Annotated in this window: 57 protein-coding genes (2 of these 57 only partly in view); 32 read left to right on the top strand and 25 right to left on the bottom strand. The window is 64.1% G+C overall.

Annotated elements, in window-relative coordinates; all coding sequences use genetic code 11:
* From VRZ08_RS14390 to VRZ08_RS14380, 3 genes are all read right to left on the bottom strand, one after another.
* A protein-coding gene (locus tag VRZ08_RS14390; protein WP_414532966.1) for a TRAP transporter permease crosses the window boundary here: on the bottom strand, positions 1–297 show its start. Its footprint begins 1,773 nt before the window's first position; only the first 297 of its 2,070 coding nucleotides appear in the window; its start codon is at positions 295–297; its stop codon lies beyond the left edge, outside the window.
* Between the two features lie 26 nt (positions 298–323).
* The gene (locus VRZ08_RS14385) at positions 324–1,481 is read right to left on the bottom strand and encodes a TAXI family TRAP transporter solute-binding subunit (protein ID WP_264052848.1); all 1,158 of its coding nucleotides are present in this window, start codon (positions 1,479–1,481) and stop codon (positions 324–326) included.
* A 184-nt stretch (positions 1,482–1,665) separates the two neighbouring features.
* Positions 1,666–1,887: an acetyl-CoA carboxylase biotin carboxyl carrier protein subunit gene (locus VRZ08_RS14380; protein ID WP_414532965.1), complete on the bottom strand. Its 222-nt coding sequence runs from the start codon at positions 1,885–1,887 to the stop codon at positions 1,666–1,668.
* A gap of 280 nt (positions 1,888–2,167) precedes the next feature.
* On the opposite strand from VRZ08_RS14380, the gene VRZ08_RS14375 reads away from it, so the two are divergent.
* Both VRZ08_RS14375 and VRZ08_RS14370 read left to right on the top strand, forming a co-directional pair.
* Positions 2,168–3,133 (top strand): IclR family transcriptional regulator, encoded by a 966-nt coding sequence (locus VRZ08_RS14375; RefSeq protein ID WP_414532964.1) that lies wholly within the window; start codon positions 2,168–2,170, stop codon positions 3,131–3,133.
* Positions 3,042–4,601 (top strand): acyl-CoA carboxylase subunit beta, encoded by a 1,560-nt coding sequence (locus tag VRZ08_RS14370; protein WP_414532963.1) that lies wholly within the window; start codon positions 3,042–3,044, stop codon positions 4,599–4,601. The genes VRZ08_RS14375 and VRZ08_RS14370 overlap by 92 nt, the downstream gene beginning before the upstream one ends.
* 199 nt (positions 4,602–4,800) lie before the next feature.
* Here VRZ08_RS14370 and VRZ08_RS14365 read toward each other — a convergent pair whose 3' ends face one another.
* Both VRZ08_RS14365 and VRZ08_RS14360 read right to left on the bottom strand, forming a co-directional pair.
* Complete coding sequence (locus tag VRZ08_RS14365; RefSeq protein WP_414532962.1) at positions 4,801–6,087, bottom strand: MFS transporter; 1,287 nt, start codon at positions 6,085–6,087, stop codon at positions 4,801–4,803.
* A 121-nt stretch (positions 6,088–6,208) separates the two neighbouring features.
* Positions 6,209–6,979, bottom strand: a complete 771-nt coding sequence (locus tag VRZ08_RS14360) for an enoyl-CoA hydratase (protein ID WP_414532961.1) — start codon at positions 6,977–6,979, stop codon at positions 6,209–6,211.
* Positions 6,980–7,122: 143 nt separating this feature from the next.
* On the opposite strand from VRZ08_RS14360, the gene VRZ08_RS14355 reads away from it, so the two are divergent.
* The 9 genes from VRZ08_RS14355 (at position 7,123) to VRZ08_RS14315 (ending at position 15,821) form a co-directional block, all read left to right on the top strand.
* Complete coding sequence (locus VRZ08_RS14355) at positions 7,123–7,698, top strand: PaaI family thioesterase (RefSeq protein ID WP_414532960.1); 576 nt, start codon at positions 7,123–7,125, stop codon at positions 7,696–7,698.
* Between the two features lie 73 nt (positions 7,699–7,771).
* A complete protein-coding gene (locus VRZ08_RS14350; protein ID WP_346295120.1) occupies positions 7,772–8,440 on the top strand; it encodes a TetR/AcrR family transcriptional regulator in 669 nt (222 codons plus the stop codon).
* 159 nt (positions 8,441–8,599) lie between these two features.
* Positions 8,600–10,096, top strand: coding sequence for a CoA-acylating methylmalonate-semialdehyde dehydrogenase (locus VRZ08_RS14345; protein ID WP_011158992.1), 1,497 nt, complete (start codon positions 8,600–8,602; stop codon positions 10,094–10,096).
* A 49-nt stretch (positions 10,097–10,145) separates the two neighbouring features.
* On the top strand, positions 10,146–10,373 hold the full coding sequence (locus VRZ08_RS14340; RefSeq protein ID WP_414532959.1) for a FitA-like ribbon-helix-helix domain-containing protein: 228 nt from the start codon (positions 10,146–10,148) through the stop codon (positions 10,371–10,373).
* Position 10,374: 1 nt separating this feature from the next.
* On the top strand, positions 10,375–10,794 hold the full coding sequence (locus VRZ08_RS14335) for a type II toxin-antitoxin system VapC family toxin (protein WP_414532958.1): 420 nt from the start codon (positions 10,375–10,377) through the stop codon (positions 10,792–10,794).
* Positions 10,791–11,948 carry an isobutyryl-CoA dehydrogenase gene (locus tag VRZ08_RS14330; RefSeq protein WP_414532957.1) on the top strand — a complete coding sequence of 386 codons (1,158 nt, stop codon included), beginning with the start codon at positions 10,791–10,793 and terminating at the stop codon, positions 11,946–11,948. Before VRZ08_RS14335 ends, VRZ08_RS14330 begins: the two co-directional genes overlap by 4 nt.
* Positions 11,945–13,018, top strand: a complete 1,074-nt coding sequence (locus tag VRZ08_RS14325; RefSeq protein ID WP_414532956.1) for an enoyl-CoA hydratase/isomerase family protein — start codon at positions 11,945–11,947, stop codon at positions 13,016–13,018. The genes VRZ08_RS14330 and VRZ08_RS14325 overlap by 4 nt, the downstream gene beginning before the upstream one ends.
* 33 nt (positions 13,019–13,051) lie before the next feature.
* Complete coding sequence (gene mmsB, locus VRZ08_RS14320) at positions 13,052–13,939, top strand: 3-hydroxyisobutyrate dehydrogenase (RefSeq protein ID WP_164635682.1); 888 nt, start codon at positions 13,052–13,054, stop codon at positions 13,937–13,939.
* A 160-nt stretch (positions 13,940–14,099) separates the two neighbouring features.
* Positions 14,100–15,821 (top strand): AMP-binding protein, encoded by a 1,722-nt coding sequence (locus VRZ08_RS14315; RefSeq protein WP_414532955.1) that lies wholly within the window; start codon positions 14,100–14,102, stop codon positions 15,819–15,821.
* Between the two features lie 277 nt (positions 15,822–16,098).
* Here the strand turns inward: VRZ08_RS14315 and VRZ08_RS14310 are convergent, their stop codons facing one another.
* The 4 genes from VRZ08_RS14310 to VRZ08_RS14295 form a co-directional block, all read right to left on the bottom strand.
* On the bottom strand, positions 16,099–16,989 hold the full coding sequence (locus VRZ08_RS14310; RefSeq protein WP_263989042.1) for a crotonase/enoyl-CoA hydratase family protein: 891 nt from the start codon (positions 16,987–16,989) through the stop codon (positions 16,099–16,101).
* A gap of 131 nt (positions 16,990–17,120) precedes the next feature.
* Positions 17,121–18,536, bottom strand: coding sequence for an amidase (locus VRZ08_RS14305; RefSeq protein ID WP_414532954.1), 1,416 nt, complete (start codon positions 18,534–18,536; stop codon positions 17,121–17,123).
* Positions 18,529–19,716, bottom strand: a complete 1,188-nt coding sequence (locus VRZ08_RS14300) for a M20 aminoacylase family protein (RefSeq protein WP_414532953.1) — start codon at positions 19,714–19,716, stop codon at positions 18,529–18,531. Before VRZ08_RS14300 ends, VRZ08_RS14305 begins: the two co-directional genes overlap by 8 nt.
* A 283-nt stretch (positions 19,717–19,999) precedes the next feature.
* Positions 20,000–20,686 (bottom strand): hypothetical protein, encoded by a 687-nt coding sequence (locus VRZ08_RS14295; protein ID WP_414532952.1) that lies wholly within the window; start codon positions 20,684–20,686, stop codon positions 20,000–20,002.
* Positions 20,687–20,958: 272 nt separating this feature from the next.
* On the opposite strand from VRZ08_RS14295, the gene VRZ08_RS14290 reads away from it, so the two are divergent.
* Positions 20,959–21,753: a hypothetical protein gene (locus VRZ08_RS14290; RefSeq protein WP_414532951.1), complete on the top strand. Its 795-nt coding sequence runs from the start codon at positions 20,959–20,961 to the stop codon at positions 21,751–21,753.
* Entirely contained in the window at positions 21,746–24,958 is a 3,213-nt protein-coding gene (locus tag VRZ08_RS14285) for a DEAD/DEAH box helicase (RefSeq protein ID WP_414532950.1), read from the top strand. The genes VRZ08_RS14290 and VRZ08_RS14285 overlap by 8 nt, the downstream gene beginning before the upstream one ends.
* A gap of 72 nt (positions 24,959–25,030) precedes the next feature.
* On the opposite strand, the gene VRZ08_RS14280 is transcribed toward VRZ08_RS14285, so the two are convergent.
* Both VRZ08_RS14280 and VRZ08_RS14275 read right to left on the bottom strand, forming a co-directional pair.
* Positions 25,031–25,291, bottom strand: a complete 261-nt coding sequence (locus tag VRZ08_RS14280) for a hypothetical protein (RefSeq protein ID WP_414532949.1) — start codon at positions 25,289–25,291, stop codon at positions 25,031–25,033.
* Positions 25,292–25,507: 216 nt separating this feature from the next.
* Positions 25,508–26,611 (bottom strand): Fic family protein, encoded by a 1,104-nt coding sequence (locus tag VRZ08_RS14275; RefSeq protein WP_414532948.1) that lies wholly within the window; start codon positions 26,609–26,611, stop codon positions 25,508–25,510.
* A gap of 225 nt (positions 26,612–26,836) precedes the next feature.
* Between VRZ08_RS14275 and VRZ08_RS14270 the strand changes: the two genes are divergently transcribed.
* A complete protein-coding gene (locus tag VRZ08_RS14270) occupies positions 26,837–27,037 on the top strand; it encodes a hypothetical protein (RefSeq protein ID WP_414532947.1) in 201 nt (66 codons plus the stop codon).
* A gap of 6 nt (positions 27,038–27,043) precedes the next feature.
* Positions 27,044–27,205, top strand: coding sequence for a hypothetical protein (locus VRZ08_RS14265; protein ID WP_414532946.1), 162 nt, complete (start codon positions 27,044–27,046; stop codon positions 27,203–27,205).
* Here VRZ08_RS14265 and VRZ08_RS14260 read toward each other — a convergent pair.
* From VRZ08_RS14260 to VRZ08_RS14250, 3 genes are all read right to left on the bottom strand, one after another.
* Complete coding sequence (locus VRZ08_RS14260; RefSeq protein WP_414532945.1) at positions 27,202–27,711, bottom strand: GNAT family N-acetyltransferase; 510 nt, start codon at positions 27,709–27,711, stop codon at positions 27,202–27,204. The two genes, VRZ08_RS14265 and VRZ08_RS14260, sit on opposite strands and share 4 nt — an antisense overlap.
* Before the next feature lie 25 nt (positions 27,712–27,736).
* Positions 27,737–28,579 (bottom strand): glycosyltransferase family 92 protein, encoded by an 843-nt coding sequence (locus VRZ08_RS14255; RefSeq protein ID WP_234832278.1) that lies wholly within the window; start codon positions 28,577–28,579, stop codon positions 27,737–27,739.
* 114 nt (positions 28,580–28,693) lie between these two features.
* Positions 28,694–29,122, bottom strand: a complete 429-nt coding sequence (locus VRZ08_RS14250) for a universal stress protein (protein WP_164635695.1) — start codon at positions 29,120–29,122, stop codon at positions 28,694–28,696.
* Between the two features lie 161 nt (positions 29,123–29,283).
* Here VRZ08_RS14250 and VRZ08_RS14245 point away from each other — a divergent pair, with 161 nt between their 5' ends.
* Positions 29,284–29,688 carry a twin-arginine translocation pathway signal gene (locus tag VRZ08_RS14245; RefSeq protein WP_414532944.1) on the top strand — a complete coding sequence of 135 codons (405 nt, stop codon included), beginning with the start codon at positions 29,284–29,286 and terminating at the stop codon, positions 29,686–29,688.
* A gap of 37 nt (positions 29,689–29,725) precedes the next feature.
* Here the strand turns inward: VRZ08_RS14245 and VRZ08_RS14240 are convergent, their stop codons facing one another.
* Both VRZ08_RS14240 and VRZ08_RS14235 read right to left on the bottom strand, forming a co-directional pair.
* Positions 29,726–30,919, bottom strand: coding sequence for an FAD-dependent monooxygenase (locus VRZ08_RS14240; RefSeq protein ID WP_414532943.1), 1,194 nt, complete (start codon positions 30,917–30,919; stop codon positions 29,726–29,728).
* A gap of 18 nt (positions 30,920–30,937) precedes the next feature.
* Positions 30,938–31,183: a zinc-finger domain-containing protein gene (locus tag VRZ08_RS14235; RefSeq protein ID WP_011158974.1), complete on the bottom strand. Its 246-nt coding sequence runs from the start codon at positions 31,181–31,183 to the stop codon at positions 30,938–30,940.
* 205 nt (positions 31,184–31,388) lie between these two features.
* Between VRZ08_RS14235 and VRZ08_RS14230 the strand changes: the two genes are divergently transcribed.
* The 4 genes from VRZ08_RS14230 to VRZ08_RS14215 all read left to right on the top strand — a co-directional run bounded on the left by VRZ08_RS14230 (position 31,389) and on the right by VRZ08_RS14215 (position 34,891).
* Positions 31,389–32,537: a hypothetical protein gene (locus VRZ08_RS14230; RefSeq protein WP_414532942.1), complete on the top strand. Its 1,149-nt coding sequence runs from the start codon at positions 31,389–31,391 to the stop codon at positions 32,535–32,537.
* 169 nt (positions 32,538–32,706) lie between these two features.
* The gene (locus VRZ08_RS14225; RefSeq protein ID WP_264052791.1) at positions 32,707–33,462 is read left to right on the top strand and encodes an alpha/beta fold hydrolase; all 756 of its coding nucleotides are present in this window, start codon (positions 32,707–32,709) and stop codon (positions 33,460–33,462) included.
* Between the two features lie 214 nt (positions 33,463–33,676).
* On the top strand, positions 33,677–34,504 hold the full coding sequence (cysE, locus tag VRZ08_RS14220) for a serine O-acetyltransferase (RefSeq protein WP_107345219.1): 828 nt from the start codon (positions 33,677–33,679) through the stop codon (positions 34,502–34,504).
* Positions 34,505–34,672: 168 nt separating this feature from the next.
* Positions 34,673–34,891, top strand: coding sequence for a DUF3126 family protein (locus VRZ08_RS14215; RefSeq protein WP_012496853.1), 219 nt, complete (start codon positions 34,673–34,675; stop codon positions 34,889–34,891).
* A gap of 14 nt (positions 34,892–34,905) precedes the next feature.
* Here the strand turns inward: VRZ08_RS14215 and VRZ08_RS14210 are convergent, their stop codons facing one another.
* A complete protein-coding gene (locus VRZ08_RS14210; RefSeq protein ID WP_414532941.1) occupies positions 34,906–35,616 on the bottom strand; it encodes a hypothetical protein in 711 nt (236 codons plus the stop codon).
* A gap of 188 nt (positions 35,617–35,804) precedes the next feature.
* On the opposite strand from VRZ08_RS14210, the gene VRZ08_RS14205 reads away from it, so the two are divergent.
* Together VRZ08_RS14205 and VRZ08_RS14200 are read left to right on the top strand one after the other, a co-directional pair.
* The gene (locus VRZ08_RS14205; protein WP_414532940.1) at positions 35,805–36,137 is read left to right on the top strand and encodes a DUF6949 family protein; all 333 of its coding nucleotides are present in this window, start codon (positions 35,805–35,807) and stop codon (positions 36,135–36,137) included.
* A gap of 57 nt (positions 36,138–36,194) precedes the next feature.
* On the top strand, positions 36,195–36,725 hold the full coding sequence (locus VRZ08_RS14200) for a gamma carbonic anhydrase family protein (protein ID WP_263989033.1): 531 nt from the start codon (positions 36,195–36,197) through the stop codon (positions 36,723–36,725).
* A gap of 31 nt (positions 36,726–36,756) precedes the next feature.
* Here the strand turns inward: VRZ08_RS14200 and VRZ08_RS14195 are convergent, their stop codons facing one another.
* The 3 genes from VRZ08_RS14195 to VRZ08_RS14185 all read right to left on the bottom strand — a co-directional run bounded on the left by VRZ08_RS14195 (position 36,757) and on the right by VRZ08_RS14185 (position 38,837).
* Complete coding sequence (locus VRZ08_RS14195; protein WP_263989031.1) at positions 36,757–36,924, bottom strand: hypothetical protein; 168 nt, start codon at positions 36,922–36,924, stop codon at positions 36,757–36,759.
* 10 nt (positions 36,925–36,934) lie between these two features.
* Entirely contained in the window at positions 36,935–37,126 is a 192-nt protein-coding gene (locus tag VRZ08_RS14190) for a hypothetical protein (RefSeq protein ID WP_107356255.1), read from the bottom strand.
* Positions 37,127–37,346: 220 nt separating this feature from the next.
* Positions 37,347–38,837 (bottom strand): porin, encoded by a 1,491-nt coding sequence (locus VRZ08_RS14185; RefSeq protein WP_414532939.1) that lies wholly within the window; start codon positions 38,835–38,837, stop codon positions 37,347–37,349.
* Between the two features lie 521 nt (positions 38,838–39,358).
* Here VRZ08_RS14185 and VRZ08_RS14180 point away from each other — a divergent pair.
* Positions 39,359–39,946: a MarR family winged helix-turn-helix transcriptional regulator gene (locus VRZ08_RS14180; RefSeq protein WP_414532938.1), complete on the top strand. Its 588-nt coding sequence runs from the start codon at positions 39,359–39,361 to the stop codon at positions 39,944–39,946.
* Positions 39,947–40,088: 142 nt separating this feature from the next.
* Here VRZ08_RS14180 and VRZ08_RS14175 read toward each other — a convergent pair whose 3' ends face one another.
* Together VRZ08_RS14175 and VRZ08_RS14170 are read right to left on the bottom strand one after the other, a co-directional pair.
* Entirely contained in the window at positions 40,089–40,709 is a 621-nt protein-coding gene (locus VRZ08_RS14175) for a transglutaminase-like cysteine peptidase (RefSeq protein WP_264052785.1), read from the bottom strand.
* A 331-nt stretch (positions 40,710–41,040) separates the two neighbouring features.
* Entirely contained in the window at positions 41,041–41,652 is a 612-nt protein-coding gene (locus tag VRZ08_RS14170) for a PilZ domain-containing protein (protein ID WP_408016670.1), read from the bottom strand.
* Between the two features lie 435 nt (positions 41,653–42,087).
* On the opposite strand from VRZ08_RS14170, the gene VRZ08_RS14165 reads away from it, so the two are divergent.
* A complete protein-coding gene (locus VRZ08_RS14165; protein ID WP_107345211.1) occupies positions 42,088–42,852 on the top strand; it encodes a Crp/Fnr family transcriptional regulator in 765 nt (254 codons plus the stop codon).
* Here the strand turns inward: VRZ08_RS14165 and VRZ08_RS14160 are convergent.
* The gene (locus VRZ08_RS14160; protein WP_414532937.1) at positions 42,822–43,391 is read right to left on the bottom strand and encodes a PAS domain-containing protein; all 570 of its coding nucleotides are present in this window, start codon (positions 43,389–43,391) and stop codon (positions 42,822–42,824) included. The two genes, VRZ08_RS14165 and VRZ08_RS14160, sit on opposite strands and share 31 nt — an antisense overlap.
* Before the next feature lie 509 nt (positions 43,392–43,900).
* On the opposite strand from VRZ08_RS14160, the gene VRZ08_RS14155 reads away from it, so the two are divergent.
* Complete coding sequence (locus tag VRZ08_RS14155; RefSeq protein WP_164636975.1) at positions 43,901–44,671, top strand: rhomboid family intramembrane serine protease; 771 nt, start codon at positions 43,901–43,903, stop codon at positions 44,669–44,671.
* 237 nt (positions 44,672–44,908) lie between these two features.
* Positions 44,909–45,337, top strand: coding sequence for a CBS domain-containing protein (locus tag VRZ08_RS14150; RefSeq protein ID WP_107345208.1), 429 nt, complete (start codon positions 44,909–44,911; stop codon positions 45,335–45,337).
* A 17-nt stretch (positions 45,338–45,354) separates the two neighbouring features.
* Here the strand turns inward: VRZ08_RS14150 and VRZ08_RS14145 are convergent, their stop codons facing one another.
* A complete protein-coding gene (locus tag VRZ08_RS14145) occupies positions 45,355–45,990 on the bottom strand; it encodes a TetR/AcrR family transcriptional regulator (protein WP_414532936.1) in 636 nt (211 codons plus the stop codon).
* 150 nt (positions 45,991–46,140) lie between these two features.
* Here VRZ08_RS14145 and VRZ08_RS14140 point away from each other — a divergent pair, with 150 nt between their 5' ends.
* From VRZ08_RS14140 to VRZ08_RS14130, 3 genes are read left to right on the top strand one after another with little or no spacing between them, the layout of a single operon-like run.
* Complete coding sequence (locus VRZ08_RS14140; RefSeq protein WP_414532935.1) at positions 46,141–48,402, top strand: TonB-dependent siderophore receptor; 2,262 nt, start codon at positions 46,141–46,143, stop codon at positions 48,400–48,402.
* A gap of 28 nt (positions 48,403–48,430) precedes the next feature.
* Positions 48,431–49,546 (top strand): PepSY-associated TM helix domain-containing protein, encoded by a 1,116-nt coding sequence (locus VRZ08_RS14135; RefSeq protein ID WP_414532934.1) that lies wholly within the window; start codon positions 48,431–48,433, stop codon positions 49,544–49,546.
* A complete protein-coding gene (locus VRZ08_RS14130) occupies positions 49,543–49,752 on the top strand; it encodes a hypothetical protein (protein WP_414532933.1) in 210 nt (69 codons plus the stop codon). The genes VRZ08_RS14135 and VRZ08_RS14130 overlap by 4 nt, the downstream gene beginning before the upstream one ends.
* Positions 49,753–49,771: 19 nt before the next feature.
* Here VRZ08_RS14130 and VRZ08_RS14125 read toward each other — a convergent pair whose 3' ends face one another.
* Positions 49,772–50,803, bottom strand: coding sequence for a patatin-like phospholipase family protein (locus VRZ08_RS14125; RefSeq protein ID WP_414532932.1), 1,032 nt, complete (start codon positions 50,801–50,803; stop codon positions 49,772–49,774).
* 232 nt (positions 50,804–51,035) lie between these two features.
* On the opposite strand from VRZ08_RS14125, the gene VRZ08_RS14120 reads away from it, so the two are divergent.
* From VRZ08_RS14120 to VRZ08_RS14110, 3 genes are all read left to right on the top strand, one after another.
* Positions 51,036–52,094 carry a hypothetical protein gene (locus tag VRZ08_RS14120; RefSeq protein WP_164636957.1) on the top strand — a complete coding sequence of 353 codons (1,059 nt, stop codon included), beginning with the start codon at positions 51,036–51,038 and terminating at the stop codon, positions 52,092–52,094.
* Between the two features lie 210 nt (positions 52,095–52,304).
* A complete protein-coding gene (locus VRZ08_RS14115) occupies positions 52,305–54,779 on the top strand; it encodes a putative bifunctional diguanylate cyclase/phosphodiesterase (protein ID WP_414532931.1) in 2,475 nt (824 codons plus the stop codon).
* 94 nt (positions 54,780–54,873) lie between these two features.
* A protein-coding gene (locus VRZ08_RS14110; RefSeq protein WP_414532930.1) for an amidohydrolase crosses the window boundary here: on the top strand, positions 54,874–55,121 show its start. 1,627 nt of this gene lie beyond the right edge of the window; the window shows 248 of its 1,875 coding nt (coding positions 1–248); its start codon is at positions 54,874–54,876; its stop codon lies beyond the right edge, outside the window.

Here is a 55,121-nt window from a genome sequence, read left to right as displayed (position 1 = left end):
GAGCCGCGCGGTCGATGTTCCCGGGAAGATCAGGAAGGTGAACGGCAGCATCAGCGCAATCAGGAGATAGAAGTACTCCGTATTGAGCTGGGTGTAGCCGATGAAGAAGCGGAGCGAGAACTGCTGGTTGATGCACAGCAGGATGGTGGCCGCGGCGGCGGCCACCAGCGCCCAGCGCCAGAAGCCGGTCAGGCTCCGGACGCGGGTGACTTCGGCTTCCTGCATGTTGTCGACCGAGTGCGGATCGTCGAGCACGATCCGTTTGGTCGGGCGGGCGGCGGATTCAGCAGCGCGCATGGCGATGTCCCCGGCGTTGCGATGCGTTACTCGAACCCGTTCGGCAGGCCGGCCCGCTTCAATGCCGCGGCCCGCGCTGTCATCCAGCCGTCGCGGAATTCCTGATCACCGGACGGCGCCGCGGCTGCGTACTGCTTCCAAGCCGCGGCCAGCACCTCCTGGCGCTTGATCAGCCCGTCATTGTGAGTCTGATCCTCGGCGGTCCACTGGCCGGCTTCCTTCAGCGCCTTCACCGCGCCGGGATGGAACGGCACCACCCATTTCATCGTCTGGGTCTTCACCGCGAGGCCGGTCGCGCCGGGAGCGCTGTCCTTATAGGCGTCGTAATCGACGATCATCGCCTTGGTGATCGAGTACACCTGATCGGCCGACTGCGTCGCGTACACGGTGGCGATCGGATATGGGTAGTTCGACAGCTCGATCGGCTTGCCGGGCTGATGCGCGGCGCCGCAGCTCGACATCGCCGGATTGAAGAACGGCGCAACCTTCTTGACGCGTTCCCACGCCGCCTTGTCGGCATGCGGCATCGGCGGCCAGATCAGGCCGCGAGGCGAGTTCTCGGCTTCCTTGGCCGGGCCGGTGATCGTCGTTCCGAACGCGGCGTCGACGTCGTTGTTGACCAGGCCCTTCCACATCGCGCCGTAGCTGGCGAATTCGACGATCTTGACGTCGTCCTTGGTGAGGCCGCCATAGGCCATGATGCCGAGCGCATTCTGGTTGAGCGCCGGCGAGCCGACCACGAAGCCGACGCGCTTGCCGCGCAGATCCTTGATCTCCTTGACGCCGATGTCGGCGGCGACGCCGAGCGAGGAGCCGTTGCAGTCGACCACGCTGAGGGTGATCTGCAGCGGCTGCGGCCCCCATTCCTTGGCGCCGAACTCGAACACGCCTTCCTGCGCGAAGTAAGTGCCCGATCCCATCCAGGCGAGCTGGGCGCGGCCGTTGCGCAGCGGGGCTAGGCGGGCGACGTCGTTGCCCGCGGGCAGCACGCGGACGTCGGTTCCGTGCTTGTCCTTCATCATCTTGCCGACCGCGACCGCGATGTTGAAACCGGCGGTGCCGGTGTCGTACGCGGTGAATGCCATCGTGGTTGGTAGCTTGATGTCGTCAGCACGCGCGGAGGTTGTAGTGATCAGCGCGCAGCCCACGGCGAATGCCGCGAGCGGACCGAAACGTCCCGTCATGTTTCTCTCCCGAGCGCATCCGCTTTGCGGATTGCTTTGTTATCAGGAGAGCATGTCACCGCAGTCGAGTGATGGCAACGCGATGGCCGCGTCGTCTGCACACGACATCGCCGCCGGGTGATGCGACATTACGTCCCGGTTGATGGCGATCTTGGTACGCAGCGTGACGGTTGTGCGCGGCAGCTCAGCCTTCGATCACCGCGACGAGCTGGCCTTCGGCAACGACATCGTCGAGGGCGACGTGCAGCGACTTCAAGGTTCCGTCGGTCGGAGAGGCGACCGGGATTTCCATTTTCATCGCTTCGACAAAGACGATGTCGTCGCCTTCACCGACGCCGTCGCCGATCGACAGCGGCAGCGCGCAGACGCGGCCCGCGACTTCGGTGACGATCTTGATCTCGGCCATCGGTGTTCCTCCGGTAGGTTTGTTGTTGTCGGTGCCGGGTTCCGCTGCTGCGGTCGCAGCCAAAAATCTTGCGCCGAGTGGTTACGCGTGGGGCCTTGCGCAGCGTCAAGCGATGTTGTCGGCGCAATTTGCCTGATGTAGCTTTGTCTTCAAGCGGAATTATATTCCGCCTAGCGAAACTAGAAGACGTAACAAGAAACCAAGAACGTAAGATGTGCCGGGTCGGGACGTTGGGCACTCCCGGTGCATCGGGCATCATAACCACGCAGGATAAAAAGACATGGGACGACGCTCAGAACGACTCTGCAGGCAGGGGGATGTGGCCGGTGACGGCGATGTGATTCAGGTGGTGTCGCGCGCGTTCGACGTGCTGCGCTGCTTCGAAGGTCACGACGTCCGGCTCGGCAATCTCGAAATCTCCAACCGCTGCGGCTTGCCGCGCTCGACGGTGTCGCGCCTCACTCACACCCTGACCCGGATGGGCCAGCTGGTGTATCTGCCGCGCGATCAGAAGTATCGCATCGGCCCCTCGGCGGTCGCGATGAGCACGTCGATGACGCGCGGCCTGCAGCTGCGTAATCTCATCCGCTCGCGCCTGCAGGAGGTCGCCGACCAGATTCCCGGCACTATCGGCTTCCTGATTCCGGATCGCTTCCATCTGGTCTATCTCGAATTCGCCCGCGCCGCGCACGCGCTTGGCCTGCATTCGACCACCGGCAGCCGCATCTCGATCAGCCGCACCGCGGCCGGTCACGCCTATGCGGCGTCGCTCGACGACAACGTCGCCGCCTCGCTGGTGACGGAGATCCAGCGTGAAGCACCGGCCGATGCGGCCCTGCTGAGCGAGCGGATCGAAACCGACCGCGCGATGCTGCGCGAGCGCGGCTATGTGGTGTCGTGCGGTCTGTTCAGCCCGCACATCAACGGCATCGCCGTGCCGATCTGGTCGCCGCAGTACCAGACCTACGTGATGGTGACGATCGGCGTGCTGGCCGCGATGTACGACGAACAGCGGCTGCACGATGAAGTGGCGCCGGCGCTGCTCAAGCTTGCCGCGGCGATCGAGCCGCTGGTGCAGAATGCGGATGGCGGCCTGGTGGCGGTGCGCCCGTCTGGAAACAATAACAAAAAGACGATCAGGCCGGAGGGAATGAATGAGTTGGAAGCCGGAGCTCGACGAGCTGGCCCGGCGCGAGAACTTCGCGCGGCAGATGGGCGGCATCGACAAGGTCAAGCGCCAGCATGACCAGGGCCGGCTCACGGTCCGTGAGCGCATCGATCGGCTGAGCGATGCCGGCAGCTTCCACGAGATCGGCGCCGTCGCCGGTCTCGGCGACTACGACGCCAATGGCGAACTGATCAATCTGACCCCGGCGAACTGCGTGTTCGGCCGGGCGAAGATCGACGGCCGCACCGTCGTGGTGGTCGGCGACGATTTTACCGTGCGCGGCGGTTCGGCCGATGCGTCGATCCATGCCAAGCCGCAGATGGCGGAGGAGATGGCGCACGACTATCGCCTGCCGATCATCCGCGTGATCGAGGGATCGGGCGGCGGCGGCTCGGTGAAGACGATCGAGAGCAAGGGCGCCGCCAATCTGCCGGGCGGCGTCGATGGCACCCGCTGGTACTGGTACACGACGGCGAACCTCGCGCAGGTGCCGGTGGTGGCGCTCGGGCTCGGCTCGGTCGCGGGCCTCGGCGCGGCGCGGCTCGCCGCCAGTCACTATTCGATCATGACCCGCAGTTCGGCGATGTTCGTCGCCGGTCCGCCGGTGGTGGCGCGGCTCGGCCAGGATCTCACCAAGCAGGAGCTCGGCGGCGCCGATATCCAAACCCGCGCCGGCGCGATTGACCATGCGGTCGACACCGAGGAAGAAGCCTTCGCCTGCGCGCGGCGCTTCCTGTCGTACTTGCCGTCGTCGGTGCATGAATTGCCGCCGACGGTTGCTTGCGACGACGATCCGGAGCGATCCGACGAGAAGCTCCTGAAGGCAGTGCCGCGTAATCGCCGGCAGGTCTACAAGATGCGGCCGATCATCGAATCGGTAGTCGATCAGGGCTCGTTCTTCGAGATCGGCTCGGTGTTCGGCCGTTCGATCATCACCGGCCTCGCACGACTCGAGGGGCGGGCGGTGGCGGTGCTGGCCGGCGATCCGTATCACTACGGCGGGTCGTGGACCTCGGACACCTGCCAGAAGGTCATTCGCTTCGTCGATCTCGCCGAGACCTTCCATCTGCCGGTGGTGTATCTGATGGATTGCCCCGGCTTCATGATCGGACTCGAAGCCGAAAAATCGGCGACGATCCGCCACGGCGTCCGTGCGATGACGGCGGTCAATCAGTCCACCGTGCCGTGGTGCACGATCATCGTCCGCAACGCCTTCGGCGTCGCCGGCGTGGTGCACCAGCCAGCCAACCGGTTCTCGATGCGCTATGCGTGGCCGTCGGCGTATTGGGGCTCGCTGCCGCTCGAAGGCGGCATCGAAGCGGCGTATCGCGCCGACCTCGATGCCGCGGAAGACCGCGACGCCAAGATGCGCGAGATCGAGGAGCGGCTGAACAAATTGCGTTCGCCGTTCCGCTCGGCCGAGAAGTTCTGGGTCGAAGAGATCATCGATCCGCGCAAGACGCGTTCGCTGCTCTGCGAATTCGCGCGCCTCGCCGAACCGCTGCGCAAGCCCGGCGTCGCGACCGGCATGCGGATGCGGCCGTAAGCCTTCCAATCTCTCCCCGCAGCGCGGGGAGAGGTCGACCGGCGCAGCCGGTCGGGTGAGGGGCCAGGCACTGAGGTTGCCGAACGCGCAGCCTCTCGGGCCTGATGACTTGTCTTCCTGATAATTTGGACGCGCTGAAGGGCCGTGTCTTGCCCCTCACCCCAACCCTCTCCCCGCGAAGGGCGGGGAGCGCTTCTGTTCACGCCACCGCCGGCTTGGCAGCCTTGCTGATCGTCAGCGCGGCTGCGGCGGCGATCACGCACAGGGCGCCGGCGATGAAGAAGGCCGGCAGGTAGCTCGCCAGCAGGTCGCGCGACAGGCCGGCGCCGAATGCAGCGGTGGCGGCGCCGAGTTGATGGCCGGCGAAGATCCAGCCGAACACCAGATTGGCACGCTCCGGGCCGAACTTCTGGGCCGTCAGCCGCACCGTCGGCGGCACGGTGGCGACCCAGTCCAGGCCGTAGAACACCGCAAACAGCGACAGCCCGTAGAACGAGAAGTCGGTGAACGGCAGCGCCAGCAGGCTGAGTCCGCGCAGGCCGTAGTACCAGAACAGCAGCCAGCGATTGTCGTAGCGGTCCGCCAGCCAGCCCGACAGGATGGTGCCGATGAAATCGAACACGCCCATCGCTGCGAGCAGGCCCGCGGCCTGCACCTGCGGGATGTTGAAGTCGGCGCACAGCGGGATCAGGTGAACCTGCACCAGGCCGTTGGTCGAGGCGCCGCAGATGAAGAAGGTGCCGAACAGCACCCAGAACACCCGCGTCTTGGCCGCGTCGCGCAGCGCGCCGAGCGCGGCGGCGGCGATCGAGCCCGGCGCAGCCTGCGCCGACAGTGGCACCGGCTCGGTGCTGGTGTCGCCATAGGGCTGCAGCCCGACGTCGCTCGGCCGGTTGCGCATTGCGATCAGCACCGCGACTGCGGCGATGCCGATCAGCGCGCAGACATAAGCCATTGCGATCCGCCAGCCGTAGCGTTCGGTGAGCGAGGCTAGGATCGGGAGGAACACGAGCTGTCCGGTGGCGACGCTCGCGGTCATCATGCCGATCACCAGGCCGCGGCGGGCGACGAACCAGCGCGTCGCCACCGTGGCGCCGAGCACCAGCGCGGTGAGGCCGGTGCCGACGCCGACCACCACGCCCCACAGCAGCATCAATTGCCACAGCGACGTCATCGCCAGCGACGCGACCAGTCCGATCGCGACCACCAGAAGCGCGGTCAGCGTAACTTGCCGCAGGCCGAACCGGTTCATCAGCGCTGCGGCGAATGGCGCCATCAGCCCGAACAGCACGAAGCGGATCGACAGCGCGGACGAGATATCCGCGGTGCTCCAGCCGAATTCCTGCTGCAACGGAACGATGAACACGCCAGGCGCCCCGACCGCGCCGGCATTGACCAGCGCGGTGAGAAAGGTGACGCCGACCATCACCCAGCCGTAGTGGATGTTGCGGCGGGCCAGCGCGGCAGCGAGGGCGTCGGAGATCATGCGGCGGTCCTGTCGGCGAGCGCGCCGGCGGCAACGGCGGCCGGCTGATTGAAAATGATGGCCATCATATAAATTACCGGCGGCAACGCAACTCGGGGATTCCCAAGATCGCGTGAACAGCTCAGCGTTTGCGGTTGATGAAGTCCGCCATCAGCGCCTGCGGCTCGCCGGTCAGGTACGACTGACCGAACACCTTGACCGAATGCGCAACCGCCTGCGGCAGCGGCATGTCTTCCCACGCCGCCATCAGCGCCTTCTGCGCCCGCATTGCCTGCGGCGCGCCGGCGAGCAGTGCGCCGACCAGATGTTCGACCGCAGCGTCGAGCTCGCCGGGCGGCGCGATCTTGTCGATCAGTCCCCAGGCAAGAGCGGTGTCGGCGTCGATGTTTTCTGCTGCCATCACCAGGAAGCGCGCGCGCGACCAGCCGATCAGCCGCGGCAGCAGGGCGGCGTGGATCACCGACGGAATCCCGACCCGCACTTCGGGCATGCCGAATTTGGCATCGTGCGTCGCGACACGGAAATCGCAGGCGGCGGCGAATTCCAGGCCGCCGCCGAGGCACCAGCCGGGAATCCGCGCGATCACCGGATAGGGCACGGCGCGCACCGCCTCGCACAGTTCCGCAAGGCCGGTGATGAAGCGCTCGGCGGAACTCTGATCGAGCGTGGCCATCTCGTTGATATCGGCGCCGCCGATCATGCTGCGTTCGCTCTGGCCGGCGACGATCAGCACGCGCAGACCCTCATCCGCTGCGAGTTGCTGCAATCCGTCCCGGACATCGGTGATCACCGCGGTGTTCAGGATATTGAGCTTGCCGGCGTTGCAGATGGTGAGGCGCGCGACGCCGCGGGAATCGCGGTCGACGCCGCAATGGGGGTTGAGCATCTGCATGTCGGATCTCGTCAGCGAGGGGCGGGATAGGCGCGGCATCATGCCCGGCAATGCTGGGGGGCTGTCAAGCATCCCGCCGGCGCGCTTGTCGTGACCCGGGATTTATAATATGAGTATCGTCATATAAAAACAGGAGCCCGCCGATGACGATGCTCGATGCCGCTGCGCCGCCCGATCTCACAGGCCTGTTTGCGGCCGCGCAGCGCCGCAGCCGCACCGTCGAGTGGCAGGAGCCGGGGCCGGTCGCACGCGCCGCGATGACGATGTCCGGCCTGGAGGTGATGCAGGCGATCCGCGACGGCCGGTTGCCGCCGCCGCCGCTTGCGCGGCTGATCGGCTTCAAGATGGCCGAAGTGCATCCCGGCCGGATCGTGATGCAGCTCGATCCGGACCAGAGCCTGGAGAACACCGCGGGCCTGCTCCACGGCGCCATTGCGGCCGCGCTGCTCGACACCGCGATGGGCTGCGCGATCTCGACGCGCCAGCCGGCCGGGCAGGGCTCGGTGACGATGGATCTGAAGCTCAGCTATCTGCGGCCGTTGTCGGTGCGGTCCGGCACGATCATGGCCGAGGGGCGGGTGGTGAAATTCGGCCGGCAGTCGAGCTACACCGAGGGCTTCGTCTACGACGGCGAAGGCAAGCTGGCGGTGCACGCCACTGCAACTTTTGCGATGCTCGGCGGCGCGCCTGCTGCGGCGCCACATCCGCACGATTCCTGAGGTGAACCGAAACTTGAGGCAGACACCCGCGTTCGGTGTCATAATATGATCCTGAACATGGCATGGATCGCCGATGCGCTATTCGAAGGAACATAAGCAGGAGACCCACGACCGCATCGTCCGGCGGGCGTCGGTGAAGCTGCGCGAGAAGGGCGCCCACGGCATCGGCGTCGCCGATCTGATGAAGGACGCGGGCCTCACGCACGGCGGGTTCTACGCGCATTTCGCATCGCGCGAGGCGCTGGTGATCGAGGCCTTCAGCTACGCGATGGACCGCTCGACCGAGCGCTGGCGCAAGCTGGCGGAGGAGCTGCCGCCGGAGCAGCGGCTAGCCGCGCTGGTCGACGGTTATCTCAGTGCCAACCACCGCGACGATCCCGGCCGAGGCTGCGCAGTGCCGGCGCTCGGCGCCGAGATTGCGCGTGAGAGCCCCAAGACCCGCAAGGCGTTTGCCGCCAAGCTCGACGACATGATCGCGATGATTGCGGCGCAATATGTCGATGCTCCGCCGAAGACGGCACGGAAGCAGGCGATGGCGGCGCTGGCGACCATGATGGGAACGTTGGTGTTGGCGCGGATTGCCGGCAGCGGCGAATTGTCCGACGAAATTCTCGCCGCCGGCCGCGAAGCCGCATTGGCCGAGGCCGGCGCCGCTGCGCCGAAGAAGCCGGCGCGGGTGATCACGGCCAAGCCGAAAAAGGCCGCCGCCAAGGTTGCGACACGGTCGGCCGCGCAAGACTGAAACCTGCTTGCAATGGTCGTCGGCGCGGCCAGCGGTGGCCGCATGCCGCAGCGGGGCCGCTTCCGCATTTCGGCACAGGTGTCGCGCGTCCTGGGCCTTCCCAAACCTGAAAAAATTCTGTTCAAGGGGACGAGAACACAGCCTTTCAGGAGGAAGTCCATGCGCACGGTCGGGCATTTCATCGGCGGCAAAGAGGTCGAGGGCAAGTCGGGGCGTTTCGCCGACGTGTTCGAGCCGATGACCGGCGAGGTGAAGGCCAAAGTCGCCCTCGCCACCAAAGCCGAGCTCCGCGCAGCGGTTGAAAACGCCAAGGCCGCGCAGCCGGAATGGGGCGCCACCAACCCGCAGCGCCGCGCCCGCGTGCTGATGAAGTTCCTCGAATTAGTGCAGCGCGATTACGACAAGCTCGCCGAGCTGCTCGCGCGCGAACATGGCAAGACCATTCCCGACGCCAAGGGCGACATCCAGCGCGGCCTCGAAGTCGCCGAGTTCGCCTGCGGCATTCCGCATCTGATGAAGGGCGAATACACCGAGGGCGCCGGCCCCGGCATCGACATCTATTCGATGCGCCAGCCGCTCGGCGTCGTTGCCGGCATCACTCCGTTCAACTTCCCGGCGATGATCCCGATGTGGAAGTTCGCGCCCGCGATCGCTTGCGGCAACGCGTTCATCCTGAAGCCGTCGGAACGCGACCCCGGCGTCCCGATGGCGCTGGCGGCGCTGATGCTCGAGGCCGGCCTGCCGCCGGGCATCCTCAATGTCGTCAACGGCGACAAGGAAGCGGTCGACGCCATCCTCGACGATCCGGATATCAAGGCGGTGGGTTTCGTCGGCTCGTCGCCGATCGCGCAGTACATCTATGAGCGCGCCGCGCAGACCGGCAAGCGCGCGCAGTGCTTCGGCGGCGCCAAGAACCACGCCATCATCATGCCGGATGCCGACATCGACCAGACCGTCGACGCGCTGATCGGCGCCGGCTACGGCTCGGCGGGCGAGCGCTGCATGGCGATCTCGGTCGCGGTGCCGGTCGGCAAGGCCACCGCGGATGCGCTGATGAGCAAGCTGATCCCGCGCGTCGAGGCGCTGAAGATCGGTCCGTCGACCGATCCGACCGCCGACTACGGCCCGCTGGTGACCAAGGAAGCGCTGGAGCGCGTCAAGAACTACGTCGATATCGGCGTCAAGGAAGGCGCGACGCTCGCGGTCGACGGCCGCGGCTTCAAGATGCAGGGCTACGAGAACGGCTTCTACATGGGCGGCTGTCTGTTCGACAACGTCACCAAGGACATGCGGATCTACAAGGAAGAGATCTTCGGCCCCGTCCTGAGCGTCGTCCGCGCCCATGATTATGCCGAAGCTCTGTCGCTGCCGTCCGACCACGACTACGGCAACGGCGTCGCGATCTTCACCCGCGACGGCGACGCCGCGCGCGACTTTGCGGCGAAAGTGAACGTCGGAATGGTCGGCATCAACGTGCCGATCCCGGTGCCGATCGCCTACTACACCTTCGGCGGCTGGAAGAAGTCCGGCTTCGGCGACCTCAACCAGCACGGCCCGGACTCGATCCGGTTCTACACCAAGACCAAGACCGTCACCTCGCGCTGGCCGTCGGGCGTGAAGGAGGGCGCGGAGTTTTCGATCCCACTGATGAAGTAAGGTAGGTTTCGGAGAGGATGGTCATGCCGTCAGCATGATGGAGGGAACGATGGCTGAAGTAGTCATTCCTGATGTCGCAGAGGAGACGATTGCCATCTACCGGGAGCGGGCGCGGCTTCACGGTCGCTCGCTCGAGGAAGAGTTGCGCGACCTCCTCGAGAGCCATCGCCCGTTCTCGCGAGAAGAGCGGGCGGCGCTGTCACGACGCTTCCTGTCCGAGTATCCGGACGTTCAGCCGTCGCTGACCGCCGAGGAACGACGCGAAGGGCTGATGTGAATTGGCCTATCTCGTCGACGCCAGCGTGGCGGTGAAGTGGCTCGTCACCGAGGAGGACAGCGAGCGCGCCCACGCGCTGCTCGATTCCGATGCCGACCTGCTGGCGCCGCGATTTGTCTTCGACGAGGCGGCTAACGTTCTCTGGAAGAAATGCAGGCTCGGGTTGCTGCAGCCGGACGACGCGATCAGCCGAATGCATCAGCTTCCCGGATTTTTCGATCAGATCGTTGCCGATGCCGATGTGGGCAAAGTCCTCGCGCTTGCGATCAAACTCGACCATCCTGTTTACGATTGCATTTATCTGCAAGCGGCGCTCGATCTGGGCTTCCCGCTGGTCACGGCCGACACCCGATTGACCAGGATGGCTCGACAGATTCCGACGCTGACCATTCATGACCTCGCCAAGATGGACATGCCTTGACAGCCATTGATCAGTTTTCCCTCAACGAAGATCAGCGCGCCATTCGTGACATGGCGCGCGACTTCGCGGCCGAGAAGATCGCGCCGCACGCGCTGCAATGGGATGAAGACAAGCACCTGCCGCTGGATGTGATCCGGGAAGCGGCGGCGCTGGGCATCGGCGGCATCTACATTCGCGATGACGTCGGCGGCAGCGCGATGACGCGGTTCGATGCGGCGCTGATCTTCGAAGCGCTGGCGACCGGCTGTCCGTCTGTGTCGGCCTTCATCTCGATCCACAACATGGCGGCGTGGATGATCGACAGCTACGGCTCCGACGCGCAGCGTCAGCGCTGGCTGCCGAAGCTGTGCAGCATGGAGCAGGTCGCCAGCTACTGCCTGACCGAGCCGGGCTCCGGTTCGGATGCCGCGGCGCTGCGCACCCGCGCGGTGCGTGACGGCGATCACTACATCCTGGACGGCCAGAAGCAGTTCATCTCCGGCGCCGGCGCCAACGACCTCTATGTCGTGATGGTGCGCACCGGCGGCGACGGCCCCGGCGGCATCTCGACGCTGGTGGTCGAGAAGGACACGCCCGGCCTGTCGTTCGGCGCCAACGAGCGCAAGATGGGGTGGAATGCGCAGCCGACCCGCACCGTGATTTTCGAGAACGCGCGGGTGCCGGTCGCCAACCGACTCGGCGACGAAGGCATCGGCTTCAAGATCGCGATGGCCGGTCTCGACGGCGGCCGGCTCAACATCGGCGCCTGTTCGCTCGGCGGCGCCCAAGCCGCGCTCGACAAGACGCTCGCTTACATGAAAGAGCGCAAAGCGTTCGGCAAAAGGCTCGACGAATTCCAGGCGCTGCAATTCCGGCTTGCCGACATGGCGACCGAATTGGAGGCCGCGCGCACGCTGCTGTGGCGCGCCGCCGCGGCGCTCGACCGCAAGGATGCCGACGCCACCAAGCTGTGCGCGATGGCCAAGCGCTTCGCCACCGACGCCGGCTTTGCGGTCGCCAACGAGGCGCTGCAGCTGCATGGCGGTTACGGCTATCTCGCCGAATACGGCATCGAGAAACTGGTGCGTGACCTGCGCGTGCACCAGATCCTCGAAGGCACCAACGAAATCATGCGGCTGATCGTGTCGCGCAAGCTGCTCGAGGCCAATCGATGAATGGTGCCGTGACCGAACCCGATCTGATCGTCCGGCGCGAAGGCGCCGCCGGTGTGATCCGTCTCAACCGTCCAAAGGCGATCAACGCGCTGACGCTGGAGATGGCGCGTGACCTCGATAACGCGCTCGACGCGTTCGCCGCCGATCCGCAGGTCGCGTTGATCCTGGTCGAGGGCGCCGGTGAGCGCGGGCTGTGCGCCGGTGGCGACATCGTCGGGCTCTACAACAGCGCGCGCGAGGGCGGCGATCTCGGCAAGGTGTTCTGGCGCGAGGAATACATCACCAACGCCAAGATCGCGAAGTATCCGAAGCCCTATGTAGCGTTCATGGACGGCTTGGTGATGGGCGGCGGTGTCGGCATCGCCGGCCACGGCAGCCACCGCATCGTCACCGACAAGACCAAGATCGCAATGCCGGAAGTCGGCATCGGCTTCTTCCCCGATGTCGGCGGCACCTGGCTGCTGACGCGCTCGCCCGGCGAGATCGGCACCTATTTCGGTCTGACCGGCGAGATCATGAACGGCGCCGACGCGATCCACGCGGAGTTCGCCGACGCCTATGTGCCGACCGCGAATTGGGCAGCGCTGCGTCAGGCGCTCACCGAGGCGCCGAGCGGCGCATCGGCCGAGCAGGTCAGCGGCATCATCGCGCGGTTTGCCGAGCAGCCGGCCAAGGGCCCGGCCGAACTGCATCAGGCCGAGATCGATCGCTGGTTCGGGCATGAGACGATCGAGCAGATCGTTGCCGCGCTGGAGAGCGACTCGTCGGAGTTTGCGCAAGCCGCGCTGAAGACGCTGCGCATCAAATCGCCGACCAGCCTGAAGGTGACGCTGAAGCTGCTGCGCGCCGCCCGGCACAGGGCGTCGCTCGAAGAGTGTCTGGTGCACGAATATCGCGCCGCGCTGCAGGTGTTTGTCAGCGATGATTTCGTCGAGGGCGTCCGCGCCGCGGTGATCGACAAGGACCGCCAGCCGAAATGGCGGCCTGCGACGATCGCAGAGGTGACGCCGGAGATCGTGGCGCGCTACTTTGAAGATCGCGGCGACGACGAGCTGAAATTTCCGGGCTGAAGCACCGGGGACAGACAAGGGGAGGAAGGGGACATGACGGATATCGCATTCATCGGTCTCGGCAATATGGGCGGGCCGATGGCCGGCAATCTCGCCAAGGCCGGCCACAAGGTCGCCGGCTTCGATCTGGTGGCGGCCTCGTGCGAAGCGGCGAAGGCCGAGGGCGTCAGCATCGCGCCGACCGCGATTGATGCGGTGAAGGGCGCGGGCGTCATCGTCACCATGCTGCCGGCCGGCAAGCACGTGCTGGCGGTGTGGAACGAGATCCTGCCGCACGCCGCCAAGGGCGCGCTGATCATCGATTGCTCCACCATAGACGTCGAGAGCGCCGTGCAGGCGCATGCGCTCGCTGCCAAGCACGACATCGCATCTGTCGATGCGCCGGTCTCCGGCGGCACTGGTGGTGCCAAGGGCGCGACGCTGACCTTCATGGCCGGCGGCAGCGAGGCGGCGTTCGCGGCCGCCAAGCCGGTGCTCGAAAAGATGGGCAAGAAGATCGTGCATTGCGGCGGTGCCGGCGCAGGGCAGGCGGCGAAGATCTGCAACAACATGATCCTCGGCATCTCGATGATCGGCGTGTCGGAAGCGTTCACGCTGGCCGAGAAGCTCGGCCTGTCGCATCAGGCGCTCTTTGACGTCGCCTCGACCTCGTCGGGGCAGTGCTGGTCGCTCACCAGCTATTGCCCGGTGCCCGGCCCGGTGCCGGCATCGCCCGCCAACAACAGCTACAAGCCGGGCTTCGCCGCGGCGCTGATGCTGAAGGACCTGAAGCTGTCGCAGGAAGCCGCCAAGGCGGCAGGCGCCTCGACGCCGCTTGGCCAGCACGCCGCCGAGATCTACGCCGCGTTCGAACAGGCCGGCCACGGCGGCACGGATTTTTCCGGAATCATCAATTACCTGCGCGAGCAGGGGCGGAAGTAATCAGTCCGATGTCTGGCACGACCGCTCCCCGATCCAGTCGTCATGCGCGGGCTCGACCCGCGCATCCATCGTTTTCGCAAGGATGATGGATGGCCGGATCAAGTCCGGCCATGACGGATGAGGAAGTGGTTGCGGTCGCGCCTCGTAAGCGAGGTGCTTCATGACCACGTTCCAGCAAGCCCGTTCGTTCCTGCTTCAACACCGCACCGACTACGCAGCCGCGGTCGCCGGTTTCCGCTGGCCCGATCCGGTGCCGTTCAACTGGGCGCTCGACTGGTTCGACGCCGAGCTGGCAAGCAATCCGGACAGCCGCAACCGTCCCGCGCTGTGGATCGTCGACGGCACCACCGGCCGGGAGGAGAAGCCGAGCTTCGCGCATCTGTCGAAGCGCTCCAACCAGGTCGCCAACTATCTGCGCGCCAAGGGCCTGAAGCGCGGCGATCATTTGCTGCTGCTGCTCGGCAACGTCGTGCCGTTGTGGGAGGTGATGCTGGCCGCGATCAAGCTCGGCCTCGTCACCATCCCGGCCACCACGCTGCTGACGCCGGAGGAATTGCGCGACCGGCTCGACCGCGGCCGCGCCAAGGCGGTGGTGGCGGCGCCGGATCAGGTCGCCAAGTTCGCCGGCCTCGGCGGCGACGATCTGCTGCGCATCGTCGTCGGCGACGCCCAGCACGGCTGGCTCAATTACGACGGGACCGCGCTGCAGCCTGACGTCTTCACCCCGGACGGGCCGACCCAGGCCGACGATCCGATGCTGCTGTACTTCACCTCCGGTACCACCGCGAAACCGAAGCTGGTGCGGCACAGCCAGCGCTCCTATCCGGTCGGGGCGCTGTCGACGATGTTCTGGCTCGGGCTGCAGCCGGGCGACGTGCATCTCAACATCTCCTCGCCGGGCTGGGCCAAGCATGCCTGGAGCTGCTTGTTCGCGCCGTGGAACGCGGGTGCCACCGTGTTCGTGGTCAACCAGCCGCGGTTCGACGCCAAGAGCCTGCTGGCCACCATCGGCCGCTGCGGCGTCACCACGCTGTGCGCGCCGCCGACGGTGTGGCGGATGTTCATCCAGGAGAAGCTGGCGGACTATCAGGTCGCCTTGCGCGAAGTCTGCGGCGCCGGCGAGCCGCTCAACCCGGAAGTGATCGATCAGGTCAAGGCCGCGTGGGGCCTCACCATCCGCGACGGTTACGGCCAGACTGAGACCACCGCGATGGTCGGCAATTCGCCGGGCCAGACGGTCAAGATCGGCTCGATGGGTCGGCCGCTGCCGGGCTATGTGGTCAAGATCACCGATGCCGACGGTCATCCGGCCAAGGAGGGTGAGATCACGCTGGCGCTCGGTGACGCGCGCCCCGCTGGGCTGATGCAGGGCTATCAGGGCGAGGGCGGCAAGCTGTCGGGTGCCGACGGCGACACCTACCGCTCAGGCGACGTGGCCTTCGCCGACGAGGACGGCTATCTCACCTTTGTCGGCCGCACCGACGACGTGTTCAAGTCGTCGGATTATCGCATCTCGCCGTTCGAGCTGGAAAGCGTGCTGCTCGAGCACGACCTCGTGGCCGAAGCAGCCGTGGTGCCGAGTCCCGATCCGATCAAGCTGGCGATTCCGAAGGCCTATGTGCTGCTGACTGCGGAGGCCGAGCGCTCGCGCGACACTGCACTGTCGATCTTCAAGCACATGCAGGGCCGGCTGGCGCCGTTCAAGCGCATCCGCAAGCTGGAGATCGTCAGCGAACTGCCGAAGACCATCTCCGGCAAGATCCGCCGCGTCCAACTCCGCCGCATCGAGCACGACAACGATCAGGCCGACAGCTTGCGCGGACTCGCCTTCTCCGAAGAAGACTTCCCGGAGCTGAAAGCCGCGCCGGCGAAGGAGGGGTGAGGGCGCGTGCCCCCACCGGTCATTCCGGGGTGGCGCGTAGTCCGTAGGATGGGTTGAGCGCAGCGAAACCCATCGGCGGCGGCTGCGTGCGGCGATGGGTTTCGCCTCCGGCTCAACCCATCCTACCAGCCGTGCCGGGACGGTGTGCACCGTCCTCTCGTTGGTCATTCCGGGGCGCGCGCAGCGCGAACCCGGAATCTCTCTTTGCAACAAGCTCGGGATTCCGGGTTCGCGAACGTTCGTTCGCGCCCCGGAATGACGTACTTCTAAACCGCGCTTACTTGTAGTCGCGCTCGTCCCACCACGGGAAGTAGGGCGGCATGTCGGTGGTGATCTTGTTCTTGAACTGCGCTGGGCGCTTTTCCAGGAACGAGGTGACGCCTTCCTTGACGTCGTCGGAGCGGCCGCGCTCGTAGATACCGCGGCTGTCGATCTTGTGGGCTTCCATCGGATCGTCGGCGCCCATCATCCGCCACATCATCTGCCGGATCAGCGCCACCGACACCGGTGCGGTCTTGGCGGCGATTTCCTTGGCGAGGTTGCGCGCGGTGTCAAGCAACTGATCGGCGGGCACCACGCGGCTGACTAGCTTGCCTTCGAGCGCCTCTTGCGCCGGGAACACGCGGCCGGTGTAGCACCACTCCAGCGCCTGGGCGATGCCGACGATGCGCGGCAGGAACCAGCTCGACGCCGCTTCGGGCACGATGCCCCGCTGCGAGAACACGAAGCCGAAACGCGCGGCTTCGGACGCGATGCGGATGTCCATCGCCAGCTGCATGGTGACGCCGATCCCGACCGCCGGGCCGTTCACCGCCGCGATCACCGGCTTCAGGCACTTGAAGATCCGCAGCGTCACCTGGCCGCCGCCGTCGCGGACCTGCGGGTCGGAGTAGTCGGTCGAGCCGTCGGCATTGCGGCGCACCGGGCCGCGGCGGGCGTCGCGATCGAAGGTGTCGGCGCCGGAGGACAGATCTGCACCGGCGCAGAACGCCCGGCCTTCGCCGGTGACGATGATGGCGCGGATGTTGTCGTCGGCGTCGGCCTTGTCGAACGCCTCGATCAGCTCGTGCTGCATCGTCGGATTGAAGGCGTTGAGCTTGTCCGGCCGGTTCAGCGTGATGGTGAGGATTTGATCGGCCACCTCGTATTTGATGGTCTCGAACGGCATCTGGTTTCCTCCAGCGTGTTTTTGTTTGTACGAGTCATGCGTGGGCTCGGCCCGCGCATCCATCTTTATGAAGGAGATGGATGCGCGGGTCGAGCCCGCGCAATGACATTGTGCTTGGGACGCCGCGTACTTTAGTGCGGCACGACCGGCCACGGCTTCTGTTCGCCGCGCAGGCCTTCGAATGCCTTGGCCGTGCGCAGCACGCCGAGATCGTCGAAACGCTTGCCGACGATCTGCACGCCGATCGGAAAGCCCTTGGCGCTGTAGCCGCCGTTGATCGAAGCGGCCGGATTCTCCGCCATATTCCAGGGCACGGTATAGAGGATGTGATCGAACGGCCGGTCCGGATCATTCCAGGGCGAGGCGACATCGACGGCGAAGCTCACCACCGGCGCCACCGGCGAGATCAGATAGTCGATGCCGGCGAACAACTTGGCGCCGAGCGCGCGCACCGCCATGGTCTGGTTGAAGCCGCGCACCACGTCGACGCCGCTCAGCCGCGCGCCGGGCTCGGCCCAGCGCACGATGTAGGGCAGCACGCGTGCGCGCTGCTCGTCGGAGAACAGCGCCAGATCGCTCCACATCCGCGCCCGCCAGAAATTGTCGAGCCCGTCCATCATCTCGCGGGTGAAGCCGAGTTCGACCGGCTTGATAATCGCGCCCTGCGCCTCGAACGTGCGCGCCGCCTGCGTGACGATGTCGCGTACCTCGTCTTCCAGCTCCATGCCGAAGCCGAGATCGGTGAGCAGGCCGATGGTCTTGCCGCGCAGCGTGGTGTCGAGATCGCTCCAATCGAAATCGTGCGGCGGCAGGCTCATGCCGTCGCGGCCGTCGGGCTGCGACAGCACGCTCATCATCAGCGCGGCGTCGTCAACGGTGCGCGTCATCGGCCCGGCGCAGCGGCCGACATAGGGCGGATCGATCGGCACGCGGCCGAGGCTCGGCTTCAACGCGAAGATGCCGCACCACGCCGCCGGCAGCCGCACCGAGCCGCCGATATCTGTGCCGAGATGCAGCGGCCCGTAGCCGGCCGCGCCCGCAGCGCCGGCGCCGGCGGAGGAGCCGCCGGTGTTCTGCGACACGTCCCACGGATTGCGGGTGACGCCGTGGAAGCTCGACAGGCCCGACGACAGCATGCCGAAATCCGGCATCGTCGTCTTGCTCCACAGAATGCCGCCGGCTTCGCGCAGCCGTGCGGCGGGCGGCGCATCGGCCGCGGCCGGCGTCAGCGGCGTGATCGGTACGCCGAGCGGCACCGGCACGCCCTCGGTGGCGACGTTCTCCTTGATTGTCACCGGCACGCCGTCGAGCAGGCCGAGCGGCTCGCCCTTGGCCCAGCGTGCGGTCGAGGCTTGCGCCGCCTTGCGCGCGGTGTCGGGATCGAATCCGTACAGCGCATTGATATGCGGCTCCCAGCGCGTCGCCTGGGCGATCACCGCTTCCATCACCTCGCTCGGCGAGAACTGCTTGCCGTAATAGCCGGCGAGCAGTTCGGTGGCCGAGAGGTCATGTAGCGCGGTGGCGGTGGTGGCGAGGCCGTCAGACATGCGTAGCTCCGTCGTGGCCGCCGACCGGCAGCCGGGTTTCGATCAGCCGGGCGAACATGCTGGCGCCGACCGGCAGGATCTTGTCGTCGAGCACGAAGCCCGGGTTATGCAGCGGCACGTTGCCGTCGTGGCCGATCCAGAAATATGCGCCGGGCACCGCCTGCAGCATATCGGCGAAATCCTCGCTGCCCATCTTCGGCGTTTCGCGGGTCTTCACGTTGGCGTCGCCGACGATGCTGCGCGCCACCTCGGCGACGCGCTCGCTGTGCTCGGGCGCGTTCACCAGCACGCTGAAGATGTCGCGGATGTCGACCTTGATGTCGACCTCGAACGCCGCCGCAATGCCGGCCGCGACCGCGCGCATCCGGGTCCGGATCAGGTTGCGGATCTCGTCGGAGAACGCCCGCACCGTGCCGGCGAGCCGCGCTTCGCCGGGGATCACGTTATAGGCCGAGCCGGAATGGATCTGGGTGATCGACAGCACCGCCGACTGCAGCGGATCGACATTGCGGCTGACGATGGTCTGCAGCGCCTGGCCGAGCGTCATCGCGATCACCACCGGGTCCTTGGAGCGCTCTGGCATCGCGCCGTGGGCGCCGTAGCCCGAGATGGTGATGTCGAAGAAATCGGCGCCGGCCATCGCCGGGCCGGGCCGGATCGCGATCTCGCCATGGCCGAGGTCCGGCGCGTTGTGCAGGCCGTACACTTCGTCGCACGGAAATTTCTCGAACAGGCCGTCCTTCAGCATCGCGCGCGCGCCGCCGAGTCCTTCCTCGGCGGGCTGGAAGATGAAGTGCACGGTGCCGTCGAAATTGCGGGTCTCGGCCAGATAGCGCGCGGTGCCGAGCAGCATGGTGGTGTGGGCGTCGTGGCCGCAGCCGTGGAAGCGGCCGGGGATGGTCGAGCGCCACGGCAGGTTGGTGGCTTCGTCCATCGGCAGTGCGTCCATGTCGGCGCGCAGGCCGATGCGGCGGCTGCCTTCGCCCTTGCCCTTCAGCACGCCGACGACGCCGGTGCCGCCGATGCCGCGATGCACCTCGATGCCCCATTGGCCGAGCTTCTCGGCGACGATGCCCGAGGTCCGCACCTCTTCGAAGCCGATCTCGGGATTGGCGTGGAGGTCGCGGCGGATCGCGGTCAGTTCGTCGGCGAAGGCGTCGATACGGTCGATGGTCGGCATGCGCGGGTCACCTCGGCTGTGGCGGGCTCTATGGGACGTCTCGGGCGGCCTGCATGCAAGGAACGGGCAACAGCGGGGCAGGGCAGAGGGAGAGCGGAATCGGCATCGGCTTGAGAGAGACCACCGCGCCCGACGCCGCAGGCGCCGTGCGTATTCCAGCCGACAATGCGGGGCGATGTCAAAGCGGGCGAACGGCGAAGCCGCAGCTTCGCTGCAACCCCGCTTTGCGTTGCGCCGCAGGGTCGATTATGAATGCGGCGCACTGGCGCGGAACTTGGCAAGGTCACGGCCGCCGAGCCGGACAGCCACCGCCGCAGCCGCCAGTTTTCGGCGGCCTCGCGGTCCGGGATGCGGGCGTGGCGCAGGCAGCCGCGAGACGATCCTTGAAATCGATGTGCGCGGGAAGAAGGGCGTCGGCTTCTGCAAGAGCGTACCCGGCGCACTGTTTCCGTTCGAGCGCATCAGGAAGCGGCGTAGCCCGGCGCAAACCGATCTGGTCTTCCCTGCTTCCCATAGCGAATTGTTCAACGCCATCCTCGACGAGCAGAAGCTGAAGTTCGACCGAGAAGGGCAGCGCCGCACCTTCTAAAGCTTCCGTCAAACCTATATCTGCATGAGGCTGATGGAAGGCGCCGACGTCTACCAGATCGCCAAGAACTGCCGCACCAGCGTGAAGATGATCGAGGAATTCTATGCCTCGCACATCAAGAATATGGTCGACGCCTCGGTCATCAATGTGCGGCGGCCAAAGGTAAAGCCTGAACGCGATGGGGCCGCCGCGCCAAAAAAGCCTCTTGCAGTCGCAAGAATTCACATGCTTCAGGATAACCATTTGCGCCCAACGCGGCGGCTGGTAGATTGGAATCAGTGCGGGCGTGGCGGAATTGGTAGACGCAAGGGACTTGAACGCTTGAGTGCCCCCTTGGAAACGAGGGGAGCAGAACTGCTCAAACTCGGGGAAACCGGTCACAGGCAATCCCGAGCCAAGCCCCGGCATGAACATGCCGGTGGAAGGTGTAGAGACTAGACGGGCAGCACCTAAGGCGCGAACGCGCTACGGTGAAGGTATAGTCCAGACCACGAACGTGCCTTCAACGCCGAACGGCGCAAGGCACGGCGGCGAAAGCCGTAGTCGGTATGAAAATCCCTCGGGCCGAAAGGCCTGTGCCGGTTCGATTCCGGCCGCCCGCACCAATTCCGCAGTGCTGTTGCGGCTTATTCTTAAACACATCAATTCGAAACATGCCGATCGCGATCCAAGATTTTCCAGCTGATCCAGAGTGTAGGGGAACACAGTGGTCGCTAGCTGACGAGAATCTGTTGGCAGCTTTGGTCGCGCTCGTGTTGGTCGGTAGAGACAGAATAGCAGCGTTTGTGCTTCGGAGTGTGCAAGCTACCCCTCAACCCGTGCCGACGTCTGTCGAACAGAAAGAACGATTGCGGTCGCGTCTGCTCACCACAAACGAAAAGCTCATCTATCACCGCGATGGACTTTTGTTCGAGATCATTTGTTGGATTGTTGCCGAAATGACAGCAACCGCAAACGAGGCGGTATCTGAGCCACATCTTTCTTCGACGAAGCAAGGCCTCGACACAATAAAGGTTTCATTCGATCCGGCTTTACGTCGAGTCCAGCGCGCAACCATTCACGAACAAAAATGTTCCGAGAATGCGCGGCAGATATTTCTATCTCAGGTTCTTCCTGGTTTTCGCAAATGGATGAATGGAGAGCGTGACAGTGAACTACTTCAGGCAGTAATTGGTTTGCTTAGTCGCTTCAATTTGAGCGAGGCAGAGCTTAACGAGATCTACGATAGCCTCCTGAATGACCGACCACTATCGTTCCGTGCAGCTCTGACAGTAGCTCCGCCGCCGTACAGTCAATCTCAGTGCGTTTCACTGTTCGAGACATATGCCCAGCTTACCCCGCTTATCGATGATAGACTTGGAGATACGTTTCCTCTTGTCGACATAAGAGCGTGGTTTGAAGCCTTCGCGCAGAAAGTTTGGTCAAAAATCGAGGCGGGCCATGTTTGATGCAAAAACGGCCAGTTTGATCCGGGAGGCGCCATCGTTACGGGGCGTAGACCCTCAAACACTTCCACAAGAACTCACGAGTATCTATGCAGAACTGACCGCCCTGAGGTTACGCTCTGATCAGTTGGAGGCGCAGCCCGAACGTCTCGTTGTTATGGAGCGCGTAAAGCGACTGGCGACTATCTACGAAGCTTTGGTGGACTCTGGGGCAGCAGGTCGTTCTCGTCAGGCTGCGGCATTCGTTGCTGGAACCGCGCATCAGATACTTGGGCGCGTTATGGGCGGGATGTATGAGGTAGGCGAAGACTGGCTAACGGCGAGCGCGGTTCATCCGCTAGTCGCAGCACCGTTGCTGTTCCTGATTGCCGAGCAGAATGCGGATGCACGCGAAGCGGCGCGCCCACTGCAAAGGAGAGGCTCAGATGCTTCCGTTGAGCAGATTCTCATAGAGACGATCCACGATCTTGCGGCTGAGCGCTTTGAGGCGATCTTGCAGCGTGCGGATCGGCTACAACGTCTCGGGACATCATTTGACGGGCCGCCAGAGATAGTCGTGCCGAGCGCGCTGTACGGCCTGTGCTGGGCGGGCGTCGTCCATCTCGTCGCTACACTCTTGAATCGCACCGTTCCACGGCTTGGATTCAAGCAATTCGACACACCGCAAGCCGCCTTCGAGGAAGTCGTCCGTCTCTCATCCTCCGTTATCCATCTGCCCGGAATGCGTCCGTTGACCTCGCTTTATTCGGGGCCGCGACACTTGGCGCGCCTATTGCGGGGCGTTGCGGATGGGCTTGAAGGATCCGGCATTGTCTATGTTCAGCCTCCGCAAGGTTCGAGCGCTGAGTTCTGGCAAAATTGGATAAGGCATCGAGCGCGAACGAAGCCCATACTATGGCGAAACCATCGTGAAGCGATCGCTACCGGCTTTCTCAATCAGCAACAGTCGGCGGTTCTTGTTCTGCCTACTGGCGCTGGAAAGACAACGCTTTCGGAATTGAAGATCGCGGCTACCTTGGCACGATCCCAAAAGGTAGTGTTCTTGGTGCCCACCCTTGCGTTGGTGGACCAGCTTGGTGACGACCTCGCCACAACATTCCCCGAGCGTTTTGCCGATGTTGAGGTCTCTGTTGATGGCGATTTGATGGGTTTGCTTGAGACGCCTCAACTTCAGTCCGTCGAAGTGATGACACCAGAGCGATGCTTAGCGCTTTTAAGTCATGCACCTGAATCACTTGAAGGGGTTGGCTTGGTGGTTTTTGACGAATGTCATTTACTAAGCCCCCAAGGCGGCGGGAAACGTAGTCTTGACGCGATGCTTTGTCTTCAGCAGGTGCTCAAGAGAGCGCCAACCGCTGATCTATTGCTTCTCTCAGCGATGCTCTCTAACGCAGATGAATTTTCTTCATGGATTGCAGAGATTTCCGATCGGCCCTGCCACGCGATTATCGATTCTTGGAAGCCAAGCCGACGAGCGCGAGGTGTTGTTGTCTATGAGCGGTCGCGTCTTGTAGAGATTGTGCGGTCGTCGCGAATGCCGGGAGTTCAACCGGATATGGGAGCGATTCCGTATGGACTATTCGGCCTGCACCAAAACTGGAACGCGAATACCGAGGTAGATCGGCGGCTAATCAAACTGTCAGATCGTCCTGTTCCGCTCGCTCTCTCCGCTACGACGGGTCGCCCGACGCCGAATGCAAATACTGTAGCGGCTCAACTTGCCTTGCAGGCTGTGCAAGCCGGGCTGAAGACCATCGTCTTCGTTCAGACAGCCAGTCATGCGCCATCAACGGCAAAGAAAATCGCCGATGGGCTTCCCGGCTTAGGCCCGTTGCCTCCGGCAGAAGAGGCGTTATGGGATGACATTAAGGTTGAACTTGGCGGCGAACAATACTCGCTTGCCACTCCTCGAAGCGCAGCGCTACCTCACAACGGGGACATGATCCCGCTGGAGCGTCGGTTGGTCGAAGCGATCTATCGTCGGACAGATGGTGCAAATGCCGTGGTCGCGACGCCCACTTTGGCGCAGGGAATGAATCTGCCCGCTCAGCTTGCCATTCTCGCGGGCGATAAACGCCATGAAGAGGATGGCCGAGAGCCTTTAGAGTCACATGAAATCCTAAACGCAGCAGGCCGTGCGGGCCGTGCAGGGCATCTCGCTAATGGCGTTGTCATTCTTATTCCGGAACCCGTCGCTGCATTTCAGCAGTCCCGACCAGAAGCGGCAGCTATAAAGAAGCTTGCTGCCGTCTTGCCGCCAAATGATCAATGTGTCCGCCTTGAAGATCCAACAACAATTCTGTTGGATAGAATTCAGGCCGGGAACATCACTGACTCCGAGGTTCGCTATTACATCTCACGGATTCGCCCTGTTGAAGGGACTGATCAAGCTACCGACGACGCCATCCAAGTTGTGCGCCGTTCGTTCGGCGGTTTTCTTTCTCGACGTGCCAATTCAGAAGCGGCGTTTAATGCCAAATTGGCTGCCCTTCAAGCGGTCCTTTCTTCAAGCCGCCCGTTGAACGAGGAAATGGCTGGGATCGCCGCGTCAAGCGGCTTTCCGGACGCTCCTTTGGTGGCGATCGAAGCGAATCTGGTGGCTACGCTTGGTGCTTGGCCGGTAACCATTGTTGGATGGTGTGACTGGCTGATCGATTTTCTCAACGACGATCGGACAAGCTATGAAGCGCTGCTTGGCCACGATGTTGGGTTGGCGTTGTATGTTATGCGCGGAAAAAAGACGGGAGGTCCAGCCAGTTCTGAGGAATTCGCACGCCTAAAGTCTGGTTTCAGGGCTTGGCTAAGAGGCGCTCCGTTCTGCGACATCGAGAGAGCGCTTGATGTTCCGGAGCGCCGAATTGGAAAGTGTTTGAGAGCGAGAGACCTTGCACTAAAGCTTGCCGGTCGCACGTTCTATTTGTTGATTGCAAGCGTCGCTGAAGTCGCCCGGACTGTAAGTGCTCGAAGCCCTTTGATCGCAGTTCAGCACGCGGTATTCGAAACGTTGCCTGTGGCCTTGCGGAAAGGGTTGGATACGCCAGACAAGGTCGCGTTTGCCAAATTGAATTCAAAGACCCGCTCTCGCGTTCGAATTCATCAACGATTTGCGAACGAAGTTGGACAACCGGCTGCGCTTACCGGGCAGAACTATGATGCCGTCAAATCACATTTGGAAGCGCGCATTATGTTTTCGAATGTGCGATTATAGCGGACCTGTTTCTCGGCAAGAGTAGATGGTCCGCTATGTGATGGGGCCTTTCGTGTGGACGGCCTCTGTCGGTCAGAGCGGATCGGGGATGCGGCTCGCGAGCACGTTGCGGATACTCCGCAGGGTGATCCGGTTGTTTACGGCGGCTTCGGAGCCGTCGGGATAGTCGGGCAGGCGTTTTGTGATCGACGCTGCAAGGTCGCACAGTTCAATCCGGCTTAGTTGCAGTAGTTTGTAGTGGTCAGCGCTGTCATATTGTCCTCCAGCAAATTCGACCGCGCCGCTCGGGACCCTCCGGAGGATGCCCCGAACGTGGGGAGGAGGCGGGCGCATCTCCAGACGCTCTATTACCGCAATAGGGCGGCTGTTCGCGTCTCCGATCTAGTTGGCAACGCGTCAGGCTGTATGCGGACTATATTTGCAGCCTGCTGAAGACGACAAATCCCTCGGCTCGAAAGAGCTGTGCCGGTTCGACCCCGGCCGCCCGCACCAGCACTCGAGTCCGAGAATGAACGTCGATAACAAGTCTGGATTCGTCGGGGGAGGCGATTAGTCCAGCTTGAGATGATAGCGAGTGTAGCGCAGTTCACCCGTTCGGGTTAGAGCCTCCTTTGCAACGAGGTCTTGCAGATCACGTGTGGCGGTGGAGCGGGTAGCCTTGGTGATCGTGATATAGTTTTTCGCGCTGAGGCCGCCTTTGAAGCCTTCAATCCCTTCCTCGAACATGCGGGCGATGGCCTTCTCTTGCCTTTCATTCAATTGGCCACGCAAGCGCTCGTAGAATCGGGTCTTGGCAAGGGAGAACTCGACCCGCTTATTGGTGTTGTCCTGAGCTTCAAGGACCGTGGTCCCGAAATAGACCAGCCAGTCGGTGACTTCGGTCGACTTGTTATTGTGCTCCAAGGCGTCGTAGTAGGCTTTCCGTTTATGTTGGATGGTGTAGGCGAGAGCGATGAGCGTGGGTTGTTTGAGGTTTTGTGCCAGTGATTTTTCAGCCAAGGCACGCGCGATCCGTCCGTTGCCATCTTCAAAGGGGTGAATGCTGACAAAGTAGAGGTGAGCAAGGCCGGCGCGTGTGAGCGCTGGCAGCGCTTGGGAGCCACCGGGAGCGGTTTCGTTGAACCAGTTGATGAAAGCCGTCATCTCCTCCGTCACGCGCTCTGACGGCGGTGCTTTGAAGTGGACTTTGCGGTGTGCGATTGGGCCTGACACGACCTGCATGGGGTCGGCGTGAGTCCGATAGGCCCCCACTATCGGAATCGACTTCGTTCCCGCCATCAGCATCTGGTGCCACTCGAACAATGTCTCATGGGTGAGAGGCTCATCAAACCTGCGATAGAGATCGGCCATCATCTCAGCGATGCCGCGTTCAGCCGCTGGCACGCCAGGCCGATCCTTCGCGAGGCCGAACTGATAGCGAAGCGAGGACTGCACGCTATCGCGGTTCAGGATCTCCCCTTCGATTTCTGAGGTCTTGAGGGCTTCCTCACTGATCAGGTCGATCCGGAGGCTGGTCTGTTCATCCTGGCTGACGTGCTTAAAGGCTCCGATGAACTCTCCGGAGCGCAAGAGAAAATCGCCTTCAAATTTCTCTAACCCTTTGGTTTCGTAAGAAAAGACGGGCCAGTTCGGGTCCTCCCAATTCCAAGGCATGAGCTATAGAACTCCTTTCTATAGCCCATTATTGGAAGAAAAATGAGCTATAGCAAGGCGCTCTATGCCGCATCGGGCCCGAAAGCGTGTTCCAATGAGCCGCTAAGGTCTTTCTAACAGATTGATCCCTCGGACCGAGAGGTCTGTGCCGGTTCGACCCCGGCCGCCTGCACCAAGCCACCATGCCGCCTGCGGTCCCCGGCGATTTGTGATACGATTGTCTCCATGGCTTCGAAAAAGACATCGCTGAAAACGAACAAGGCGCGTGGCTTCGTGATCGGCAGCGACCGATTCAGGAAGCTCAGCTCCGTCGAAGGCATCGAGTACTCGCCCGAAATGAAGAGTAGTAAGGCTGTGGCCAAAAGCGAGGCCCGTAGTCTGGAGGAACGCCGCAACGCGATCATCAAGGCGTACAGCAAAGCGTAGTCGTCGATGTATGACGCCGTGGCCGATGATTACTGCTATCCCGGCACGACGGTCCTGAAGAATAAGCTGGATCTGCGCGATGCAGCCGAATTATCGCAATTCGAAGCAGGGATCAGCGATGCGCGGGCCGATGAAGAGGCTCAGCCCTGGCTGCGCAATAGAGCTTAGCTCTGATCTCGGTCACCACTGCGATCATACGGACCAGATGTGGTCAACGACGATCCCATCTGCTTCCCCATATGCACCACCCGCGCCCCGTTCGCGCGGGTTTCCAGCCGCTCGTGGGCGTAGCCGAGCGAGGCGTAGAGCCGGATGTTCTCTTCGAAGCGTTCGTTGGTGTAGAGCCGCAGTGTGGTGCGGCCGGCCTCAGTGGCGATCTGTTCGGCGAGCGCCATCAGGCGGCGGCCGTGGCCGCGTTTCTGGGCGCCGGGGGACACCGCGACGTTGACGATCAACAGGTCGTTATCGCGCAGTTCGGTCTCGATCAGCGCGGCGAGCTCGCCATCGACCTCCAGCAGGTCGAAGCGATGCTCCCGGATCGCCACCGCGTAGTCGGCGAGCATCGGCAGCGGTTCGTAGCCGATCAGCGCCAGCCATTTGGCGTAGGCGCGCATCGTCAGGTCGGTGATTGCATCGACATCGGCGGGCGTGCCGCGCCGGATCAAATCGGCCATGCGATGCCTTCGTTGCGTGTCGTCGTCAGCCTGCCTTCGCCGCATCCTCCGCCTGACCGAACACCCGATCCAGCACCGGCAGGATCGAGGCGTCGTCTTCGGCGTTCATGTCTTTCTCGGCGGCGAAATGCCAGTCGCTGTCACGCGGCACCGGCGTCGAGGCGTCGCCGCGCTGGATCTTGGTCTGCAGGTCCGACAGCGATCGCGACCAGTAGTGATTGAGCCTGAGCAGATCGAGCACCGGGCGATCGCCCTGGAAGGGCCGGCCCATGGTGTCGATGGTTTCGCCCCGCCAGTATTTGTAGAGATGCACGTTGCGGATGGCGCGGATCCAGCGCGGGTTGGCAATGGTCTTGGCCGAAATCTTCGACAGCGGCGAGCGCTTGGTGAAGGCGCGGCTGATCGGCACCGGCGGCCGCTGCTCGTGACCGGCCGAACCGAAATACGGCGAGAACACGCCGACCGCGGGCGCGCCGTCGAACCGGCCGAGTACATCGGTGACCTTGTCCGCGACCGGCGAGAACAGGAACTCGTCGATGTCGATGAACGCCATCCACTTCGCGTCCAGCATGTGATGCTTGATGCAGTGGCGATACGCCGGCAGCTGCCCGACCTCGACCGGCCAATCGGTCAGCGTGACCAGGCCGCGCGCGATCCACGGCGCCAGCACGTCGCGGAAGTGATCGGTGCTGAAATTGTTGTAGAGGTAGAAATGGCCGACGCCGACGGCCTCATGGAAGCGCAGCCATTCGTCGAGGAACGGCGCCTCTTCGCGGAAGATCGCCACCACGGCCAGCGTCGGCACGTCGCGCTGCGCGACGATGCGGTCGCGTGCCCGCGCCCGCCACACCCAGGGTGCACGCAGCATTTGCTTCAATCCCGACACCGCTCGCTCCTTGGAAAATCCGGTCGATATTGCGGCGCGACACTGTTCCAAACCTGCCGGTTTGGCAAGGCAAGCCAGGCGCGGCGGACCGTGCGGTTACTTCACCAGTGTCACAGGGAGTTTGGTCAGGTGGACGACCTTGTTGGCCACCGAGCCGAGTACCAGATTGCCGATCGCGCTGCGGCCGCGGGTGCCCATCACGATGCCGCTACAGTTCAGCTCTTCGGCTCGCTTGACGATGCGCTGCGCGGTGTCGCCGGTGAGCACCTCGGAGGTGAACGGGATGTTCGCCGCGTTTAGCTTGGCGATCGCCGGCTGCAGGATGTCGTCGCTGTGCTCGCGCTGCAGCTCCTCCATCTTCTCCTTGGAGACGTACACCGCGATCTCGCCATACAGCGCCGGCTCGGGATGGGCGTACACCAGCACCAGCTCGATCGGCACGTTGTCGTGGGCGAGGGCGATCACCCAGTCCAGCGCTCGGCCGGCATTGGCGGAGCCGTCATAGGGGAGGAGGATCTTCTGCATCGGTCGCGTCCTGTTGGCGTTTCCGGGGCGAAGCGGAGACCGTTTGCGCGACGAAAACGCGGCGAAAACAAAGAGGTTTGCGGGGCGCCACCGCGGCCACACTGCGGTCATCACAGCCTGATTTGACCGAAACCTCAACCTGGTTCACACAGCCGGTCACCATGACATCGCAACGCTCGTCCGCCTTCGCCGCAGCCCGTGCCGCTGCCGTCGCCACGATCGCCACCCTCAGCCTGTCCGGCTGTGCGGGCATTGGCGACAGCGCGCTGTCACAGGCGTTCGTCGATCCGGCCAGATACGAGTTGTACGATTGCAAGCAGCTCGAAGCGGAGCGCAAATCGCTCGATGCGCAGCTCGCCAAGCTCGACGGTCTGATGCGCAAGGCGCAGACCGGAGCGGCCGGGCCGGTGGTCTCCGAGATCGCCTACCGCAACGACTACATCAACGTGAAGGCGCAATCCCGGCTCGCCGAACAGACCTGGCGGGACAACCGCTGCACCCCGACGCCGGAGCCGCCGGCGGCTGAGCCGGCTCCCCAGAAGCGGGCGGGACGCGGCGCGCACTGAAGGGCGTGCAGACGAGTTGGCGGTTTCGTGGGCGCCCTCAGAAGCGCCAGTCGTAGATCCAGCTCTGACGCGCCAGCAGTCGGTCCGGGCCGAGCGCCCGCATCGCGACATCGCGGGCGATCGCCGCGGCGCCGGGCAGGTGGTAGATCACGCCGTTCTGCCGGGCGAGCTGCTGCACTCGCTTGACCCGGGGCCGGCGCAGCGCCGCGTAGCGCTGCAGCGTGGTCGCAACCTCCGCGGCGGTGCCGCCGCGGCCCTCGCCATGGTTGGCGGCGAGGCCAGCGGCCAGCACGGCGGCGTCCTCGATCGCCATGCCGGCGCCCTGGGCGGCGAATGGCAGCATGCCGTGGGAGGCGTCGCCCAGCATGGCGATCGGGCCCTGGTTCCATACCCCGCCGTCCGGCATCGCGAACAGTGCCCAGCGCGTCCAGTTTTCGACGGTTCCGATCAGTGCCCGGGCTGCCCCCGCCCAATGGGCGAAACGCGCAACAATCTCAGTCGGTTCGCCGCGCGCGCTCCAGCCGCGCTGGTTCCATGAGCCATTGACCACCGCTACCAGGTTGATGCGGCGCCCACCTGAGATCGGGTACACCACCAGATGTGCCTCCGGCCCCAGCCACAACTGCACTCCGCGCAGTCTCTCCCCATCCGGCATCGCCTCGGCCGGAATCGTGCCTCGCCAGGCGATCAGGCCGGAAAACAGCGGATGGATCTTCGGAAATGCCACCCCGCGGACGGCCGACCAGATGCCGTCGGCCCCGACCAGCGCCAGCGCCGGTTCCTGACTGCCGCCGGCCGACACGGTGACACCGTTGGCATGGGGCGCGACGTCTTCGACGGCGCAGCCGAGCCGGAGGTCGATCGAGGGGTGGGCGGCGACCTTGGCGGCCAGCGCGGCCTGCAGGTCGGCGCGATGCACCACCCAGTAGGGCGCGCCATTGCGGACGGCGACGTCGCCGATCGGCATCCGGACGATGGCCCGGCCGGAGCGGGCGTTGATCGCGGTGACAGCGTCGGGCCCCACCGCGCAAGCATCGAGCCGCGGCCGCAGGCCGAGCTCGACCAGAATTCGGGAGGCGTTGGGAGAGAGCTGCAGACCGGCGCCGACTTCGTCGAGGCGCTCGGTACGCTCCAGTACGACGACTCGGAACCCTTTGGCGGCCAGCGCCAATGCGGCGGTCAGGCCGCCAATTCCGGCTCCCGCGACGATAATGGTTCGGGAGACCGCCACGTTGCGGTCAGCGTCCGATCAGGCGACCTTGTCCTTCAGCACGCATTCCGGCGGACGGGCTTCGCCCGGCTTCAGATCGGCCGCGTAGCGATATAGCGTCGAGCAATATGGGCAGATGATCTCGTTGTCGTTACCGAGGTCGAGAAACACGTGCGGATGATCGAACGGAGGGGCGGCGCCGACGCACATAAATTCCCGCGAACCGATTTCGATCGTCGCAACGCCGGCATCGTTCTGGAAGTGGGGAACCACGTGGTCGGACATTCAGCTCACCTTTGCTGACAGCGGAGGGCAACTAACAGTGCAGCGCACCATACCGGCGCCGCTGCCTGATTCCTAGAGCGGCCGGATAGAGATTGCCCGGTGAAATTCGACACAATCCCGTGGTGTGGGAGAAGCCCTCCTTTCGTCTGATCGGTTGTGTCGAAGTGATGACGCACCATCTCCTAGGGAGAAACACGAGGACCGGATGCGGCTACAACTCGGCGTGGCGAAGTTCTGCCTTGCAATCAGCGCTGTGGCGCTGGTCGCCGCATGGCCGCACGCCCAGTACAGTGCCAAACTGATCGCCGCGCAGGATGATCCGGCGACCTTGTCGGATCTGCAGATCGCGGAGGCTTTGCGGCGGGATCAGGGCCTGATCCCGCTACAGATCGAGGCTGCACTCGCGGCAGGTGATGCTGATCTCGCGCGCAGCCTGGTCGACCTGGCCGGCGCGCATCGGGTCGCGTTGCCTGACGAACTGACATGGCGCGTCGATGATGCGGTCGCTGCGGATCGGGCCCCTGCGCAGGTGGCGACACGGTTCGCGACCGGTCTCGTCACCGGCCAGGCCGACGATCTCGTAGGTCTGTCCGGCACGATCACGGGCGATTTGTTCGTGTTCGGCGATATCCGCGACGTGATCCGCGAGGGCAAACATCTGGCGACCGGGGAGGCTGCTGATCATCTGGTGCTCGGGCTCGCGGCCGCGGGCATTGCAGTGACCGCTGCGACTTATGTCAGCGTTGGCGCAGGGGCGCCGGCGCGGGCCGGGCTGACCCTGGTGAAGGATGCGCGCAAGGTCGGACGTATCAGCGAGGGCCTTGCGAAATGGGCCGGTCGTTCGGCTCGCGAAGTGGTCGATGCGCCGGCGCTGCAACGTGCCGTCGCTGATGCGTCGCTGCTTCGTCCGGCGCAGACGCTCGATGCGGTGAAGGCTGCAGTCCGCACCGAGAAAGCCGGCGGTTTGATGCGGTTCGCCAAGGATGTCGGCAAGATCGGCGAGAAGGCCGGCACGCGCGGCGCGTTCGATGCGCTCAAGGTTGCCGAAAATCCGAAGGATGTGGCGCGCGCCGCGAAACTTGCCGAAGCGAAAGGTGGGCAGACCCGTGCGATCATCAAGCTGCTTGGGCGCGGCGCTTTGCTGCTCACGACCGGCCTGTGGAATTTCGCCTCGTGGATCTTCAGTGCGCTGATGATGCTGATCGGCTTCGTCACCTCGCTGAAGGCCGGCACCGAGCGGCTGACGCAACGCTGGCTCGATCGCCGTAAACGTAAGGCGGCCAAACGCGCGCTTGCCGCAATCAAACACCCGCAGCCGTCCGTCGGCGCGGCATCTGCTGTGGCCGAGGCATAGTGCGAGCGGTGCAAGAATGATAAAGTCCGATGCTGTTCGTTACGCTTGCGCGGACCGCGGCCATGCTGGTTCGCCGACGCGGCGGATCGTGTGGCTCGGCTGCGCCCGCTCGCCGGGCCTGACGAAGTAACCCTCCACGCTTATTCCCACTATCAACGACGGATATCTGATGCCGAGCTTTGATCACGCCGGAGTCAACATCGCTTACCTCGACGAAGGCGAGGGCGAGCCCATTTTGCTCATTCACGGCTTCGCATCGAACAAGAACGTCAACTGGGTGTATCCGTCCTGGCTGTCGGAATTGAAGCGCGCCGGGCGCCGGGTCATCGCGATCGACAATCGCGGTCACGGCGAGTCCAGCAAGCTGTACGATCCGAACGACTACACCCTCGAGGCGATGGCCTCCGACGCGGTGGCCCTGATGGATCATCTTGGCATCGCGCGCGCCGACGTCATGGGCTATTCGATGGGCGCGCGGATCGGCGCCAATCTTGCGCGTTCGCAGGAGCAGCGGATCCGCTCGCTCGTGCTCGGCGGTCTCGGCATGGGGCTGCTCAGCAACGAAGGACGTCCCGGTGAGAACGTCGCGCGCGCGCTCGAGGCCGACGCGCTGGACGATGTCACCGATCCGGTTGGTCGCACGTTTCGCACCTTCGCCGATCAGACCCGTTCCGATCGCAAAGCGCTCGCTGCCTGTATGCGCGGATCGCGCGGACTGATGAGCCGCGAGAACGCCGCGCAGATCGCCGTCCCGGTGCTGATCGCGGTCGGCACCGACGATGACGTCGCCGGCTCGGCGCACGAGCTCGGCAAGATCATTCCGGGCTCGGAGGTGCTGGATATCCCGCGCCGCGACCACATGCGCGCGGTCGGCGACAGGGTTTACAAGGAAGGCGTGGTGGATTTCCTGGCGCGGCGCCCGTGACGGCGCCCCGCCGCTCCGGCCTTGATTCCGTCGCCGCAGCCGCCCACTTTGAAAAGGTGAGGGGTTCGCTATGATGGCGCTGGCTCTCGGAATATCGGCTGGCTTCAAGGGTTTAACGATTCTTGGCACGTGCCGAGCCGGCTTCGACAGTCGCCGCGACAGCGCCGCGGCTGGCGTGGTATAGTGTTCTGAACGACCGATCGAGAGAGCCGGCATGGTGATGCATCAGATCAATCCGCAGAGTGCGAACGTGACGGCGCTCGATCCGATCTGGGAGCGGGTGCGGAGCGAAGCCGAAGACATCGTTCGGCGCGAGCCCGAACTGGCCTCGTTCATCTTTGCGAGCGTGCTGCATCACGATCGCCTGGAAGACGCGGTGGTGCATCGCGTCGCCGAGAGGCTCGATCATGCGGCGCTGTCCGGTGATTTGATCCGCCAGACTTACGAAGACGCCCTGCGCGATCAGCCGGACATCGGCAACGCGTTTCGTGCCGATATGGTGGCGGTGTTCGATCGCGATCCGGCGACGTCGCGCTTCATCGATCCGCTGCTGTACTACAAGGGCTTCCACGCCATTCAGACGCATCGTCTGGCACATTGGCTGTTCGGCAAGGGACGCAAGGATTTCGCGCTGTATCTGCAGAGCCGGGCGTCGGCGGTGTTTCAGACCGACATCAATCCGGCGGCGAAGATCGGCCGCGGCATCTTCCTCGATCATGCCACCGGCCTTGTGGTCGGCGAGACTGCAGTGATCGACGACGACGTTTCGATCCTGCACGGCGTCACGCTCGGCGGCACCGGCAAGGAGCACGAGGATCGCCATCCGAAGATCCGGCGCGGCGTGATGATCGGCGCCGGCGCCAAGATTCTCGGCAACATCGAAGTCGGACACTGCGCGCGCATCGCCGCGGGGTCGGTGGTGCTGAAGTCGGTGCCGCACAACATGACCGTCGCCGGTGTGCCGGCCAAGGTGGTGGGGGAGGCCGGCTGCGCCGAGCCGTCACGCACCATGGATCAGATGATCAACGCGATTGGTCTCTGATCGGCCGAATTGCCATCGGCCTCGATTGCGGTTCGCAACTCGCAGCGAGGGGTTGCGGCAGCGGCCGTGAGAAAGTACTGACGGCGACCCCGGCCGTGGCCGGTCGCGCGACGAAACGAATACCGTCGGCGCTGCGCCAGCCATCGCCCAGATGAATTGGAGATTACCGTGGACGTTCAGGAAGTCAGAAAACTCGATGCCTATCTCAAGCGGGTGTTCGGCAATCCGAAAATCCGCGTGGTGCCGCGTCCGAAGAAGGAAGATTCGGCCGAGGTCTATATCGGCGAGGAGTTCATCGGCGTGCTGTTCGTGGACGACGAGGACGACGATCGCTCTTTCCAGTTCCAGATGGCGATCCTGGAAGACGACCTGGCCGACGTCGAGTAACCGGATCTGTCGCCTCAGCCGCGCACATGCATCTGCGCGACGAGCTGCGAGATCGCGTGGGCGACGTTCCGCCACTCCGTCAGCCATTGTCGCGGAAACCTGAAGGTGAGGTCGGCGCCTTCGATCCGCATTTCGCTGAGGCACATTCCCGGCGTTTGCCGATCTCGCGTGCAGCGCGCGGCCAGTTCAGGCTGCTCCGTAGCTACGAACAGATCCTCGTTCGCGTAAGGTGAGCTTTCCAGGAACGGGCGCATTGTCAGCCCATCCGTGGTCTGCGGAGCGACCGGCGCGAGATAGCGGGGATAGATCGTGCGCAGCCGTGTCTCAGGCGCCAGCGTGTCCTGGTGCGCGGCGATCGAGACGAAAATCCGATCGATCGGCTGAAATTCGGCGATTTCCTCTGCCGTCTTATGCGTCGCGCGCTCTGGCGGCAGCAGTGACGGATACAGGAACGCGAGGTCGACGCGCTCCTGCGGCCCGGAGCGGCGTTGATACTTCACCCGAAATGCCTTGGTCGGCACATTGAACAGCGTGTCGCCAATGGTCACCGGGGTGCGATCCGGATCACCGGCCGTCTGCACGTGCCAAGTCGGCCACAGCAGATAGGCAACAGCCGCAATCGAGGCCGCGCCGATCGCACCGCCGATCATCAACGGGACGCGGGAATGATTGCGCCGGGCGCGGGAATCGCGCGGACGTCCCGGAAGCGACGATACCAAAGTCATGACAACGCAGACATCCGACACCACGAATCAGTCGGACTATGCCACGTACCGAATCAGTGCCGAACCGGATTGTGCCAAGCACGCCTGCAATTCTTCCGCTGCATGTTAACCGTTTCTTAAGCTTGGCGTAGCCTCCGGCGCCGGTTTTTGCGACACCTTAGGCAGCCCCATCGATCTGGAAGCTGCCGATGTCCCCTGATGCCTTCAACAATCTGTTCTCGCTTCTGATCGGATTTGCCGTGGCGGGCGCGCTGACCAGCGCCTATCAGGCGATGGCGCAGCGCCCGGCCGGCTTTAGTCTGCTGCAGCAGGGCGTGGTCCCGCAGAGCTTTGCGGCACTGCCGTTTCTGATGTTCGCAGCACCGTTCATCATCATGCGCAACACGCTGACCGGGCCGCGCACCTCCGATCTCTGGCGCGCGCAATTCGTGATGCTGGCGACTCTGCTGGCTGGGTTCTGGAGCCTGATGTCAGGAACCGTGGTTCTGATGATGTTGCAGGCGCTCGGAGTGTTTGCCTGAAAACCATTGCGTCGAGGCCGCTGCATTGTCATGACGGAGCGGGTACAGGAGACAGCGATGGCGATCTACGAACTCGACGGACAGCGGCCGGATCTTCCGGCAGATGGAAATTACTTCATCGCTGACAGCGCGTCGGTAGTCGGCAGGGTTCGCCTCGGTAGTTCGGTCTCAGTCTGGTTTGGCGCCGTTTTGCGCGGCGACAACGAATGGATCGAGATCGGAGAGGGCTCCAACATTCAGGACGGCACGACCTGCCACACCGATCCGGGCTTTCCGCTCAAGGTCGGCAAGGGCTGCACCATCGGCCACAACGTCATCCTGCACGGCTGCACCATCGAGGACAGCGTTCTAATCGGGATGGGTGCGATCGTAATGAATGGCGCTAAGCTGGCGCGTGGCTGCGTTGTCGGGGCAGGCGCTGTGGTCACTGAAGGCAAGTCGTTTCCAGAAAACTCTCTGATTCTCGGGGCGCCGGCCAAGGTCGCGCGAACGCTCACCCCCGAACAGGTCCAGGCGATGCTGGCGGGCGCCGGCTTTTACGTCGCCAATGGCCAGCGCTACGCCAAGGGGCTTAAGAAGATCGGGTGAGCGGAGCCGCGGCCCTCGCCGCCAGCTTTCGTCACGTTCCTTCGGACTCGTTCGCTTCGCGTGCGGTCGCAACGCGCTCATGCCCGGCCGACCACAGCGCGTGTTCTTCGCTGCCCTCGTGATAGGGATTGGCTTCCGCGGGAATGTTCTCGCGCGCTGCGCGTTCGCCTAGCGTGAACGGATCCGGGTCGGCGGACATTGGCTGCTCCTTAATGTTTGCGATGCTGACCCGGCGCTGCGCTCTTACGCAGCGCATCCTTTAAGTCGATCGGCACGCCGTGCTTCTTCAGTAGGTCGGCGAACGCCTCGTCGGCGAGCTCTTGGAGTGTCGCCATTCGATCGCGGCCGAGCTGTGTAAGCTTGTCGAGCGTGTCGCCGTCAAAGCCGATCAACTTGCGCATCGCGTTGTCTCCGCGACGTCAAGTTCCAAGGCAAGAAAACGTTCCGGAAGACAAAGCGGCAGTTCAAGGTTCGCGCGCGACAACTGCTGCATGACTTGATGAGGCTGTCCCAGCACGGAGCTAACTCTACGCGCCGGAACTGAAGCCTCCAAAAAGGAAAACCTCCGGCGGGGCATCGCCGGAGGTTCCTTGGAGGTTTACAAGTTCCTTTCGTGTTAGCTTAGAAGGTGCGCTGGACGCGAACCGCGCCCACCACAGTGTCCTGATCCTTGAACTGGTACACGGCGGTCGGCTTGGTGCCGCCCGGCGAAACCGAACCGGTGAAACCGGTGTAGTTCTGGTCGAGACGGGTCCACATCACTTCGCCCGAGAACGTCAGGTTCTTGACCGGGGTCCACGAGGTGCGGGTGCCGATCTGAGCGATGTTGAAGTTCGGATTGCCGGTGAAGTTGCCGCCAACACGATTGAACAGAGCTGCGGTGTAGAGAGCACCACCGGTGCTGCCGTAGTCAACCGACGAGTACGAACCGAAGATCGAGGTCGCCCAGTTCGGGTTCCAGTTGTGGTTAAACGAACCGCGGATACCCCAGGCCTTGGTGGTTTCGATCCCGCCACCGTTGACGAACACGCCGTCGACAGCCGTACCGATACCCAGGGTCTGATAGGCAACGCCATCGGCGTTGTTGCCGAAGATCGAGAAGTAGTTCGGGCTGGTGCCGCCGATCACGTAGCGGATCGCACCATCAGCATAGGTCGCGTCGAGGTTGATCGAGTCGCCCGGGCCGGTCGGCAGATTCTTGAGCGACAGGGCGGCGAGAACTGCGTAGCCCCACTTGTCGCTGGGATGGCCGGAGGTCTCATTGCTCGGATCGTAGTAGCTGGCGCGGATCTGATGCGCCGCCGCCGACACCTGGAAGAGGCCCCAGGCCTGGTCAACACGAACCTTGCCGACGATGTCCGGAATGCTGGTGCCGGCGGTGTAGTTGGTCGCGCCGCTGGCGAAGCCGCTGAGCCAGTTGGCCGCCGAGCCGAGGCCCGGGGTCACGTTCAGCACGGTGATGGTCGAGCTCGACGGGCCCTGCGCCCAGCGGTAACCCGACTGGTCTTCGAGGCTGATCGAGGCCGACACGCCATTGCCGAATTCAGCAGTGTAGCTGACCTGATTGACGCCGGTCGAGGTATCGTCGCCGCCGAGCAGGTTCGAGCCGATGTTGCCCGGGCTGCCGTTCCACGGGGTCGAGAACTGCGAGACCGCCTTACCGAAGGTGAAGCCGGCGAACTGCACGAACGCGAAGTACACGCCGAGGCTGCCGTTGGCGACGGTGTCGCTGCCGGTGGTCCAGGTGAACACCGAGTCGAAGTAGGTGCGAACCACGCCGTATTCGGTCGCAGTGCGGGTGTCGATGTTCAGGTCGGCGCGCGAACGATAGATGGTGTTGTTGGCAAGCCGGTTGCCCTGACCGGCGCTGCCGTTCCACGACGGAGTTTCCGTCATGCCGCCAGCGTTGAACGCGTACTCGGCGCGGATGTAGCCGCCGAGCTTGATGCAGGTATCGGTGCCCGGGATGTAGTAGAAGCCGGCGCCGTACAGCGAGCAGACCTTCACGTATTCGACCGCCTTGGCCTTGAGCGGAAGATCGGCCGCCTGCGCACCAGCGGTGGCGACGAGGAGCGCCGCACCACCGAGCATAAGGCTCTTCGCAAAATTCATCGTAAACCTCCAAGTTTGCCTTCGAAGGGCATGCCGACCGGTACTTTGTTCCGGTACGAGCCCGCCCGTGAACCCGACTGCTCGATGCCACAGCGTTGAGCAGTTTGAGCCGGGACGACTTCGAGGTTGCCCCCCTCCGTCAGGGAACTAGATACATAACAAACATAGCTAACGGAAGGATCGAACAAAGGAGTGCGATGTCATCGGACAAAACTGTGGTATTGAGGCAACAGGGTGTCACGATTCTGTCACGTCCAAATTCCGCGATCCGGACTTGGTTGCTGCCGGCAACGTGCTCGACTGTCAGTCGCGAGAGGCTTGAAAAGGCTTTGTTTTCAGGCCATCGCAGCTGCCGCTAGAGGTGGGGACGGCGAACAAACGTACGACTGGAACGGAATTGGCACCTTTGGTCTCAGCTCAAGTTTGGGTACATAACGCAATCACGGCTGCGCCGCGATTTCGGGTTCGTCCGAGTCGACAAACAAAAAAAGACGTTTCGGGATGATTCGGAGGGGCGGGGAATGCCGCATCGGACTACGGAGCAGCATCACGACGAAGCCGTTACGCTGCCGTCGTTGGTGAGGCAGCCGCTTCAGGCAGTGGGGGCCGAGGAGCCGCCCGGTGCTTCACAAGCGTGCGCGCACCGAGATTTTGGCGTGTCTCACCAGGTGATTTGGGATTTCGTCTCGATCAGCAACAATCTCGAGGACATGCGCCGCGCGTGGGCCAAGCTGTTCGGAATCAGCGGCTCGCAGTGGCTGATCTTGATGGCGATCGCCGATCTCGACCAGGGAAATGGCGTGTCCGTCGGCGACGTGTCTCACAAGATCCACGCCGTCTCGACCTTCGTCACAACTCAAACCAAGATCCTCGAGCGGATGGGGCTGCTCAATCGGGCACCCTCGACGGAAGATGCTCGCGTGGTGCTGATGTCGTTGTCCGATGAAGCGCGCACCAAGATCGACCGTCTATCGCCGCGTTGGGAGGCCCTGCATGCGTATATCTTCAGCGACTTTGATGCGGAGGCGCTCAACGACGTCAAGGCCAAGCTTGAGATGCTGAAGAATCGAACCAAGGAAGCGATGTTGCGGGTGCTCGACGAGCCCTGATCGCCCACTCAGCCGGTTATGACTGTGCCCCAAATGGGGTGCGGCCAGCCTTTGGGGGAAGGCTGGCCGCGCACGATCCGGTCTGGGACGGGGAGGGGTGGGGATTCGACCGGGTCGCGTTTCTCCTGTGGGCGTCTGAGGCTCAGCGCTGCTTGGCGCTCGCGGTTGCGATTGCCGGGCGACCGTCGCCGAGGGCGACCCAGGCATTGGGATCGCTCTGCGACTGCCGCTTGACGAAGCGGTAGCCAGTCTCGGTCCAGGCGACGACTTCCTCGTTCTGGTTGTCGAGGATGAACTCGCCCTTGTCGGTCTTCACCGTCAGCACCGCGTGACCTTCGTTCTTCTTGTCGCGGACCACGGTGATCAGCAGCGCTTCACGCGGCCAGCCGGCGTCGATCAGCATCTTGCGCTTCAGCAGCACGTAGTCTTCGCAATCGCCGTAACCGTCGGTCGGCAGCGACCACTTTTCGATCACGCCCCAGTGGTCCATGTCGGTCAGCGGCTTGATCGTGTCGTTGACCCAGCGGTTGACCTTCAGTAGATCCTGCCAAGCAGTCTGCGTCAGCACGATGTCCCGTGCCTGGCTTCGGCTGCCGCGGCACTCCACCGGATTGTCCGAGCAGAACTCGATCCAACCGATCGGTGCACGCGTCTCGTCGCCGACGCTGGCGTAGCGAACTCTGTCTTCGGCTTGCGCCGTCGCGGTCAGTGCGACGACGGCGGCAATCACCGCAAGCCCCCGAAATCCCCTGTTGCCCGACATTGTGGCCCCCGTTTCTTGTTGGGACCATCATTTGCACAAACGCTTTGCACGGCCGCTAAGTCGTCGAAGTAAAGTCGAGACGAATACAAGTAAAACTGTCGGCACATTCGATCTATACTTGAATCGAATTTGCGTAAAATTCGAGATATCGGCAATTGAGTCAAATTTGATCTATTAACGCGCGCATCGCTGCGGCACGCGCAGTTTCGCGTCGTTGCGCGGCGCGGATTAACCGGCCGGAGCGTCCGGCTCCGAGTGATGTTGAGGCGAGAAAAGGTGGCAAGCGCCGGGAAAGCGAGGTGCTACGCGGCTGTGGATCGCTGCGTTCTGTTCACCGCGCGGTAACGCTGTCTTCGAGCGTTTCTTCGAGCTGCTCGTGCACGAACTCCAGCGCGAAGCCATCGTCGAGGTGACGAACGACGCGGGAAGCGACGCGGCCGAGCAGCACCTGCGAGTTTAGCGGGGGACGCTGCTCTGCGGCAATGGCGGCGCCGGAGCGCGACATGTCGATGATGCGGCAACTCATCCGGCTGCCGTCGTCGAGCGTCAGCACGGCGATCGGGTTGCGCGGCACGATACGGTCGTGGCGGCGATCTTCCGGCAGATTGAGAATGTCGCGATTGGCGAGCCAGGTGAGCTGGGCCGCGAGCTTATCGCGCTTACGCGGCGTTGCGGCCAGAGTCATCGCAAAGCCATTGTCGATGATACGGGTGATCTTGCCTTCGACGCGACCGACATGGTCGAGATAGGCGATCACGCGGTCGCCGACATTGCCGATCCCCGGCGCCAACAGGGCCAGTCCGCCGGGCGACATGTTGATTACCTGGCACGGAAATTCACGGCGGTCGGGCAGCATGTAGCGTCCGAGCAGGTGAACTTTCACCCGCTGGAAACGACGACGCTCGAGCGTCGCCGGCTGGCTTTTGGGGTTCTGCAACAACAAAACTGGATTTCCGCTGGCCGGTGCGCTGCCGTAGCTTCCAGCCTACGGCCGGCACGGTTAACGGCTCGTTAGCAGACCGCCGTCCTTGGTTGTGCCGACTGTTCGCGTCGCAGATTGGGTTGTGGGCGCAACGGTTGAGATGACATGCGATCGATAGATCACTTTGCAGGGTCTTCAAGTAACAACTCGCCCCCATCTGAAAGGCCATGTGGCGAGGCCGATGGGTGCTTCAGGCCGCGTCCGATCGCGCTGAAATCCGCTTTGTTCGATCCTGTTTCGTCGTTGGCCCGGTGTTTGCCGCGTAGTCGTACGAAGTGGACTTTGCGCGGAGGGCGAAGGATTAAAGTTCCCGGGGAGCCGCAATTGCAGCGGCTTATTAAAAGGGCCGGGGCGTAGCCAGGTGCGCTACGCCGCGCCAATTTGCGGGGCGGAGCCATGGCCTGCAGTCAATCAGCAAACGACCTGCTTGCGGCTTTGCCGGCGGCGGATTTTGAACTGCTGCGTCCCCATCTTCGCACGATCGACCTGAAATTCGGTCAGGTTCTGGTCGAGGCGGGGGCGCCGCTTGAACAGGCGATTTTCCCTCACGGCGGCATCATCTCCAGCGTGATCGGCCTCGGCAAGGACGAGGCAATCGAGCTCGCGGCGATCGGCCGGGACGGCGCGGTCGGGGCTGAGGCGGCGCACGAGACGGTGGCGACTGCCGGCGCCGTGGTTCGCTATCCGACGACTGCCTCCGCAATCGAGGTAATGCACTTCCGCTACGCAGTCGACCACAGTTCGTCGCTGCGCAGTCTGTTGCTCCGCTATCAATGGATCCGCGCCGTAAGGGCCGAACGGGTGGCGGCATGTAACGCCGCTCACTCGGCCGAAGCGCGCCTGTGTCGCCGCCTGCTGCAATCGCGCGATATGGCTGGCAGCGATTGCATGCAGCTCGGTCAGGATCTGATGGCGCAAATGCTCGGCGTTAAGCGCAACACGATTTCGCTGATCGCTCACGCGCTGCAGCAGCAGGGACTGATCCGCTACAGCCGTGGGCGGCTTGCGATCACCGATGTGGACGGTCTGATGCTGCGTGCCTGCGCCTGCTACAAGACCGACCGCGGTGGCTTCGCCGCAACGGCGGTCGAGCGTCAGCCCAACCTGACGATCCCACGGCTCGCGCCGGATTATGCCGAGTCGCCGCGGCTGCCCTCGTAGACCGTCAGTCCCCGGATAACCTGGAACTTCCGCAGCTTGCGGGGCGGGAAGCGGCGCGGCTGCTGGCCGACCGTTCGCCATGAGGTCAGCCGCAGGCTCGTCAGCGGTCCGATCACTCGGGTGGCGAGGGGGGTTAGGAGGCCGGTGGCGCTCAGGGGCGTGTGGGGGCGTCGGGCGAATGGGAGGAGCAGCAGCTCCAGCGTGACCGGCGTCGCATTCGGCGCGGTGGCGAGGATACCGGCGACCACCGCGACGGTATCTCCTGATACGATGTCCAGCACCTGTTCGATTGAGCGCCGCTGTTCCAGCATGAACTGGTTGGTCAGTTTCTCGCCCTTGAGCTCACGGCCGAGCAGGGCGTTCAGCCGGGTACCGGCGAACCGGAACGGGTATCCGGGCGCGTCGCACGACACCACGAACATGTCGCCGAGCAGGCTGCGCAACACATCCGGCTCGATCGCGCTGCGATCGGGGGCAGCGGCGCCGTCGCGTTGCTTGTCCCAATAGGCGAAGAACGCCTGGCTCGACGGATGCTTCATGGACGACCTTGGTTCACGGTCGTCGCGCGCAGGCGGCATTGGGACAGGACTGTCCCGAAATCGCCCGGCGCGACGCTCCCACAGTGTTGTGCAGGAGGCCTACTGCAGCGTCCATGCCGGCCGGCGCGAATGGCGCGGTCATACCCGGCTTTGCGTCGTTAAGGTTAAATTAACTATGGCGTTGCGTGCGCGGGAACCACCGCTACGCTGTCGGCATTCCAACGTTGGCGACTCCAGACCGCCCGCGTTGGTCGAGTTACAGGGTGGCTGAAAAACAGGCCGGCCGACGGATCGGACACGCGGGCTCGTCCGATTTGAACGCTGCTGGCACGGACCGGGGGGAGAGGCTTTCTCAGGGCCTCTCCCTTTTCCGTTTGGGCGGGCGGTCCTTTGGCACCCCGGCGCCGGCCGAACGGGCGCCGCCGCCGCTCCCCGAATTCCACTTTGCCGGAAAATGCTCTAAGGGTGCGGATCGCTCGCCCGAGCCGCTCGCAGCAGGTCGCAAGCCGTTGGATTCTCCGCTCGTATCGTCGTCGTTGCCGCCGGAGCCGCCGCAGCCGCAGCGCGAGCCGATTCTGACGCTGCCCGGGGCGGTGACCGCCTACGTGGCGCTGCTGGCAGTGATCCATCTGCGCACGCTGCTGTCGCCGGAGTTCGAATACTGGACCATCGAGATGTTCGGCTTCATCCCGATGCGCTACGAGCAGACGCTGCTCGACTCGCCGTTCCCCGGCGGCACCGGGGCGAAGATCTGGACCTTCGTTACTTACTCGCTGCTGCACGCTAATCTCAGCCACATCGTATTCAACGTGCTGTGGTTGCTGCCGTTTGGTAGCGCGCTGGCGCGGCGGTTCGGCAGCCTGCGGTTCTTCGTGTTCATGGCGGTGACGGCGGCGGCCGGCGCGTTCGCGCATTTGCTCACCCATTCCCACGACGTTGCCCCGATGATCGGCGCCTCGGCCTCCGTGTCCGGCGCGATGGCGGCAGCGATCCGTTTCGCGTTCGTCCGCGGCAGCTTCCTGTCGCTGCGCCGCGGCGATGCCGATGCGGCGGCGAAGGTACCGGCGCAGCCGCTGCTGAGGGCGCTGCGCGACCCGCGGGTGCTGGCGTTCCTCGGGATCTGGTTCGGCATCAACATCATCTTCGGGATCGGCTCGATCGCGATCGGCAACGAGGGCGCCAGCGTTGCCTGGCAGGCGCATATCGGCGGCTTCTTCGCCGGGCTGCTACTGTTCTCGTTGTTCGATCCGGTGCCGCGCGTCCCTGAGGCGCGCGCCTGACGCGCTGCAGCAGCTCTTCGCAGTTGCGAACAATTAGCATCTATCGCTGAATCGCCGCATTGTTGCGGTGTCATCGCACCTGGCGCTGATTTGCGCCGGGCTGGGAATGGGAAACGGCGCCGCGCTTTGCCCGCTGATTCTGTCGAGCGTCCATTCCACGCATCGCCGTGACTGATCCGCTGCAAGTGTCACAACAACAGCCGCCGGGCTCGACAGGCGGCGTTATGGGAGGCGACCATGACCGTGCGTGCGATTCTGGAATCCAAGGGCCGTTACATCCACACCGTCGAAGCCGCGGCACGGCTCGCGTCCGCGGTGAAGACACTAGCCGAGCGCCGGATCGGAGCCGTGCTGGTGATGCACGGCACGCGGCTCGAAGGCATCCTGTCGGAGCGCGACGTGGTTCGTGTGCTCGCCGACCGCGGACCGGCTGCGCTGGATGAGCCGATCGGCGCGGTGATGACGCGCGACGTGTTCACCTGCCGTCAGGACGACACCGTCGGTGAGATCATGGAGCGGATGACCGCGGGCAAATTTCGGCATCTGCCGGTGATGGAACATGACCGCGTGGTCGGCCTGATCTCGATCGGCGACATCGTCAAATCGCGGCTGTCCGAATACGAGCACGAGCAGCGGGCGCTGCACGACTACATCAAGTCGGCCTGAGCTGGCCGAACCGACGATCAGGTGCCGGCGCCGTCCAGAAACAGCGCCCAGGCCTTGTCGAAATAAGCGTTCTGGGCACGGGTCGACGCGTATGTCGTCCCGCCCAGCATCGCCTCGATCATCGGCCCCATTGCGATGCTGTTGAGAAGCTGGCCCGCGAGAAAGCGCGCGTCGCCACGGGCGAGGGCGCCGGCCTTCTGCGCCTCGCTGATCAGCGACAGCAGCCGGTCCATGATCGGATCGTCGGCACGATTGGCAACGGCCTGACCGACCACGATCGCCTCGCTGAAGGCGATGCGCTTGAACGCGATCAGCGTGGGATCGACGTTGGTGGCGAGCAGCCAGCGCGCCGCCGCGCGAAGTTGCGTCAACGCATCCCCGGTCTGGCTCGCCATCGTGGTCTGGAAGTGCGCGAGCGTCTGCGCCCGCGCGTGTTCGACGACGCCTTCGAACAACGCCAGCTTCGATGGGAAGCGTCGATACACCGTGTCCTTGCCGACGCCGCATGCCGCTACGACCTGCTCGACCGAGGTCGCAGCGAAGCCCTGCTGCGCGAACAGGTGCGACGCCGTCTCGATGATGTGAAGCGACTTCGCCTCGACATCGCTTTTGCGCGGACGGCCGCCTTTGGAAGCGGTGCTCAGAGTCGGCATGCAAGTCCTTGGTCGTCGCCTCGGGCGACGCAACTGTTTCGAGCAATTCCAATCCCAGATTTGCAATCGCTTGGCAATCTGTCTGGACAGGACGGTCCCGTCCCGTTTATTTCCCGCCGGCCTCGGAACGAGGTAGCTGGGGGATATCGGATGGGAAGCGAGAACAAGATTGTCGTCGGCGTCGCGATTGCTTTGTCGCTGAGTGGCGGCTCCGAAGCGCTGGCGCAGAGCGCGAGCGAAGCATCAGTGGCGCTGCCGCCGGTCACCGTGCAGCCCGCCGAGCGGCGCGCGGTGCGCCGCGCCCAGCCGGCCCCCGCAGCTCAACGCGCCGCGCCGGCACGGACCCCGGCGCGCGAACCGGCGACGCCGGTGGCGCGTCCGGTCAACCCCAGCAACACCTCGGATCGCTACGTCGTCCGTACGTCCGCAACGGCGACCAAGACCGACACCCCGGTGCTGGAAACGCCGCAGTCGATCTCGACTGTCACGCGGCGCCAGATGGACGATCAGAACGTTCAGACCGTTGCCAATGCGCTGCGCTATAGTGCCGGCGTGCTGTCGGATGCCGACACCAATTCGCGCTTCGACAGCGTCTTCATCCGCGGTTTCGGCGCGTTCGGCACCGCGACCAACTACGTCAGTTTCCTCGACGGCTTGAAGCTGCCGCGCGGCCAGGCCTTCGCCAACACCGCGATCGATCCGTTCCTGCTCGACCGCGTCGAGGTGCTGAAGGGACCTTCGGCGGTGCTGTATGGGCAGACCAGCCCGGGCGGCTTGGTCAATCAGATCAGCCGGATGCCGAGCGCAGTGCCCTACAATGAAGTTCGCGTCGAAGGCGGCAGCTATGGCCGCTTCCAGTCCGGCGTCACCAGTCAGGGCGCGCTCGATAAGGACGGCCATTGGCTCTACAGCCTGAGCGCGATCGGCCGCACCTCCGGCACCCGCTACGACAATGTCGACGAGCAGCGTTTTGCCGTCGCGCCGGCTTTGACCTGGGCGCCCGATGCGGACACGCGCTTCACCGTTCAGAGCTACTACCAGAAAGACCCGAAGGGCGGCTATTTCAACTCGCTGTATCCGACCTCGCTGGCGCCGCTGCAGTACCGGCCATACCTGAACTCCAAGCTCAATGTCGGAGATCCTGGCTTCGACTCGTTCGAGCGAGAGCAGTACGGCATCGGCTATCAGTTCGACAAACGGCTCAACGAGGTCGTCAGCGTCAAATCGAGCCTGCGCTATTCGCACGTCGACGTCGACTTCAAGTCGCTGCAGATGAACGCGCCGCTCACCGCCACCGGCACGATCCCGCGCTGGGCATTGCGCTCGATCGAAGACGTCGGCGGGCTGTCGACCGACAATCGCGTCCAGTTTGATTTCGCAACCGGCGCGCTGCAGCACAAGATCATCACCGGCGTCGATTATCAGAACACCCTCAGCAACTGGACCTACCAGCTCGGCGCCGCGACCGCTCTCAACGTGGTTAGTCCGGTGTATAATCAACCGGTCGGCTCGCTCGCCTCGCTGATCGACAACGGCCAGAAGCTGTGGCAGACCGGACTGTACGCGCAGGATCAGATCAGCCTGGGCGGATGGCGTGCGACACTCGGCGTCCGTCACGATTGGGCCGAGCAGAGCACCGACAGCCGGCTCGCCGGCTCGCGCTCCAATCAGTCGGACGACAAGACCACTTATCGTGCCGGCCTGCTGTATCTGTTCGACAGCGGCGTCGCGCCCTATGTCAGCTATTCAACGTCGTTCGAGCCGGTCACTGGCGTCGGTGTCGACGGGCAGCCGTTCATCCCGACCACGGCCGAGCAGTACGAGGGCGGCATCAAGTATCAGCCGACCTTCCTGCCGATGCTGTTCACCGCGTCGGTGTTCGACATCCGTCAGCAGAATGTGCTGAGCCCGTCATCGGTGCCGGGCTTCAACGTGCAGCAGGGCGAGGTCCGGTCCAAGGGCGTCGAATTGGAAGCCCGCGGCAACGTTACCGACGGCCTCGAGCTGATCGGCGCGTTGACGTTCCTCGACACAAGGGTGGCGCGATCATCGAATGCCCTAATTGTTGGCAACCGGCCGCAGGCCGTTCCGGACTTCTTTGGCTCGATGTGGGCGAATTACACGTTCCAATCCGGTCCGGTCACCGGTCTGACATTCGGTGGCGGTATCCGCCATGTCGGGGCCAGCTACGGCGACGATGCCAACACGCTGCGCACGCCGGCCTACACCGTGGTGGATGCGGCGTTGAAATACGACCTTGCGAACGTCGCGCCGAGTCTGAAGGGCACGACGCTGACGCTCAATGTCAACAACCTGTTCGACAAGGAATACTATTCGAGCTGTTCGTCGGGGTTCTACTGTCAGTTCGGCAACCGTCGCACCGTCCTGGCCGGGATCAGGTACCGGTGGTGATGATCGACCTGAAAAGGGCACGCCGCCGATGACGCGGCGTGCCGTTCGACTGTGGGTGTGGGTGCATCGCTGGAGCAGCCTTGTCTGCACGGTGTTCGCACTGCTGCTTTGCCTCACCGGGCTGCCGCTGATCTTCAAGGACGAGCTTGGTCCTGACCTGCAGCTCGCGGTGACGACCGCGTCGCCGGGCAGTGCATCGGTGGACTCGATGATCGCGCGCGCGCTCGCGGCGCGGCCGGGCGAGGTGGTGCCGTATCTTTTCTACGATCGGGAGCATCCGATCCTGAAGGTGCCGACCGCAGCCTCGATGAAGGCCGATCCGGCTTCATTTCACTATCAAGTGTTCGACACCCGCACCGGGCAGCAGATCGAGATCCCGCAGCCCAATGAGGGCTTTTTGTATGTGATGACGCGGCTGCATCTCGACCTGTTCGGCGGCGTGCCGGGCACGCTGTTTCTTGGATTCATGGGGCTGTTGCTAGTCGTTGCGATCGTGTCCGGCGTGGTGCTGTACGGTCCATTCACGCGCCGCCTTGCGTTCGGCGTGGTGCGGACCGACGGCAGCCGCCGGCGCACCTGGCTCGACCTGCACAACTTGCTCGGCATCGTGACGCTGGCCTGGTTCGGTGTCGTCAGCTTCACCGGCGTCATCAACACGCTGGCAGCGCCGATCGAACTCGCCTGGCAGGCCAACCAGCTTGTCGAGATGGCGGCGCAGGCGAAGCCGGCCGAGATCGAGGGACAACATGCGTCGACCGATACCGTTCTGCGCCATGTCCGTGCCGCGGTGCCGGGGATGAACGTGATGACGGTGGCGTTTCCGGGGACGCCGTTCGCCACCCCGTCGCACGTCGCGATCTTTCTCACCGGCAATACGCCGATCACCAGCCGCATCCTCAAGCCGGCGCTCGCCGATGCGTCGACCGGGCAGGTGGTCTCGGTGCGCGACATGCCGTGGTACGCGACCGCGCTGTTCATGTCGCAGCCGCTGCATTTCGGTGACTATGGCGGGCTGCCGCTGAAAATTATCTGGGCGCTGCTCGACATCGCGACCATCGTCGTTCTGATCAGCGGCCTTTATCTGTGGTGGACGAAGCGCCCGCGCCGCAGGAGTGCTGTGGAAGCCGAAGGCCTCGCATCATGAGTGCGCTGCGACGGCAATGGCTGTGGCCGATCGTGTCGGCGCTCTCGACTGTGTTCGGATTGCTGGCGGCGCTGATCGGTGAGGGCGGGATTTGGCTCTGCCTAAGTTGGATCGCGCTGGCCCTGCCGCTGGGCACGATCGTGCTGCACCTGACGCGCGTTCGTCGCGGGCCGCCCTTGGCGGAGACGTCCCGCAATCTCGACTGATGGTCGAACCCGAGCTTGCTCAGGTTTCGACCGGCACCGTCGCCTTGGGCTGCGGTGCGACCTCTTCGATCGCCTCGCGGATCGAATCGATGGCCCGCTCGGCGGCGCGGGCGCCGTGAGCGATGATCTCGTCGGCGCGGTGGAAGTCGAACCAGCCGATCCGGCCCACCCGCGGCGAAATCAGCAGGTCGGGGGGATCGCCGGCGAGCCGCGCCCGGGTGATGCGGTCCTGCATGATGTTGAAGGCGTCGGTCATCACCTTGGAGATGCCGGGGCGCTCCGGGCTGCCGAACAGCTCCTGTTTGACGAAGCGCTCAGGCGAGAAGAATCGCGTGAAGCCGCGTCTCTGTGCCGGAGGTTCCTCGGTTTCGGGTTCCACAACCGCTGCGGCGGCGCTGCCGTGGGAGAAGATCGTGGTGCCGTGGCCGAACACGTCGCTGGAGACGTTGGCGGCGATCACGATCTCGGCGCCGAGCGCCCGCGCGGCTGACACCGGCACCGGATTGACCAGCGCGCCGTCGACCAGCCAGCGATCGCCGATCAGCACCGGTGAAAAGATGCCGGGCAGGGCGTAGGAGGCGCGGACGGCGTCGACGATGCGTCCATGGGTCAGCCAGATCTCGTGACCGGTCGCCACCTCGGTGGCGACGCTGGCGAACTTCTGGGTGAGATCCTGGATCAGGATCGGCCCGAGCGTGGCGTCGAGCTGCGCGGCGAGCTTGCTGCCGCCGATCAGGCCGGAGCCATTGAGTCGAATATCCAGATAGCCGAAGATGTTGCGGGGCTGCAGTCGTCGCGCCCACTCTTCGAGGGTGTCGAGATGACCGGACACATAGGCGCCGCCCACCACCGCACCGATCGAGGTGCCGACCACGACGTCGGGCATGATGCCGTGCGACAGCAGCGTCCGCAGGATGCCGATATGGGCAAAGCCGCGCGCCGCGCCGCCGCCGAGCGCCAACCCGATGATCGGCCGGCGAATGGTATCGAGGCCGACCTTGTCCGCTGCCGGCGGGTTTGCCTGCCCGCGTCCGATCAGATTCTCCAGCACGGTGGTCTCCTCAACTCGTCAGCCACAGCAGATGTGCCGGCCCGGTCTCGACTCGCGTTTTCAGATCGTGCCACATCGCTTCAAATGCATGATTAATGCCTTGGGCGGCCGGGACTAGGGGAAAATCGTGACGCAATCACGAACAACACGCCCATACCGTTGGGTTTTCGGCCGTTTTCGCCCGGTGTGGCACCGGCTTGAATTTGCCGCGTTTTCAGTGAAAACCATCGCGATGATTTTCAGGGGTAACATCGTCGGGAGCCGGCCGCGGGGGGCGGCTCGGTGGGCGCTGGTTGCGGTATGTGCGCTTGCGCTCACCCAGCCCGCTGCTGCGCAATTGTTCAGCGATCGGCCGCCGCCAGTGCCGCCCGCGTCGGTGCCGGAGCCGCCGGCCGGCGGAGCGATCAGTCTGGCGCCGCAGTCCGGTCCTGCAGCTGCCCCGAATCTGCCCGGCGCACTGACCCAGCCGCCCGTCGCCGCGGTGACGCCGCCGACGATGTCGCCATTGCCGCCGGCTGCTGCGCCGGCTCCACCGCAGGGCATGCTGGCGCTGGCCGCGCGCTACGGCAAAGACCAGCCGGTGATCAACAGCGGCCTGGTGTGGCGGGTGTACTCCGACAAGCCGGACGAAGGCGGCGCGATCAAACTGATCCGCGAGGACCACGGCGCGACGCCGAACATTCCGCTGCCGCCCGGCAACTACGTGGTGCACGTGGCGCTGGGTCTGGTCAGCGCGGTGCGGCCGGTGACCGTGAAGTCCGACGCCGAGCGCGAGAACTTCGTGTTGCCCGCCGGCGGCCTGCGCATCGAAGGCAAGGTCGGCAGTTCGCGAATTCCCTCCAACCAGATCTCGTTCACGATCTACAAGGGCAGCCAGTTCGACAACGCGCAGCGCGCGCCGCTGCTACCGAGCGTTGCGGCCGGTGACGTCGCGCTGGTGCCGGAAGGCACCTATTACATCGTCTCCAATTACGGCGATGCCAACTCGGTGGTGCGCTCCGACATCCGCGTCCAGGCCGGCAAGCTCACCGATGTCACCATCACGCATCGCGCTGCGGTGATCACCTTGAAGCTGGTCAGCGAGAAGGGCGGCGAGGCGCTGGCCAATACCTCCTGGTCGGTCCTGACGCCGGGCGGCGACGTCATCAAGGAGTCGATCGGCGCTTTCCCGCGCGTGGTGCTGTCCGAAGGCGAGTACCGCGCCATCGCCAAGAACGAAGGCAAAGTGTTCGAGCGCGGCTTTAACGTCGTCAACGGCGTCGACGGCGAAGTCGAAGTGCTGGCGCGCTGACATCGCGCGCCGGATGCACGCGTAAGGCGATGGATTCTGTAGCTCGCGGTGGCCGTGCGCGCGCTGTCACAATGGTGAACGCGAAGTAACCATCGGGCGACTTAAAACCTTCATATTCAGTGGTTTGTGCGCTGCAGAGCGCTACGTTTACATCGTCTTAATCGGGAGTAGCTCGACTGCACCGCAGTTGTCATCCGCGGGGCGCTTCTCGTGTCGGCTGCCGTCACACAAGTTTCCGAAAATTCGACCAGTCAGCTTGCTGCCGACTTAACCGTGCTGCAGCGCAAGTGGTACGCGGCGATTCAGCCGGGACAGTCGCTGCCGAGCTACGAAGAGGTAATGCTGGGGAGCCTGGGGCGGCTTGCCGATCATCTGGTGCTGCTGGAGATCGACGGCGAAACGCCGGAGGTGTCGCGCACCGGCCGGTATGCGCAGCAGTGGCTCGGCGACGAGCGCTGGGACATTCCGCTCGACGCGCTGTCGCCGGACTGCGGCACCGCGCTGGCGCAGGCTGCCTCGGGCGCACTGCAGAACAAGCGTCCGCATCTCGGCACCGCGCATTGCGTCCGCGACGGGATTGTCCAGCGCTACACGCTGCTGGCGCTGCCGACCGCCTCGCGCTGGGGCGGTACGCTGGTCGGCGTCTACGTCAACGAAGAGGCGCAGCGCTACAATCTGCTCGACGCGATCTTCTCCTCGACCGACGACGGCATTGTCGCGCTGACTGCGATCCGCGGCCCCGATCGCCGGCCGTTCGATTTCCAGATTGTCCACGTCAACCAGGGCGCCTCGCAGCTGCTGCGGCACTCGGTGTCCGAGCTGCGCTGGAGCCGGCTGTCGGTCGGGCATCATTTGCTGTGCCGCGCCGAGGTCGCCAATCGCCTGATCGAGCTGGTCGACTCCGACGCCAGCATCACCTTCGCGGTCGACAGCGGCGACCGCAATCTCAGCCTCAGCGCTACCGCGTTCGGCGACGTCGTTTCCGTCACCATCTCCGACGTCACCTCGCTGAAGAAGCGCGAGGAGTCGTTCCGCCTGCTGTTCGACGGCAATCCGATGCCGATGTGGGTGTTCGACGCCCAGACCTTCGAGTTTCTCAGCGTCAACGACGCCGCGGTGGCGCATTACGGCTATCCGCGCGAGCGGTTTGTGCGGATGTCGCTGCGCGAGATCTGGCCGCGCGAAGAGTGGATCGCGCACGGCCAGACGCTGCTGGAGATGCGCGACAGCTATCAGTCCGAAGGAAACTGGCGGCACGTCAAAGCTGACGGCTCCGAGATCCACGTACTGACCTTCGGCCGCCGCGTCGTGTTCGACGGCCGCGACGGCTTCCTGGTCGCGGTGGTCGACATCACCGAGCGCCGCAAGGCCGAGGCCAAGATCGCCCATATGGCGCATCACGACGGGCTCACCAATCTGCCCAACCGCGCGCTGTATCAGCAGCGGCTGGAGCAGGCGCTGGCCCAGGCTCGCGGCAGCGGCACCATGGTGGCGGTGATGTGCGTCGACCTCGACCTGTTCAAGAACGTCAACGACTCGTTCGGCCATCCGATGGGCGACCGGCTGCTGCAATGCGTCGCCGAGCGGCTGCGGCAGCAGATCGGCGACGGCGATCTGGTGGCGCGGCTCGGCGGCGACGAATTCGCGATCGTGCTGACCTCGCTGGCGACCCCGAACGAGGCCAGCAGCTTCGCGGCGCGGCTGATCGAGATCCTGAGCGCGCCTTACGACATGGACGGGCTCGAAGTGGTGATCGGCGCCTCGATCGGCATCGCACTGGCGCCGTCCGACGGCGACGAGTGTGAAGCGCTGTCGCGCAACGCCGACATGGCGTTGTACCGCGCCAAAGCGGCGGGCGGCGGCTGCCACCATTTCTTTGAGAAGGAGATGGACCGGCAGGCGCAGATCCGCCGCGACATGGAGCTCGACCTGCGGCAGGCGTTCGCGCGCGGCGAATTCGAGCTGCACTATCAGCCGCTGATCGATCTCGCCGAGGACCGCATCGGCGGCTTCGAAACGCTGCTGCGCTGGCGCCACCCCGAGCGCGGCATGATTTCGCCGTCCGACTTCATCCCGGTGGCCGAGGACATCGGCCTGATCGTCGGGCTCGGCGAATGGGTGCTGCGGCAGGCGTGCCTCGAGGCTTCGTCCTGGCCGTCCGACGTCAAAGTCGCGGTCAATCTGTCCCCGGTGCAATTCCGCAGCCGCAACCTGGTACAGGTGGTGATCTCGGCGCTGGCACAGTCGAGCCTGGTGCCGCACCGACTCGAACTCGAAATCACCGAGTCGCTGTTTCTCGCCGACAGCGAAGCCAATCTCGCCACGCTGCATCAGCTCCGCAGCTTGGGCGTGCGGATCTCGATGGACGATTTCGGCACCGGCTATTCCTCGCTGAGCTACTTACGCAGCTTCCCGTTCGACAAGATCAAGATCGACCGCTCGTTCGTGAAGGATCTGACGCAGCGACCGGACTGCCTTGCGATCGTGCGGGCGATCGCCGGGCTCGGCCGCAGTCTCGACATCACCACGCTGGCCGAAGGCGTCGAGAGCGTCGAACAGCTCGATGTGCTCCGCGCCGAAGGCTGCCATGAGGTGCAGGGATTCCTGTTTAGCGCGGCGCGGCCGGCCTCGGAGATTTGCGGGTTGTTGATGCGGTTCGGGCGCCAAGCCTCACAGGCGGCGTGACCAGGCGCGACCAAGGTCCGGGGCGCTGAGTTCGCGACTCACGTGCTAAGCTGTTCGCAGGACAACTAACAATGTCGGTCCTGGAGCACGCGCGATGTGCATTGCCTGCAATCCTGCATTCCAGTTTGCGTTTCGCTCACTGTCGCTGCCGTCGCGACGCAAGGTGCTGAAAGGCGCTGTCGCGCTCAGCGCAGGCGTTCCGTTTGTAGCCGAAGCGGTGGTATCCAAGTCGGCAAAGGCCGATGGTGGTATTAACGCGCGGCTGGCGAGCGGGCTCGGTGGTGATCAGGCGGTCGGGGCGGCGCCGCCGGTGACGATCTTTACCGCCAGGAAGTTCATCAC

The organism is Rhodopseudomonas sp. G2_2311 (genome assembly GCF_047501505.1).
Taxonomy (GTDB): domain Bacteria; phylum Pseudomonadota; class Alphaproteobacteria; order Rhizobiales; family Xanthobacteraceae; genus Rhodopseudomonas; species Rhodopseudomonas palustris_H.
This window is presented reverse-complemented; position numbering and strand designations above follow the sequence as displayed.

Bases quoted from the DNA above. Each gene is read 5' to 3' on its own strand.
- VRZ08_RS14205 (WP_414532940.1), top strand. From the start codon at position 35,805: ATGTCCCCTGATGCCTTCAACAATCTGTTCTCGCTTCTGATCGGATTT.
- VRZ08_RS14325 (WP_414532956.1), top strand. From the start codon at position 11,945: ATGAATGGTGCCGTGACCGAACCCGATCTGATCGTCCGGCGCGAAGGC.
- VRZ08_RS14385 (WP_264052848.1), bottom strand. From the start codon at position 1,481: ATGACGGGACGTTTCGGTCCGCTCGCGGCATTCGCCGTGGGCTGCGCG.
- VRZ08_RS14305 (WP_414532954.1), bottom strand. From the start codon at position 18,536: ATGTCTGACGGCCTCGCCACCACCGCCACCGCGCTACATGACCTCTCG.
- VRZ08_RS14140 (WP_414532935.1), top strand. From the start codon at position 46,141: ATGGGAAGCGAGAACAAGATTGTCGTCGGCGTCGCGATTGCTTTGTCG.
- VRZ08_RS14200 (WP_263989033.1), top strand. From the start codon at position 36,195: ATGGCGATCTACGAACTCGACGGACAGCGGCCGGATCTTCCGGCAGAT.
- VRZ08_RS14340 (WP_414532959.1), top strand. From the start codon at position 10,146: ATGGCTGAAGTAGTCATTCCTGATGTCGCAGAGGAGACGATTGCCATC.
- VRZ08_RS14255 (WP_234832278.1), bottom strand. From the start codon at position 28,579: ATGCTGCGTGCACCCTGGGTGTGGCGGGCGCGGGCACGCGACCGCATC.
- VRZ08_RS14145 (WP_414532936.1), bottom strand. From the start codon at position 45,990: ATGCCGACTCTGAGCACCGCTTCCAAAGGCGGCCGTCCGCGCAAAAGC.
- VRZ08_RS14315 (WP_414532955.1), top strand. From the start codon at position 14,100: ATGACCACGTTCCAGCAAGCCCGTTCGTTCCTGCTTCAACACCGCACC.
- VRZ08_RS14285 (WP_414532950.1), top strand. From the start codon at position 21,746: ATGTTTGATGCAAAAACGGCCAGTTTGATCCGGGAGGCGCCATCGTTA.
- VRZ08_RS14375 (WP_414532964.1), top strand. From the start codon at position 2,168: ATGGGACGACGCTCAGAACGACTCTGCAGGCAGGGGGATGTGGCCGGT.
- VRZ08_RS14165 (WP_107345211.1), top strand. From the start codon at position 42,088: ATGGCCTGCAGTCAATCAGCAAACGACCTGCTTGCGGCTTTGCCGGCG.
- VRZ08_RS14360 (WP_414532961.1), bottom strand. From the start codon at position 6,979: ATGCAGATGCTCAACCCCCATTGCGGCGTCGACCGCGATTCCCGCGGC.
- VRZ08_RS14195 (WP_263989031.1), bottom strand. From the start codon at position 36,924: ATGTCCGCCGACCCGGATCCGTTCACGCTAGGCGAACGCGCAGCGCGC.
- VRZ08_RS14265 (WP_414532946.1), top strand. From the start codon at position 27,044: ATGTATGACGCCGTGGCCGATGATTACTGCTATCCCGGCACGACGGTC.
- VRZ08_RS14230 (WP_414532942.1), top strand. From the start codon at position 31,389: ATGCGGCTACAACTCGGCGTGGCGAAGTTCTGCCTTGCAATCAGCGCT.
- VRZ08_RS14345 (WP_011158992.1), top strand. From the start codon at position 8,600: ATGCGCACGGTCGGGCATTTCATCGGCGGCAAAGAGGTCGAGGGCAAG.
- VRZ08_RS14185 (WP_414532939.1), bottom strand. From the start codon at position 38,837: ATGAATTTTGCGAAGAGCCTTATGCTCGGTGGTGCGGCGCTCCTCGTC.
- VRZ08_RS14365 (WP_414532962.1), bottom strand. From the start codon at position 6,087: ATGATCTCCGACGCCCTCGCTGCCGCGCTGGCCCGCCGCAACATCCAC.
- VRZ08_RS14310 (WP_263989042.1), bottom strand. From the start codon at position 16,989: ATGCCGTTCGAGACCATCAAATACGAGGTGGCCGATCAAATCCTCACC.
- VRZ08_RS14300 (WP_414532953.1), bottom strand. From the start codon at position 19,716: ATGCCGACCATCGACCGTATCGACGCCTTCGCCGACGAACTGACCGCG.
- VRZ08_RS14380 (WP_414532965.1), bottom strand. From the start codon at position 1,887: ATGGCCGAGATCAAGATCGTCACCGAAGTCGCGGGCCGCGTCTGCGCG.
- VRZ08_RS14280 (WP_414532949.1), bottom strand. From the start codon at position 25,291: ATGCGCCCGCCTCCTCCCCACGTTCGGGGCATCCTCCGGAGGGTCCCG.
- VRZ08_RS14180 (WP_414532938.1), top strand. From the start codon at position 39,359: ATGCCGCATCGGACTACGGAGCAGCATCACGACGAAGCCGTTACGCTG.
- VRZ08_RS14210 (WP_414532941.1), bottom strand. From the start codon at position 35,616: ATGACTTTGGTATCGTCGCTTCCGGGACGTCCGCGCGATTCCCGCGCC.
- VRZ08_RS14130 (WP_414532933.1), top strand. From the start codon at position 49,543: ATGAGTGCGCTGCGACGGCAATGGCTGTGGCCGATCGTGTCGGCGCTC.
- VRZ08_RS14175 (WP_264052785.1), bottom strand. From the start codon at position 40,709: ATGTCGGGCAACAGGGGATTTCGGGGGCTTGCGGTGATTGCCGCCGTC.
- VRZ08_RS14150 (WP_107345208.1), top strand. From the start codon at position 44,909: ATGACCGTGCGTGCGATTCTGGAATCCAAGGGCCGTTACATCCACACC.
- VRZ08_RS14250 (WP_164635695.1), bottom strand. From the start codon at position 29,122: ATGCAGAAGATCCTCCTCCCCTATGACGGCTCCGCCAATGCCGGCCGA.
- VRZ08_RS14370 (WP_414532963.1), top strand. From the start codon at position 3,042: ATGAGTTGGAAGCCGGAGCTCGACGAGCTGGCCCGGCGCGAGAACTTC.
- VRZ08_RS14260 (WP_414532945.1), bottom strand. From the start codon at position 27,711: ATGGCCGATTTGATCCGGCGCGGCACGCCCGCCGATGTCGATGCAATC.
- VRZ08_RS14120 (WP_164636957.1), top strand. From the start codon at position 51,036: ATGATTTTCAGGGGTAACATCGTCGGGAGCCGGCCGCGGGGGGCGGCT.
- VRZ08_RS14235 (WP_011158974.1), bottom strand. From the start codon at position 31,183: ATGTCCGACCACGTGGTTCCCCACTTCCAGAACGATGCCGGCGTTGCG.
- VRZ08_RS14290 (WP_414532951.1), top strand. From the start codon at position 20,959: ATGCCGATCGCGATCCAAGATTTTCCAGCTGATCCAGAGTGTAGGGGA.
- VRZ08_RS14350 (WP_346295120.1), top strand. From the start codon at position 7,772: ATGCGCTATTCGAAGGAACATAAGCAGGAGACCCACGACCGCATCGTC.
- VRZ08_RS14160 (WP_414532937.1), bottom strand. From the start codon at position 43,391: ATGAAGCATCCGTCGAGCCAGGCGTTCTTCGCCTATTGGGACAAGCAA.
- cysE (WP_107345219.1), top strand. From the start codon at position 33,677: ATGGTGATGCATCAGATCAATCCGCAGAGTGCGAACGTGACGGCGCTC.
- VRZ08_RS14225 (WP_264052791.1), top strand. From the start codon at position 32,707: ATGCCGAGCTTTGATCACGCCGGAGTCAACATCGCTTACCTCGACGAA.
- VRZ08_RS14270 (WP_414532947.1), top strand. From the start codon at position 26,837: ATGGCTTCGAAAAAGACATCGCTGAAAACGAACAAGGCGCGTGGCTTC.
- VRZ08_RS14355 (WP_414532960.1), top strand. From the start codon at position 7,123: ATGACGATGCTCGATGCCGCTGCGCCGCCCGATCTCACAGGCCTGTTT.
- VRZ08_RS14245 (WP_414532944.1), top strand. From the start codon at position 29,284: ATGACATCGCAACGCTCGTCCGCCTTCGCCGCAGCCCGTGCCGCTGCC.
- VRZ08_RS14135 (WP_414532934.1), top strand. From the start codon at position 48,431: ATGACGCGGCGTGCCGTTCGACTGTGGGTGTGGGTGCATCGCTGGAGC.
- VRZ08_RS14190 (WP_107356255.1), bottom strand. From the start codon at position 37,126: ATGCGCAAGTTGATCGGCTTTGACGGCGACACGCTCGACAAGCTTACA.
- VRZ08_RS14275 (WP_414532948.1), bottom strand. From the start codon at position 26,611: ATGCCTTGGAATTGGGAGGACCCGAACTGGCCCGTCTTTTCTTACGAA.
- mmsB (WP_164635682.1), top strand. From the start codon at position 13,052: ATGACGGATATCGCATTCATCGGTCTCGGCAATATGGGCGGGCCGATG.